Annotated in this window: 50 protein-coding genes and 1 pseudogene; 23 read left to right on the top strand and 28 right to left on the bottom strand. The window is 63.9% G+C overall.

The genetic code is table 11. The features are described from left to right. Window positions 1-120: 120 nt before the first annotated feature. The 3 genes and pseudogenes from BVH03_RS05990 to BVH03_RS05980 form a co-directional block, all read right to left on the bottom strand. Window positions 121-360 (bottom strand): annotated as a pseudogene (locus BVH03_RS05990) (transposase); the annotation flags it as partial. Between the two features lie 57 nt (window positions 361-417). Beyond that, window positions 418-1,704 carry an FAD-binding oxidoreductase gene (locus BVH03_RS05985; RefSeq protein WP_075960329.1) on the bottom strand — a complete coding sequence of 429 codons (1,287 nt, stop codon included), beginning with the start codon at window positions 1,702-1,704 and terminating at the stop codon, window positions 418-420. A 155-nt stretch (window positions 1,705-1,859) separates the two neighbouring features. Next, on the bottom strand, window positions 1,860-3,353 hold the full coding sequence (locus BVH03_RS05980; protein ID WP_075960328.1) for an aldehyde dehydrogenase family protein: 1,494 nt from the start codon (window positions 3,351-3,353) through the stop codon (window positions 1,860-1,862). 137 nt (window positions 3,354-3,490) lie between these two features. On the opposite strand from BVH03_RS05980, the gene gcvA reads away from it, so the two are divergent. Beyond that, window positions 3,491-4,420, top strand: a complete 930-nt coding sequence (gene gcvA / locus BVH03_RS05975) for a transcriptional regulator GcvA (RefSeq protein WP_075960327.1) — start codon at window positions 3,491-3,493, stop codon at window positions 4,418-4,420. A gap of 129 nt (window positions 4,421-4,549) precedes the next feature. Next, window positions 4,550-5,947, top strand: coding sequence for a VOC family protein (locus BVH03_RS05970; RefSeq protein WP_075960326.1), 1,398 nt, complete (start codon window positions 4,550-4,552; stop codon window positions 5,945-5,947). Between the two features lie 98 nt (window positions 5,948-6,045). Here the strand turns inward: BVH03_RS05970 and BVH03_RS05965 are convergent, their stop codons facing one another. From BVH03_RS05965 to pcaB, 3 genes are all read right to left on the bottom strand, one after another. After that, window positions 6,046-7,440, bottom strand: a complete 1,395-nt coding sequence (locus BVH03_RS05965) for a lyase family protein (RefSeq protein WP_075960325.1) — start codon at window positions 7,438-7,440, stop codon at window positions 6,046-6,048. A 42-nt stretch (window positions 7,441-7,482) separates the two neighbouring features. Further along, window positions 7,483-8,784, bottom strand: a complete 1,302-nt coding sequence (dctA, locus tag BVH03_RS05960) for a C4-dicarboxylate transporter DctA (protein WP_075960324.1) — start codon at window positions 8,782-8,784, stop codon at window positions 7,483-7,485. A gap of 66 nt (window positions 8,785-8,850) precedes the next feature. Further along, a complete protein-coding gene (gene pcaB / locus BVH03_RS05955) occupies window positions 8,851-10,206 on the bottom strand; it encodes a 3-carboxy-cis,cis-muconate cycloisomerase (RefSeq protein ID WP_075960323.1) in 1,356 nt (451 codons plus the stop codon). 111 nt (window positions 10,207-10,317) lie between these two features. Between pcaB and BVH03_RS05950 the strand changes: the two genes are divergently transcribed. Next, a complete protein-coding gene (locus tag BVH03_RS05950) occupies window positions 10,318-11,052 on the top strand; it encodes a GntR family transcriptional regulator (RefSeq protein WP_075960322.1) in 735 nt (244 codons plus the stop codon). 440 nt (window positions 11,053-11,492) lie between these two features. After that, entirely contained in the window at window positions 11,493-11,972 is a 480-nt protein-coding gene (locus BVH03_RS05945; RefSeq protein ID WP_075960321.1) for a GNAT family N-acetyltransferase, read from the top strand. A gap of 44 nt (window positions 11,973-12,016) precedes the next feature. Here BVH03_RS05945 and BVH03_RS05940 read toward each other — a convergent pair whose 3' ends face one another. Then, complete coding sequence (locus tag BVH03_RS05940; protein WP_075960320.1) at window positions 12,017-13,489, bottom strand: inorganic phosphate transporter; 1,473 nt, start codon at window positions 13,487-13,489, stop codon at window positions 12,017-12,019. A 325-nt stretch (window positions 13,490-13,814) separates the two neighbouring features. After that, the gene (locus BVH03_RS25825) at window positions 13,815-14,066 is read right to left on the bottom strand and encodes a hypothetical protein (RefSeq protein WP_143485897.1); all 252 of its coding nucleotides are present in this window, start codon (window positions 14,064-14,066) and stop codon (window positions 13,815-13,817) included. Between the two features lie 207 nt (window positions 14,067-14,273). On the opposite strand from BVH03_RS25825, the gene BVH03_RS05935 reads away from it, so the two are divergent. From BVH03_RS05935 to BVH03_RS05925, 3 genes are all read left to right on the top strand, one after another. Further along, a complete protein-coding gene (locus BVH03_RS05935; RefSeq protein ID WP_075960319.1) occupies window positions 14,274-15,200 on the top strand; it encodes a cation diffusion facilitator family transporter in 927 nt (308 codons plus the stop codon). Window positions 15,201-15,297: 97 nt separating this feature from the next. Further along, window positions 15,298-16,122, top strand: a complete 825-nt coding sequence (locus BVH03_RS05930; RefSeq protein ID WP_075960318.1) for an AraC family transcriptional regulator — start codon at window positions 15,298-15,300, stop codon at window positions 16,120-16,122. Between the two features lie 49 nt (window positions 16,123-16,171). Further along, window positions 16,172-16,555, top strand: coding sequence for a cupin domain-containing protein (locus BVH03_RS05925; RefSeq protein WP_075960317.1), 384 nt, complete (start codon window positions 16,172-16,174; stop codon window positions 16,553-16,555). 45 nt (window positions 16,556-16,600) lie between these two features. On the opposite strand, the gene BVH03_RS05920 is transcribed toward BVH03_RS05925, so the two are convergent. The 4 genes from BVH03_RS05920 to BVH03_RS05905 are packed head-to-tail and all read right to left on the bottom strand — an operon-like array spanning window position 16,601 to window position 20,363. Then, window positions 16,601-17,677, bottom strand: coding sequence for a polyamine ABC transporter substrate-binding protein (locus tag BVH03_RS05920; protein ID WP_083640003.1), 1,077 nt, complete (start codon window positions 17,675-17,677; stop codon window positions 16,601-16,603). A 42-nt stretch (window positions 17,678-17,719) separates the two neighbouring features. Further along, window positions 17,720-18,061 (bottom strand): cupin domain-containing protein, encoded by a 342-nt coding sequence (locus tag BVH03_RS05915; RefSeq protein ID WP_075960316.1) that lies wholly within the window; start codon window positions 18,059-18,061, stop codon window positions 17,720-17,722. Window positions 18,062-18,095: 34 nt separating this feature from the next. Next, complete coding sequence (locus BVH03_RS05910) at window positions 18,096-19,502, bottom strand: FAD-binding oxidoreductase (protein WP_075960315.1); 1,407 nt, start codon at window positions 19,500-19,502, stop codon at window positions 18,096-18,098. Window positions 19,503-19,547: 45 nt separating this feature from the next. Further along, entirely contained in the window at window positions 19,548-20,363 is an 816-nt protein-coding gene (locus BVH03_RS05905; RefSeq protein ID WP_075960334.1) for an AraC family transcriptional regulator, read from the bottom strand. Window positions 20,364-20,556: 193 nt separating this feature from the next. On the opposite strand from BVH03_RS05905, the gene metE reads away from it, so the two are divergent. Then, complete coding sequence (gene metE, locus BVH03_RS05900) at window positions 20,557-22,854, top strand: 5-methyltetrahydropteroyltriglutamate--homocysteine S-methyltransferase (RefSeq protein WP_075960314.1); 2,298 nt, start codon at window positions 20,557-20,559, stop codon at window positions 22,852-22,854. A gap of 147 nt (window positions 22,855-23,001) precedes the next feature. Here the strand turns inward: metE and BVH03_RS05895 are convergent, their stop codons facing one another. Together BVH03_RS05895 and BVH03_RS05890 are read right to left on the bottom strand one after the other, a co-directional pair. Then, window positions 23,002-23,550: a cysteine hydrolase family protein gene (locus BVH03_RS05895; RefSeq protein ID WP_075960313.1), complete on the bottom strand. Its 549-nt coding sequence runs from the start codon at window positions 23,548-23,550 to the stop codon at window positions 23,002-23,004. 133 nt (window positions 23,551-23,683) lie between these two features. Next, window positions 23,684-24,358, bottom strand: coding sequence for a DUF1028 domain-containing protein (locus BVH03_RS05890; RefSeq protein ID WP_075960312.1), 675 nt, complete (start codon window positions 24,356-24,358; stop codon window positions 23,684-23,686). 150 nt (window positions 24,359-24,508) lie between these two features. Here BVH03_RS05890 and BVH03_RS05885 point away from each other — a divergent pair, with 150 nt between their 5' ends. The 3 genes from BVH03_RS05885 to BVH03_RS05875 all read left to right on the top strand — a co-directional run bounded on the left by BVH03_RS05885 (window position 24,509) and on the right by BVH03_RS05875 (window position 28,599). After that, on the top strand, window positions 24,509-25,096 hold the full coding sequence (locus tag BVH03_RS05885) for an RNA polymerase sigma factor (protein ID WP_083640002.1): 588 nt from the start codon (window positions 24,509-24,511) through the stop codon (window positions 25,094-25,096). Further along, complete coding sequence (locus BVH03_RS05880; RefSeq protein ID WP_075960311.1) at window positions 25,093-26,073, top strand: FecR family protein; 981 nt, start codon at window positions 25,093-25,095, stop codon at window positions 26,071-26,073. Before BVH03_RS05885 ends, BVH03_RS05880 begins: the two co-directional genes overlap by 4 nt. Before the next feature lie 117 nt (window positions 26,074-26,190). After that, window positions 26,191-28,599, top strand: coding sequence for a TonB-dependent receptor (locus tag BVH03_RS05875; RefSeq protein WP_075960332.1), 2,409 nt, complete (start codon window positions 26,191-26,193; stop codon window positions 28,597-28,599). 190 nt (window positions 28,600-28,789) lie between these two features. On the opposite strand, the gene BVH03_RS05870 is transcribed toward BVH03_RS05875, so the two are convergent. Next, the gene (locus BVH03_RS05870; protein ID WP_075960310.1) at window positions 28,790-30,313 is read right to left on the bottom strand and encodes a fumarate hydratase; all 1,524 of its coding nucleotides are present in this window, start codon (window positions 30,311-30,313) and stop codon (window positions 28,790-28,792) included. A gap of 195 nt (window positions 30,314-30,508) precedes the next feature. Between BVH03_RS05870 and BVH03_RS05865 the strand changes: the two genes are divergently transcribed. Together BVH03_RS05865 and BVH03_RS05860 are read left to right on the top strand one after the other, a co-directional pair. Beyond that, window positions 30,509-31,636, top strand: coding sequence for a diguanylate cyclase (locus BVH03_RS05865; RefSeq protein WP_075960309.1), 1,128 nt, complete (start codon window positions 30,509-30,511; stop codon window positions 31,634-31,636). Beyond that, complete coding sequence (locus BVH03_RS05860) at window positions 31,629-32,567, top strand: iron-sulfur-binding ferredoxin reductase (RefSeq protein ID WP_075960308.1); 939 nt, start codon at window positions 31,629-31,631, stop codon at window positions 32,565-32,567. Before BVH03_RS05865 ends, BVH03_RS05860 begins: the two co-directional genes overlap by 8 nt. Before the next feature lie 60 nt (window positions 32,568-32,627). Here the strand turns inward: BVH03_RS05860 and pyk are convergent, their stop codons facing one another. After that, window positions 32,628-34,079, bottom strand: a complete 1,452-nt coding sequence (gene pyk, locus BVH03_RS05855; RefSeq protein ID WP_075932663.1) for a pyruvate kinase — start codon at window positions 34,077-34,079, stop codon at window positions 32,628-32,630. Window positions 34,080-34,150: 71 nt separating this feature from the next. Next, on the bottom strand, window positions 34,151-35,059 hold the full coding sequence (locus BVH03_RS05850) for a universal stress protein (RefSeq protein WP_075960307.1): 909 nt from the start codon (window positions 35,057-35,059) through the stop codon (window positions 34,151-34,153). A 180-nt stretch (window positions 35,060-35,239) separates the two neighbouring features. Here BVH03_RS05850 and BVH03_RS05845 point away from each other — a divergent pair, with 180 nt between their 5' ends. The 3 genes from BVH03_RS05845 to BVH03_RS05835 all read left to right on the top strand — a co-directional run bounded on the left by BVH03_RS05845 (window position 35,240) and on the right by BVH03_RS05835 (window position 36,491). Further along, on the top strand, window positions 35,240-35,617 hold the full coding sequence (locus BVH03_RS05845; protein ID WP_075960306.1) for a tol-pal system YbgF family protein: 378 nt from the start codon (window positions 35,240-35,242) through the stop codon (window positions 35,615-35,617). A 33-nt stretch (window positions 35,618-35,650) separates the two neighbouring features. After that, the gene (locus tag BVH03_RS05840) at window positions 35,651-36,073 is read left to right on the top strand and encodes a DUF4124 domain-containing protein (protein WP_075960305.1); all 423 of its coding nucleotides are present in this window, start codon (window positions 35,651-35,653) and stop codon (window positions 36,071-36,073) included. Between the two features lie 61 nt (window positions 36,074-36,134). Next, window positions 36,135-36,491, top strand: a complete 357-nt coding sequence (locus tag BVH03_RS05835) for a PilZ domain-containing protein (protein ID WP_075960304.1) — start codon at window positions 36,135-36,137, stop codon at window positions 36,489-36,491. A 528-nt stretch (window positions 36,492-37,019) separates the two neighbouring features. On the opposite strand, the gene fdxA is transcribed toward BVH03_RS05835, so the two are convergent. The 7 genes from fdxA to BVH03_RS05800 form a co-directional block, all read right to left on the bottom strand. Next, the gene (gene fdxA / locus BVH03_RS05830; protein WP_075960303.1) at window positions 37,020-37,343 is read right to left on the bottom strand and encodes a ferredoxin FdxA; all 324 of its coding nucleotides are present in this window, start codon (window positions 37,341-37,343) and stop codon (window positions 37,020-37,022) included. Window positions 37,344-37,615: 272 nt separating this feature from the next. Further along, complete coding sequence (mutS, locus tag BVH03_RS05825; RefSeq protein ID WP_075960302.1) at window positions 37,616-40,183, bottom strand: DNA mismatch repair protein MutS; 2,568 nt, start codon at window positions 40,181-40,183, stop codon at window positions 37,616-37,618. A gap of 109 nt (window positions 40,184-40,292) precedes the next feature. Continuing rightward, window positions 40,293-41,276, bottom strand: coding sequence for a D-glycerate dehydrogenase (locus tag BVH03_RS05820; RefSeq protein ID WP_075960301.1), 984 nt, complete (start codon window positions 41,274-41,276; stop codon window positions 40,293-40,295). Window positions 41,277-41,288: 12 nt separating this feature from the next. Continuing rightward, the gene (locus BVH03_RS05815) at window positions 41,289-42,572 is read right to left on the bottom strand and encodes an MFS transporter (RefSeq protein ID WP_075960300.1); all 1,284 of its coding nucleotides are present in this window, start codon (window positions 42,570-42,572) and stop codon (window positions 41,289-41,291) included. A gap of 36 nt (window positions 42,573-42,608) precedes the next feature. Beyond that, window positions 42,609-43,538, bottom strand: a complete 930-nt coding sequence (locus tag BVH03_RS05810; RefSeq protein ID WP_075960299.1) for a sugar kinase — start codon at window positions 43,536-43,538, stop codon at window positions 42,609-42,611. Beyond that, complete coding sequence (locus BVH03_RS05805; protein WP_075960298.1) at window positions 43,531-44,313, bottom strand: sugar phosphate isomerase/epimerase; 783 nt, start codon at window positions 44,311-44,313, stop codon at window positions 43,531-43,533. Before BVH03_RS05805 ends, BVH03_RS05810 begins: the two co-directional genes overlap by 8 nt. 58 nt (window positions 44,314-44,371) lie before the next feature. Beyond that, on the bottom strand, window positions 44,372-45,409 hold the full coding sequence (locus tag BVH03_RS05800; protein WP_075960297.1) for a substrate-binding domain-containing protein: 1,038 nt from the start codon (window positions 45,407-45,409) through the stop codon (window positions 44,372-44,374). Between the two features lie 160 nt (window positions 45,410-45,569). Here BVH03_RS05800 and BVH03_RS05795 point away from each other — a divergent pair, with 160 nt between their 5' ends. From BVH03_RS05795 to recX, 3 genes are all read left to right on the top strand, one after another. Next, complete coding sequence (locus BVH03_RS05795) at window positions 45,570-46,070, top strand: CinA family protein (protein WP_075960296.1); 501 nt, start codon at window positions 45,570-45,572, stop codon at window positions 46,068-46,070. Between the two features lie 83 nt (window positions 46,071-46,153). Beyond that, window positions 46,154-47,206 (top strand): recombinase RecA, encoded by a 1,053-nt coding sequence (gene recA, locus BVH03_RS05790; protein ID WP_075960295.1) that lies wholly within the window; start codon window positions 46,154-46,156, stop codon window positions 47,204-47,206. Further along, window positions 47,206-47,670 carry a recombination regulator RecX gene (recX, locus tag BVH03_RS05785; RefSeq protein WP_075960294.1) on the top strand — a complete coding sequence of 155 codons (465 nt, stop codon included), beginning with the start codon at window positions 47,206-47,208 and terminating at the stop codon, window positions 47,668-47,670. The genes recA and recX overlap by 1 nt, the downstream gene beginning before the upstream one ends. Window positions 47,671-47,746: 76 nt before the next feature. Here recX and BVH03_RS05780 read toward each other — a convergent pair whose 3' ends face one another. Together BVH03_RS05780 and BVH03_RS05775 are read right to left on the bottom strand one after the other, a co-directional pair. Next, the gene (locus BVH03_RS05780) at window positions 47,747-48,808 is read right to left on the bottom strand and encodes an LOG family protein (RefSeq protein ID WP_075960293.1); all 1,062 of its coding nucleotides are present in this window, start codon (window positions 48,806-48,808) and stop codon (window positions 47,747-47,749) included. Between the two features lie 51 nt (window positions 48,809-48,859). Further along, window positions 48,860-49,261: a quorum-sensing-regulated virulence factor family protein gene (locus tag BVH03_RS05775; protein ID WP_075960292.1), complete on the bottom strand. Its 402-nt coding sequence runs from the start codon at window positions 49,259-49,261 to the stop codon at window positions 48,860-48,862. 243 nt (window positions 49,262-49,504) lie between these two features. On the opposite strand from BVH03_RS05775, the gene BVH03_RS05770 reads away from it, so the two are divergent. Beyond that, window positions 49,505-50,215, top strand: coding sequence for a tRNA-uridine aminocarboxypropyltransferase (locus BVH03_RS05770; protein WP_075960291.1), 711 nt, complete (start codon window positions 49,505-49,507; stop codon window positions 50,213-50,215). Here BVH03_RS05770 and BVH03_RS05765 read toward each other — a convergent pair. After that, window positions 50,199-51,095: a DMT family transporter gene (locus tag BVH03_RS05765; RefSeq protein WP_075960290.1), complete on the bottom strand. Its 897-nt coding sequence runs from the start codon at window positions 51,093-51,095 to the stop codon at window positions 50,199-50,201. The genes BVH03_RS05770 and BVH03_RS05765 overlap by 17 nt on opposite strands. Window positions 51,096-51,253: 158 nt before the next feature. Between BVH03_RS05765 and erdR the strand changes: the two genes are divergently transcribed. After that, window positions 51,254-51,904 (top strand): response regulator transcription factor ErdR, encoded by a 651-nt coding sequence (erdR, locus tag BVH03_RS05760; RefSeq protein WP_075960289.1) that lies wholly within the window; start codon window positions 51,254-51,256, stop codon window positions 51,902-51,904. Between the two features lie 75 nt (window positions 51,905-51,979). Beyond that, complete coding sequence (locus BVH03_RS05755; RefSeq protein WP_177344893.1) at window positions 51,980-52,351, top strand: diacylglycerol kinase; 372 nt, start codon at window positions 51,980-51,982, stop codon at window positions 52,349-52,351. Window positions 52,352-52,634: 283 nt separating this feature from the next. Here the strand turns inward: BVH03_RS05755 and BVH03_RS05750 are convergent, their stop codons facing one another. Then, the gene (locus BVH03_RS05750) at window positions 52,635-53,561 is read right to left on the bottom strand and encodes a LysR family transcriptional regulator (RefSeq protein ID WP_075932678.1); all 927 of its coding nucleotides are present in this window, start codon (window positions 53,559-53,561) and stop codon (window positions 52,635-52,637) included. Between the two features lie 122 nt (window positions 53,562-53,683). Between BVH03_RS05750 and fpr the strand changes: the two genes are divergently transcribed. Then, window positions 53,684-54,463 carry a ferredoxin-NADP reductase gene (fpr, locus tag BVH03_RS05745; RefSeq protein WP_042552040.1) on the top strand — a complete coding sequence of 260 codons (780 nt, stop codon included), beginning with the start codon at window positions 53,684-53,686 and terminating at the stop codon, window positions 54,461-54,463. Window positions 54,464-54,789: the final 326 nt, after the last annotated feature.

The raw sequence follows: 54,789 nt of genomic DNA, 5'->3' as shown, positions 1-54,789 counted from the left end.
GATGTTCTATAACCCTAAACGCCGGCACAGCAGCGCTATGCAGCTATCGCCAGTGGAGTTTGAGAAGCGATATATCCAGAGCTTGGAAAGTGTCTAGGAAAGCCGGGGCGATTCACTTACCCCATTCTGATCAGGCTCACTCCATTGACGGAAGTAGCGGTGCACAGTTTGCCAACGGGGGAAATCGCTAGGCAGAAAGCGCCACTGACAGCCTGTTTTCAACAGATACAGCACCGCGCACCACACCTCATACAGCTCCACGGTGCGAGGCTTGGTACGCTTGCGGGCGCTTTCCAGCAAAGAACGGATTTGTTCAAACTGCTCGCGACTCACATCGCTCGGATAACGGTGCTTTCTCATACCCATAGTGTGCAGGAAAAGATCCGAGACAGGTTCTAAAAAGACCGTGATCAGATTCTAGAGGATCACCCGCAGACACTGGCCGGCGTGGTACAGCGAGAAGCCCGCTTCGTAGTAACAGGTGCGCAGCCCGGCGCTGCGCAGCGCTTTCATCCGCGACAGCGGAATGGGCAGCACGCTGCTGTCGCTCTCGAGCAGGTAGTCGGCGAGGGCGTGGCCCACCACGGTGCCGGTGGTATTGCCGCGGCCGTTGTAGCCGGTTACCGCGACCACGCCAGGCGCCGGTTCGAACAGCTTCATCAGGTGGTCCGGGGTGAAGTCGATGCAACCGGTCCAGTGCATTTCCCAGTCGACCTTGCCGAGCTGCGGGAAGTAATGGCCCTGGATGCGGTCCGCCCAACTGCGCACGAACCAGTCCGGCTTATTGCTCGATTTGCCCATGCTGCCCAGCAGCAGGCGGTCCTGATCGTCACGGCGGATGCTGCTGAGCACCGTGCGGGTGTCCCACGAACCCTGGCCGTGGGGCAGCACGGTGTCGGCCGCCGCGCCGCTCAACGGCCTCGAGGCAACCTGGTAGTAATAGCCGCGGAAGAAGTTGCGCTGCACCTCGGTCCAGTCGCCCTCGGTGTAGGCACCGGTGGAAATCACGATCTTCTCGGCCGTGACCGTGCCCAGGGCCGTGCGCACCCGCCAGCCATCGGCCTGCTTGTGCAGCTCGCTGACCGGCGATTGCTGATGCAGGGTGCCGCCCAAACGCAGCACGGCGGCGGCGAGGCCCTGGGTATAGCCCATGGGATTGATGGTGCCGGCGCGACGGTCCAGCAGCGCGCCGGTGATCTTGTCGGTGCCGCAATGCTCCACACAGGTGGCGCCGGTCAGCAGCTCGACATCCGCGCCGCGGCGGCGCCACTGGGCCTCGCGGGCCTTTAGGTCTTCCAGGCCGGCGGCGTTGTGAGCCATGTGCAAGGTGCCTTGATGGCGCGCCTGGCAGTCGATCTGGTAGCGCTCGATGGCTTCGAACACCATTGCCGGCGCATCGCCCAGTACCTTGTTGAGGCGGCCGCCGGTCTTTTCGCCCAGGGTGGCTTCCACATCGTCGGGCTTGATCCAGGTGCCGGCGTTGACCAGCCCGACGTTGCGCCCCGAACCACCATGGCCGACCTCGAAGGCCTCCAGCACGCATACGCTCTTGCCCGCCTCGAGCAGTCGCAGCGCCGCCGACAGCCCGGTGATGCCGCCGCCGATGACGCACACGTCGGCCTTCACGTCGCCAACCAGAGCGCCAGCGTTGATCGGTGCCGGCGTCACCACTGCCCAGAGGCATTTTTGCTCGAAGCCACTCATCTCGCGTTCCTCTCCAGATAGCGGCGACGGGTGTGACGGCGTTTTGCAGCAGGGCTCCACGCACTCCGTGGGAGCGCGCCATGCGCGCGAAAAATCGCGGGCATGGACTAGGCGTTCCCGCCCGCTCCCCCAGATGACGAGGCAATAGTCACCAATCAGTCGAACACGATGCCCTGGGCCAGCGGCAGTTCGCGGGAGTAGTTGACGGTGTTGGTCTGGCGGCGCATGTAGGCCTTCCAGGCATCGGAGCCGGACTCGCGACCGCCACCGGTTTCCTTCTCGCCGCTAAAGGCGCCGCCGATTTCCGCACCACTGGTGCCGATGTTGACGTTGGCGATACCGCAGTCGCTGCCGGCCGCGCCCTGGAAGGCTTCGGCCTCACGCACGTCGGTGGTGAAGATGCACGAGGAAAGGCCCTGGGAAACCTCGTTGTTCAAGCGCAGCGCCTCTTCGAAGTCGTCGTAGGCGAGCACGTAGAGGATCGGCGCGAAGGTTTCATGGCGCACCACCGCGCTCTGGCTCGGCATTTCGACGATGGCAGGGCTCACGTAGTAGCCGTAGGGGAAGCTGTCGGCCAGCTGGCGCTCGCCACCGAACACCTGGCCGCCTTCGTCGCGGGCACTGGTCAGAGCATCCTGCATGGCGCGGAACGCCTGTTTGTCGATCAGCGGGCCGATCAGGTTGCCCTGGCGCGGGTCGCCGATGCGTACCTTGGCGTAGGCGGCTTTGACGCGGGCGACCACCTCGTCCTTGATCGAGCGATGGACGATCAGGCGGCGCAGGGTGGTGCAGCGCTGGCCGGCGGTGCCCACGGCGCTGAACAGGATGCCGCGCACGGCCAGGTCGAGATCGGCGCTGGGAGTGAGGATCATGGCGTTATTGCCGCCCAGTTCCAGGATGCTGCGGCCGAAGCGGGCGGCCACCCGCGGCCCGACTTCGCGGCCCATGCGGGTGCTGCCGGTGGCGCTGATCAGCGGCACACGCGGGTCGTCGACCAGCACTTCGCCAGCGCTGCGGTCTCCGATGACCAGTTGCGCCAGGCCGTGCGGGGCGTCGCTGCCGAAGCGCTCGAGGGCCTTGTCGAACAGTGCCTGGGAGGCCAGGGCGGTCAGCGGGGTCTTTTCCGACGGCTTCCAGATCACCGCATTGCCCGCGACCAAGGCCAGAGTGGTGTTCCAGGCCCACACGGCGACCGGGAAGTTGAAGGCGCTGATCACCCCGACCACGCCCAGTGGGTGCCAGGTTTCACGCATGTGGTGGCCGGGACGTTCGGAGGCGATGGTCAGGCCGTAGAGCTGGCGCGACAGGCCGACGGCGAAGTCGCAGATGTCGATCATTTCCTGCACTTCGCCCAGGCCTTCCTGGGTGATCTTGCCGGCTTCGATGGACACCAGCTCGCCGAGGTCGGCCTTGTGCTCACGCAGCACCTCGCCGAACAGGCGCACCAGCTCGCCGCGACGCGGCGCCGGCACCTTGCGCCAGGCCAGGAAGGCGTCGTGGCCGGCGCTGATCCTGGCGCGCACCGCGTCGGCATTTTGCAGATTCAGGTGGCCGATCTGGCTGCCGTCGATCGGGGTGTAAACCGCATGGCTGCCGTTCTGGTAAGCGCTGGCGCTGACACCGAGACGTTCGAGTAGCGGGTTGACCATGGCGATCTCCTGAGGCGTGAAGTTGAAATCCGCGACAAGGATCAGTATTAATCCGCAACCTGCATGCAACAAACGACGTTTACGCACCATGTCATTCCGTCATGGAATCAAGTCGCCGCGACTGAACAGAGAAGCTCATGTCCAAACGCCTGCTGCCGACCATGACCGCCCTGCAGTGCTTCGAGGCCGCGGCCCGGCACCTGAGCTTCACCCGCGCCGCCCAGGAGCTGCACCTGACGCAGAGCGCGGTGAGCAAGCAGGTGGCGCAGCTCGAGGACATGCTCCAGCATCCGCTGTTCCATCGAGTGCGCCGCCGCTTGCAACTGGCGCCGGCCGGCGAGCTGTACCTGACGGAGGTGAACAAGATCCTCACCCAGGTGGACATCTCCAGCCGCTACATCCTCTCCTACGGCGGCGAAACCGAGGTGCTCAAGGTGGCCACCCAGCCGACGTTCGGGGCGCGCTGGCTGGTACCGAACCTGAAAGGTTTTTCCCGGCGCAACCCCAACATCCACCTGGACATCAAGAACGAGCTGGAGCCCTTCGATCTGGTGCAGGCCAAGGCCGACGTGGCGTTTTTCTACGGCACCGGCTCCTGGCCGGGGGCCATCTGCATCGAGCTGTTCGGCGAAGACGTGATTCCGGTGTGCGCGCCGGACATCCTGCCCAATGAGCCGCTGCTCGACGCCGGCGACCTGGCCAATCTGGTGTTGCTGCAATGCACCTCGCGGCCCGGCGGCTGGCACGAGTGGTTCGAGGAGCAGGGCATCAGTACCGAGAACAGCTACCACGGGCCGCGCTTCGATACGTTCTACATGTGCATCCGCGCGGCGCAGTCCGGTTGCGGCGTGGCACTGGTGCCACGTTTTCTGGTCCTGGACGAGCTGCAGGAAGGCAAGCTGGTGATCCCCTGGCAGCACTACAAACCCAGCCAGGGCGCCTACTTCATCGCCGTCGCCGAGCAGTCCGCCGAGGTGCCGAAGGTCAGGGCGCTGATCGACTGGATTCTCGACAAGGCGCGGGCCGGCAACGAGGCCATTCGCTCAGATCCTGAATTCAAGGAATGATGGCAGCACTTTATTTCGCTTGTGGCAGGCCCAGCATCTCGCTTTGATAGTCGTACTCGGTTCCCCCGAGGCATCAGGAGAGCTGCGCGCAGGAACACCCGATAAACCCGACAGGAGGTTTTTGCAGCCATGAGCAACCAAGGATTTGTCGATCCGTCTGCAATCCGTGCGCAGTTTTCCAGCGCCATGTCTGCCATGTACCGCGCCGAAGTGCCGCTTTACGGCGACCTGCTCGACCTGGTGGAGGACACCAACGCCCAGGCGCTGGCCGGCTCCGCGGCGCTGAAGCAGCAGCTGGAGCGGACCGGTGAAATCGAGCGCCTGGCCATGGAGCGCCACGGTGCGATTCGCGTTGGCAGCGCCGAGGAGCTGTCTACCATCCGCCGCCTGTTCGCGGTCATGGGCATGCAGCCGGTCGGCTACTACGACCTCGGCGCGGCCGGTGTGCCGGTGCATTCCACTGCCTTTCGCGCCGTACATGAAGCCGAGTTGCAGGTCAGCCCGTTTCGCGTGTTCACCTCGCTGCTGCGCCTGGAGCTGATCGAGGACGAAGCACTGCGTGCCCTGGCCGCCGAGATTCTCGCCAAGCGCGACATCTTCACCCCGCAGGCGCGAGCGCTGATCGAGCAATGCGAAGCCCAGGGCGGCCTGAACGCCGCCGATGCCGAAGCGTTCGTAATGCAAGCCCTGGAGACCTTTCGCTGGCATACCGAAGCCACCGTCAGCGCCGCCGAGTATGACAGTTTGCACGACCAGCATCGCCTGATCGCCGATGTGGTGGCCTTCAAGGGGCCGCACATCAACCACCTGACACCGCGCACCCTGGACATCGACGAAGTGCAGGCGGCCATGCCCCGGCGCGGCATCACGCCCAAGGCGGTGGTCGAGGGGCCGCCACGGCGCCAGTGCCCGATCCTGCTGCGCCAGACCAGCTTCAAGGCGCTGCAGGAGCGCGTGGCGTTCGTCGGCCAGGCCGGCGCGGCCGGCAGCCATACCGCGCGCTTCGGCGAGATCGAGCAGCGCGGTGCAGCGCTGACCCCTGCCGGTCGCGCGCTGTACGACCAATTGCTGGGCGAGGCCCGCGACGACCTGGGCGAATTCCCCAACGAAGCCAACGCCCAGCGCTACGCCGATTTGCTGGCGCAACGCTTCGCAGCCTTCCCCGACAGCTACGCGGCCATGCACCGCGAGGGCCTGGCCTACTTCCGCTACTTCGTCACCGAAGCGGGCAAAGCCGCGCGCCGTGATGAAACCAGACCACGCAGCCTCGCTGCACTGATCGACGCCGGCCATGTGCATTTCGAGCCGTTGGTCTACGAGGATTTTCTGCCGGTAAGCGCTGCCGGCATCTTCCAGTCCAACCTCGGCGACGATGCCCAGGTCAGCTACGACGCCACCTCCAACCAGCAGGCCTTCCATACCGCCCTCGGCGCCACGGTGCACGATGAGTTGGCGCTGTACGCCGAGACCCAGCGCCGCTCGCTGGCCGAGTGCGCGAAGGCGCTGGGGCTTGAATCGCTGGACTGAACGAGACCGATGAAGAAGCGGCCCGTCTTGAGCAGGTGAGCGGGTGCCGCTATTCGATGCCTGACCCGATGCCGGGTCAGGCAGGGCAGCGGGGTCGCTCAGCCTCGAGGCGCAATCATCAGGGCCGGGCGGACGTGGGCGTCATAGGCTTCGGCGGTGAGGAAGCCAAGCGCTATGGCCGCCTCCTTGGGCGTGAGGTTTTCGTCCGCCGCCTTGCGGGTGATCTGGCTTACGCGGTCGTAGCCCAGCACCGGGTTCAGTGCCGTGGCCAGCAGCAGGGAGCCTTCCACATTGCGTTGCAGCACTGGGCGGTTGAGTTCCAGTCCGGTCAACAGCTTGTCGGTGAAAATCATCAGGCTCTCGGAAAGCACCGAGATCGACTGCAGCACGTTGTGAATGATCACCGGCTTGGCGACGTTCAGCTCGAACAGGCTGGAGGCGCCGGCGATGGAAACGGTCGTGGTGTTGCCCATCACCTGCATGCAGGCCTGGGCCAGCACCTCGGCGATGGTCGGGTTGCGCTTGCCTGGCATGATCGAGGAGGTCAGCCCGTCATCGGGCACCACCAATTCGGCCAGCCCGCAGCGAGGCCCTGAACTGAGCAGACGAATGTCGTTGGCCAGCTTGGTCAGCGAGACCGCCAGTACGTTCAGCACACCCGACAGCTCCACGAAAACGTCATGGGTGCCCATGCCCTCGAACTTGCACGGGTTGCTTTCGAAGGGCTCACCGGTGATTGCGCAAAGCTCCTCGCAGAACACCTGCGCAAAGCCCAGCGGGGCGTTGAGCCCGGTGCCCACTGCCGTGCCGCCCTGGGGCAGTATCCTGAGTCGCGCCATGCACGCCTGCACGCGGCAGATGCCATGCCGGATCTGTTCGGCATAGGTGGCAAAGGCCTGGCCCTGGCTCATGGGCACCGCATCCATTAAATGGGTACGGCCGATCTTCAGCTCGTCGCGCCAGGCGCGGGCTTTCTCTTCGAGCCCTTCGTGCAGGTGACCAAGCGCCGGCAGCAGGGCGTTCTTCAACGCCAGGTACGAGGCCAGGTGCATCACCGTCGGAAAGGTGTCATTGGAGGACTGCGAGCGGTTGACGTGGTCGTTGGGGTGAACGGGCGATTTGCTGCCCAGCTCGTTGCCCAGCAACTGGTTGGCCCGGTTGGCGATGACTTCGTTGGCGTTCATGTTGGTCTGGGTCCCGGAGCCGGTCTGCCAGATGGTCAGCGGGAACTGCTCATCGAACAGGCCGGCGGCAAGCTCTGTGGCCGCCTGCTCGATGGCCTGGGCGAGTGCGTCGTCGATCGCGCCCAGGCGCCGGTTGGCGCGGGTGCTGGCCAGCTTCTGCTGGCCGAAGGCATGCAGCAGGTGGGCAGGGAACTGCTCGCGCCCGGCCCCGAATACGCCGATGGCTCGCTGAGTCTGTGCGCCCCAGTACTTGTCCTGCGGGATTTCCACGGGGCCGAAGGCATCGTGCTCGATACGGAATTTTTCCATGACGGTTCTCGGTCGTGATTCAGGAGTGAGTGTGCCGGCACGTCACAGCGGTGCCGTTGCCGCGCGGCCCAGCACGCGCTCGTACTCGACCTTTGCTTCCTGTTCGCTGAACTCGCCCGACCATTTGGCAACCACCACGGTAGCGACGCTATTGCCGATGGTGTTGCAGGTGGCGATCGCCATGGACATGAAGCGGTAGACGCCGAACAGCAGGGCCAGACCCTCGACCGGCAGCGAGCCGATAGCGGTGACCGTTGCCGCGAACACCACGAAGCTGCCCCCGGAAACCGCCGCCGCGCCTTTGGAGGTCACCAGCATGATGGCGAGAATGCCCAGTTGCTGTTCCCAGCTCAGCGGCACGCCATAGGCGTTGGCGATGAACAGCACGCACAGCGACATGTAGATCGATGTGCCGTCCAGGTTGAACGCGTAGCCAGTGGGCAACACCAGGCCGACGCTCTGCTTGGAGCAGCCGAACTTCTCGAGTTTCTGCAGCAGTCGCGGCAGGGCACTTTCCGACGACGCGGTACCGATGACGATGAAGATTTCATCCTTGATGTACTTCAGGAAGCGCCACAGGCTGAACCCGGAAACACGGCAGATGGTGCCCAGAATCACGAAGATGAAAAAGAACACCGCCGCGTAGAACATCAGTACCAGGTTGGCCAGCGACATCAGTACCGCCGCACCGTTGCTGCCCACCGCGTAGGCCACCGAGCCGAAGGCGCCCAGGGGGGCCAGCTTCATGATCAGGTTGATAAACTCGAAGAAGCACTCGGAGATGCGGTTCAGGCCATCTTCGATCACTTCGCGGCGCTCGGCCTTGAGCGCCAGCAGGGCGAAGCCGAATAGCACCGAGATCACCAGCACCTGCAGTAATTGGCCGCCAGCGAAGGCACCGACGAAGTTGTCGGGGAAGATGCCGTAGATGAAGTCCATCGTCGACTGCGGCGCGTGGCCCTTGGCAACTGCCGCGGCAGCTGCCGCCGAAGTGGCGCCGCTGGGGTGGGCATCGTGCATGCCGGAGCCGATCTCGATCAGGTTGCCCCAGGCGAGGCCGATGGCCAGCGCCAGGGTGGACACGACCTCGAAGTAGATCAGTGCGCGGATGCCGACCTTGCCGACACGCTTGATATCACCGGCCGAGGCGATGCCGTGCACCACGGTGAAGAACACCAGCGGGGCAACCGCCGTCTTGATCAGCTTGAGAAAGATGTCGCCGAGAATCTTGAATTTGGCTGCCAGCTCGGGGGCGATGAAGCCGAACGCGATGCCCAGCACCATGGCGGCGATGACCTGAAACGTGAGGTCGCGGTAGAACGGTTTTGCGGTGGTAGATGACATGAGCGAATTCTCTTTATTGTCTTTGTCGAGAGATTCGCGGGCTCGCCATGGAGCCCGCTGCAAGCGTCAGCGTTGAACGCGGCCCGGGCGCTCTAGTGCGCGGTCGACCATTTGCGGTGCGAGGCCCAGGTAATTGGCCGGGTCGGTCAGGCGCTGCAGCTCGGCGCGTGGCAGGCGGTCGGCGACTTCCGGGTCTCGCAACAAGGCATCGAGCAGGCTGATGCTCTCGTCGTTGGCCACGCGGCAGGCGGCATACACCACGTCATGCGCGACCTGGCGGCCGAGCTCCGGGGCCAGCCCCATCATCACCGCCTCGGCGACGATCAGGCCGCGGGTCATGTCCAGGTTCTGGCGCATGCGTTCAGTGCGAACGTCCAGGCCTGCAAGCATGAATTTGGCTTGGGCAAGGGAGCCGGCGGTCAATGCGAAGGCCTCCGGAATGGCCACCCACTCGGCCTGCCATGGGCCTGTGGAGCGCTCGAAGTCCTGGATCATCGCATCGAGCATCAGGCCCGCCTGCTGGCGAACGCCCTTGGCGGCGGCGTACATCAGCTCGCAGGAAATCGGGTTGCGTTTCTGCGGCATGGTGCTGCTGGCGCCACGGCCCTTCACGAAGGGCTCGTAGACCTCGCCGAGTTCGCTGGTCATCATCATCATCACGTCGAGCGCGACCTTGCCCAGCGACCCGGTGACCAGACCTAGGAAATTCAGGGTTTCTGCCAGGCCATCACGGGCCACGTGCCAGGTCGCCTGAGGCACGCCCAGGCCCAGCTCGGCCATCAGTGATTCCTGAACCTCCAGGCCCTTGTCGCCCAGCGATGCCAGGGTGCCGGCGGCGCCAGCGAACTGGCCGATCTCGACACGTGGACGCAGTTCGACCAGGCGCTCGGCATGGCGGTCGAACATGCTCAGCCATACCGCGCACTTGTAGCCGAAGGTGATCGGCAGCGCGTGTTGCAGGTGGGTACGGCCCGCCATCGGCGTGTCGCGGTAGCGTTTGGCGAGGTCGGCGAGCAGACCACGGACGGCCTGAACGTCGCGCTCCACGATCACCAGTGCATCACGCACCTGCAGGACCACCGCGGTATCCATGATGTCCTGGGTGGTCGCCCCCCAATGCACATAGCGGCCGGCCTCACCGCAGCACTTCGAGAGCTGTTCGACCAGCGGCAGAATGGGATAGCCGACGATTTCCGTTTCGTGCTGCATCAGCGTCAGGTCGAGCGAAGCGTAGTCGGCTTTGGCGGCGATCTCTTCGGCAGCGGCGGCGGGGATCACCCCGCAACGTGCCTGGGCACGCGCCAGCGCCACCTCGACCTCGATGTAGCGCTCGATCAACGCTTTATCGGAGAAGACGTTGCGTATTTCGGCGGTGCCGAACATGTCGCGGAACAGAGCGGAATCGAAAACGGTAGTAGACATGAGGAAGCCTTTTGTTTGTTATTGTTCGTACAAATATAATATGTTCGAACAAAATACTCGGCCACATTTGGTACACTGTCAACACGTCTTCGTCCCCAATATGAGCAGTGAATGAGCAGCCGCGGTCGCTACACAGAAATCGCCAACGACCTCATCGAAAAGATCGCGGCGGGTAATCATCCGGTCGGCTCTCTGCTACCGACCGAGCTGGAACTCTGCGACCTGTATGGCGTGGGCCGGCACACCGTGCGGGCGGCGATCGATCTGCTGCAGGTGCAGGGCATGGTGTCGCGGCGCCGCAAGGTCGGCACCCGGGTCGAGGCGGCTGCTCCGCGGAGTGGCTATTCCCAGGCGATCGATTCGATCACCGATCTGGTGCAGGTCGCCGAGAGCCATGTGCGTGACATCCAGGAGGTTCGGCATTTCGTCGCCGACATCACCCTCGCCAACCGCCTGGGGTTGATCCCCGGCGAGCACTACTTTTGCGTGTCGAGCATCAAGGTCGAAAATGGCCAGGCGCGGCATCCACTGTGCTGGACGGATGTCTATGCGTTGCAGCGTTTCGCCGAGGTGATTCCGCAGGCCAGGGCGCATCCCGGCGAGTTGATCGCCGCGCTTATCGGCAAAGCGTTCGCGAAGAGCATCGAGTCGGTGGATCAGGAGGTGAGCCCGGTCCAGCTCACCCCGGAACTCGGTGCCAGCCTGAAGGCGCCCCACGGCGACCTGGGGCTGAACATCATTCGCCAGTACCGTGATCAGAACGGCGAAATCATCTCCGTTTCCGAAACCGTCTACCCCCGAGACCGTTTCAAGCTCGTCATGCACATGACCCGATCACAGAAGTAACGGCGCTGGCAAAAAGGTTGCCTGGCCAACACTTGAACGGCTGCTCAGTCCTGGCGAGCGTGGGCCGCAGGCTCTATCGGTTTACTTGCCGCTGCAGGCCAAATGCCGGCAGCCCTCACCCGAGATCGACCTCCACCGCTTGTTCGTTCGCTACCGCCAACACGCTGTTGGCCTTGTGCAGTACATCTCGGGGGGCCATCGCCATAGGTCGCGCGGAAGGTGATGGTGCCCTCGCATGCGTCCTGAAGGCCACGGTTCGCTCACGCCGGATCGCGCCCAGGACGCGACGCTGGTTACGCCGATGGGCCACCACCGGCTCGGCAACGGCCGACTCGTTGCACACCTGGGCGGTCTATACGGCATAGTAGGTCTGCCAGCGGGGTGCTCGATATGAAGCGCCTGGCTGATCTGAATTTCAATTTGAAAGAGTCGGTACACCCATGGATATCCGCGCCACCCGAAAGGACGACTGGACGCTACTGAAACGGATCCGCCTCGCCGCCTTGCAGGACACGCCTACGGCATTCGGGGTGAGCTATCAGACGGCAGCGGCCGACAGCGATGCCCAGTGGCAGGTACGGGCGGCGGGCGAGAGGACGCGGTTCTGGTTGGCATTCGACGATGGCAGGCCCGTCGGCCTGGTGGGCGCGGGCTTTCGCGATCCTGCCCGCTATGAGCTGATTGCCATGTGGGTCGAGCCGGCAGCTCGCGGTTCAGGCGCGGCGGATGGGCTGGTGGCGGCCGTAAAGGCAGGTGCGATGGAGCTGGGCGTCGATGCACTGTTTCTCGAAGTCGCCCCCGAGAACGTCAGGGCCGTGCAGTTCTACCACCGGCACGGTTTCCAATTCCTGGATGAGTGGGAAGCGATCGACAGCCACCCGCATATCCTCGCGCAAAGTATGCGCTGGAGTTGCGGCTAGCGTGCAAAGAGACGAGGCACCTGGGCAGGTGCCTCGTGCTTCAATCAGCCGAAGATCAGCGTCGAGACGTAGAACAAGCCAGCAGCCAGGGCCATGGAGGTGGGCAGGGTGAGCACCCAGGCCAGCAGGATGTTGCTGATGGTGCTGCCCTGCAGGCCGCTGCGGTTGGCGACCATGGTGCCGGCTACGCCCGAGGACAACACATGGGTGGTCGACACCGGCAGGCTGTAGACGTTGGCCAGGCCGATGGCGCAGGCCGCGGTGATCTGCGCGCTCATGCCCTGGGCGTAGGTCATGCCCTGCTTGCCGATCTTCTCGCCGACGGTTTTCACCACGCGCTTCCAGCCGACCATGGTGCCGATGCCCAAGGCCAGGGCCACGGCGAGAATCACCCAGAAGGGCGCGTATTCGGTGGTGGCGGTCAGGTCCTTGCGCAGCTTGTCGAGGTCGGCCTTCTCACGCGCCGGCAGGTCCGGCAGCTTGCCGACCTTTTTCGCCGAGTCGTCAAGGCACAGCAGGTAACGGCGGATGTCGATGCGCGCTTCTTCGCTGAGGTCACGGTAGTCGTTGACGCCATCGAGGGTGCGCAGCAGGCCGTTGATGGTCGGCTCGGTGAGCTTGGGATCGCAACGGAATTGCTTAGGCAGCTCGGTGTTGGCTGCCTGGCCCAGGGCCAGGTATTCACTCAGGGTCGGCGCGTTGCGCTGGTAGAACTCGCCCAGGTGAATGGCCGCATCGCGAGTGCGGGAAATCTGGTAGGTGGTGCTGTTCAGGTCGAGCACGAACTTGGCCGGCACGATACCGATCAGCACCAGCATGATCAGGCCGATACCTTTCTGGCCGTCATTGGAGCCATGCACGAAGCTCACGGCCATGGCCGAGACGATCAGCACCAGGCGGTTCCAGAAGGGCGGCTTGTTCTTGCCCTTGGTTTCCTTGCGCACCACCGGCGTGCTGTGCACCTTGGGCGTCGGCATCCAGTACTTGAGCGCCAGGAACAGCAGGGCGGCGACCACGAAGCCGGCAACTGGCGAGAACACCAGCGACAGACCGATATCGATCGCCTTCTGCCAGTTCACGCCATCACCCAGGGGAATGTCGGTGAGCAGCGCGTTGGCCAGGCCGACGCCGAGGATCGAGCCGATCAGGGTGTGCGAGCTGGACGCCGGGATACCGAAGTACCAGGTGCCCAGGTTCCAGGTGATGGCCGCAGCCAGCAGCGAGAACACCATGATCAGGCCGCGACTGGTGTTGACGTTGATCAGCAGCTCCACCGGCAGCAGGTGGACGATGGCATAGGCTACGCCAACGCCGCCGAGCAGCACGCCGAGGAAGTTGAAGATGCCGGACATGATCACCGCCAGGTTTGGCGGCATGGCCTTGGTGTAGATGACCGTGGCCACGGCGTTGGCCGTGTCGTGGAAACCGTTGATGAATTCGAAGGTGAGGACGAAGAGCAGGGCGAGTGCGAGGCTCAGCGCCAACCAGGCATCAAGCCCGCTGAATAGTTCGAACATGGAAGGTTACGTCTGGCTCGTGAGAGAGGTGGGTTGTTCCAGGACACGCGTGGTGTTGTTGATCGATGCGTTGCCTGGCAGCTGCCGGCCCTGATGAGGGGCCGGGCAGCCTGCATTGCGCTCGGCAATCGTTGGGTAAGCGCTGAAGCGGTTTGCCATGCCTGCGATGCTCTCTGCCCGTGGAATGCCAAGGCACGCCGCCAGGCAATGCCCGGCAGCGTGCAGTCGGTTCGTGGGTGGCGCCCTTCAGGGCCGAAGCGGGTGCCTGGGGCGGGCTGAATCTGCCCGTTACCAAGGTTATTTCCGCTGCATGCCCAGGCGCGAATCACGCCACCTGAAATATCTGGACGCGATTTACCTCGAAAATCGTTCCGGACACAACTAGTGGCGCATAAAGAATCCGTATTTTTTGATCTGCGCCGGGGTGCATCAGGCGGCACCTGAGGCCTTGAATAGCGGATTGGCTAAAGCGTCGCAGCGCTGAGTGCGATGCCACAGTGGAGGCGCGATATTTGGGATAACCGGTGTCGAACGCGCGCTGGCGACGCTGTGGGATGTGTTCATCGAGAGCAATCATCGGCGCAGCCTCGTCACACCGCTTTGGTAAGCGAGTCTTCTCGACGGCCTGCCGATGGACCGCAAACCGTTGGTCGGTTGGCGCAGCCTGCAAGGTAAACCGCTGAACTCCTCGGCCTGAAACAGGCGCTAAACAAGACCCCCTGCGGGGGCTCACGGGGATCTGTATCCTTGTGGTTTTGTCCACTTGGGGGGCGTGCAGATGGCGATGAAAACGGAACAGGGCATTCTGCGCGGCTCGATTGCCATGACGCTCTTGGTGGGTGGCTTGGGGATCGTTATCGGCCTGGCGTCCGGGTCGTTCTCCATCGTTTTCGATGGCGTCTATTCCCTGGCCGACGCCAGCATGAGCGGCCTGGCCCTGATGGTTTCCACCCTGATTCTTCGGCACACCACGCAGAACGAGGCCAGCCGCCGCCTGGCCGAGCGTTTCAACATGGGCTTCTGGCACCTGGAGCCCATGGTGCTGGCGCTCAACGGCACGCTCTTGTGCGGGGTGGCGGCCTATGCGCTGATCAACGCCGTGGCCAACCTGCTGTCCGGCGGCACGCCGCTGGAGTTTGGCCTGGCCTCGTTGTATGCCGGCGTCGCCACGCTGATCTGCTTCGCGTTCGCCAGCTACGAATTTCGCGCCAACCGGCGCATCCGCTCGGATTTCCTTGCCCTCGACGCCAAAGGCTGGGTGATGTCCGGGAGCATTTCCCTGGCCCTTCTGATCGCCTTCGTCATTGGCTACCTGACCGAGCAGACCCGCTACGCCTGGCTCGGCCCGTACATCGACCCGGCGGTGCTGGCGTTGATCTGCCTGGTGATCCTGCCGATGCCGCTGGCGACCATTCGCCAGGCACTGTCGGACATTCTGCTGGCCACCCCGGTTGATCTCAAACAGCATGTCGACGCCGTAGCCCAGGGCATCGTCGAGCAGTACGGCTTCATCAGCTACCAGGCTTATGTCGCGCGGATTGGTCGCGCCCGGCAGATCGAGCTGTACTTCATCGTGCCGGTCGACTGGCCGGCGCAAACCCTCGACGAATGGGACGCCGTGCGCGACGTCATCGGCCAGGCCATCGGCGACGAAGGCCCGAACCGCTGGCTGACCATCGCTTTCACCACGGACCCGCAGTGGTCGCGGTGAGCGAGCCCGGTTAGCTGCGAGACGCTTGCAGAGCGAGCTTTTTTACGCCCGACGGTTTACCGTGTCGCCTGCCTGGCAGCGGCACGAGAACGGCGACATGGGCAAATCGACAGGCCGCAGCGATTGGTTGCTGCGCAGCCCTGATCAGGGGCGGGTGGAGCGCATCGAGGCGTATTTCAGCGGCCACGGCTACGACCCTCATCGCCATGACGCGTACGCCATCGGCTGCACGCTGTCTGGTGTGCAGAGTTTTAGTTACCGGCGCGCCATGCGTCACAGCCTGCCCGGCGGCACCCTGGTGCTGCACCCCGATGAGCTGCATGACGGCATGGCCGGTACCGAGGCAGGCTTTCATTACCGCATGCTGTACATCGACCCGGTGCTGATCCAGCAGGTGCTCGGCGGCCAGCCGTTGCCGTTCGTTCAGGGTGGCTTGAGCGATGACGTGCGCCTGCGCCGGGCAACGCAATGCTTCCTGCAGGCGATGGACGACCCGCTGGAATCCTTGCAGGAAGACGACGCGATCTACGACCTGGCCCATGCCCTGCAGGCGGTTGCCGGCAAACCCCGTGGCCGCCGCGCCTTCGATTATCCCGCCACGCAGCGGGCGCACGAGTACATCCACAGCCGCAACGGCGCGAGCGTCACCCTGGGTGAACTGGAACACGTCAGCGGGCGGGATCGCTGGAGCCTGTCGCGGGATTTTCGTGCCCTGTTCGGCACCAGCCCTTATCGCTACGTGACCATGCGCCGCCTGGCGCGCTGCCGTGAACTGGCCCTGTCGGGCGTCGGCCTGGCCGAGGCGGCGCTGATTGCTGGGTTCTTCGACCAGAGCCACATGACCCGGCATTTCGTGGCCAGCTTCGGTTTGTCTCCGGCGCGCTGGCTGGCCATGCAGAAGTTGCAGGATCGTACAAGATAGCGTCTGGGGCCCCTCGCTAGAGTGGTGAAAACCAACCGAGGAACGCTCCATGAACCCGCCAGTTTCGTCTGCCAAGCAATCCATCAACCTGATCCGCAAGCTCGACCTGATCGCCGAGCAATGGTCGCCGCGGGTGGTCGCGGAAATGAACGACTACCAGTTCAAGGTGGTGCGCCTGCAGGGCGATTTCATCTGGCATGCCCATGCCGAAACCGACGAAGCCTTTCTGGTGCTCGACGGCCAGCTGCGCCTGGATTTTCGTGACGGTTCGGTAACCCTGGGCAGCGGCGAACTGTACGTGGTGCCCAAAGGCGTGGAGCACAAACCCTATGCCGAGGATGAGGTGAAGTTGCTGCTGATCGAGCCGCGCGGCGTGCTGAACACCGGGGCGGAGGGCGGGGAACGTACGGCGATCAACGATCTGTGGATCTGACGGCCGGGTTGGCGCTCCTGTGAGCGCCAACCCTTGACAAGCGTGTCAGGTGCCGCTTTTCACCTTGGTCCAGATCCGCGTGCGGATGCGGTCGATGTTCAGCGGCATGGCCTCCAGAGCGTAGAGCTTTTCCATCACGTCATCGGGTGGGTAGACGGTGGCGTCGGCCCTGAGCGCCGGGTCGACCAGCGCGTCGGCCTGGCTGTTGCCGTTGGCGTAGTGTACGTAATCGCTGATGCCGGCAATTACCTTTGGCTCGAGCAGGTAGTTCATGAAGGCGTAGGCGGCCTTTTCGCTGGGCGCGTCCTTGGGCATGGCGACCATGTCGAACCACATCGGCGCGCCTTCCTTGGGGATCACATAGGCGATGTTCACGCCGTTGCCGGCCTCCTTGGCACGGGCGCTGGCCTGCATGATGTCGCCGGAGAAGCCGACCGCCATGCACACGTCGCCGTTGGCCAGCTCGCCCACATATTTGGACGAGTGGAAATAGGCGACGTTTTTGCGCATCTCCATCAGCAGCGCTTCGGCCTTCTTGTAGTCCTCGGGTTTCTGGCTGTGGTGCGGCAGGCCCAGATAATGCAGGGCGATGGGCAGCATTTCCGGGCCGTTGTCGAGAATCGCCACGCCGCATTTGCTCAGCTTGGCCATCAGCTCGGGCTTGAAGATCAGGTTCCAGGAGTCCAGCGGCACGTCGTCGCCAAGCACGGCTTTGACCTTCTCGACGTTGTAGCCGATGCCGGTACTGCCCCACAGGTACGGGAAACCGTGCTTGTTGCCTGGGTCGTTGCCTTCCAGGGCCTTGAGCAGCGTGGGGTTGAGGTTCTTCCAGTTGGGCAACTGGCTCTTGTCCAGCTCCTTGAGCGCGCCGCCCTGAATCTGCCGGGCCATGAAGTGGTTGGAGGGAAACACCACGTCATAGCCGGAGCGCCCGGCCATCAGTTTGGCGTCGAGGGTTTCGTTGCTGTCGTAGACGTCGTATTGGGGCGCTACGCCGCTGGCCTGCTGGAAGTTCTTCAGGGTGTCGGGGGCGATGTAATCGGTCCAGTTATAGATGCGCACGTCCTGCGCCGCGTGGCTGACCGAGGCGACGAGCATCAGCGGGATAAGCGTTTTCAGCATGGGAGACCTCAACCGTTGTTGTCGATATTGTGGAGGCGGCAGTCAGAAAATCAGTACATAGGTTTTGCGCAGCGTTTCTTGTATGTCCCAGACCCCGGTGGTATTTGCCGGAAACAGGATGGCGTCGCCGGCCTTGATGTCGATCGGTTCGCCCACGTCGGGAATGAAAGTGCAGCGCCCGGCGATGAAGTGGCAGAACTCCTGCTGCACGATCTGCCGGCGCCAGCGACCGGGCGTGCATTCCCAGATGCCGGTCTCCACGCCATCATCGCGCTCCACGCAGGTCACCGAGGTGATGGCGGCGGGCTCGCTGAGCGGCACGGCGACCGGGTTGTGTTCGTCGAGGGAGGCGCTGGCGGTGTCACGGAAGTGGCTGATGGTCATGACTTCAAACCTTGAGTAATGTGGGAGAGAACGCTCACTTCATGAAGCCTTCCATCAGGCTGGCGATGCGCTGCGCCATATAGCGCTGCCAGGGCCGGCTGGACGGATCGGCCAGCAGCCGGTCTTCGCGTACGAAGCTGCGGATGACCGCGTTGTAACCCAGCCAGCGGCAGGGCTCCGGCTCCCAGCGTGGCAGGTCCTGCACGCGGGTGTCGTGGCGTACCCAGGGCTGGCGGGTGAGCGCGGTGCTGTGGCCGAGAATCAGGTCGGCCAGGGTGCGCCCACCAAGGTTGCTGGCACCCACCCCTTCGCCGCCGTAACCGCCGGACAGGGCGATGCCGGCGCTGCGGTCGCAGAGCATGTGCGGGTGGAAGCGCCGCGCCATGCCCAGGTTGCCGCCCCAGGCGTGGGTGATGCGCACGCTGCGCAACTGCGGGAACAGTTCGCTGAACAGGTAGCGGCGCAGGCCACGCTCCTCGTCATTGAGGTTGAAGTCGCTACGCAGCTTGCTGCCGAAGCGATAGCCGCCGCGGGCGCCGAAGATCAGCCGGTCGTCGCGGCTGCGCTGGCCGTAGGTGACCTGGCGGCTGGCTTCGCAAAACGCCTGACCGCGCTCCAGGCCGATCTCCGCCCAGGTCGAGGCCGGGAGCGGTTCGGTGGCGACGATCAGGCTCTGCACCGGAATCTGATGGCGGCCCAGCGGCGGCAGCTTGGGTGAATAGCCCTCGACGGCCGGCACCACCCAGTCGGCGCACACCTCACCGGCCTCGCAGCGCACGCTGCCGGCTTGCCAGCTCAGGGCTGGGGTGCCCTCATAGATGCTCACGCCCATGGCTTCGACGCAACGCGCCAGGCCACGAACCAGGCGGGCCGGCTGGATGGTCGCGCAATGCGACGTATAGATCGCACCATAGGCGCCGGGGATGCGCAGTTGCTGGGCCAGCTCCTCGGCGGGCAGCCAGCGGTAATCGTCGTCGTTCAGCCCCTCTTCGCGGTAGCCGCGCAGGTACTCGCGCAGGCGCAGCTCCTGCTCAGGGTAGCGGGCTGCGCAGTACAGCATGCCGCCCTTGCGGTAGTCGCAGTCGATGCCTTCGCGCTCCAGCACCTGGCCGACCTCGTCGGGAATGCCGTGCAGCAGGTCGTAGGATTCCCCTCGTGCCTGCGGGGTGAGGCCGGCGAGCAGGCGATCCTCGCCGAGCAGGTTACCCATCAGCCAACCGCCGTTGCGACCGGAAGCGCCGAAACCGGCGATCTTCGCCTCGAGGATGACGATGCGCAGATTGGGCGCCTGGCGCTTGAGGTAGTAGGCCGTCCACAGGCCAGTGTAGCCCGCGCCGATGATGACCACGTCGACCTGCAGATCGCCGGGCAGCGACGGGCGTGGCGTCAGCGGCTCATCGAGTTGATCCATCCACAGGCTGATGTTGCGCCAGTCGTTCATGCACCGCTTCCACACGAGATGTATGGGGCAAGACTAGTAGCCGGTTCAAGTGTTGTCTTGCGTGCGTGCCCGCGCGTACAGGTCCTTCAGGTAGGCCTTGGGCGTCATCCCGGTATGGCGGCGGAAGGTGCTGTAGAAGGCGGTCAGGGAGTTGAAGCCGGCCTCGAAGGCCAGTTCGTCCATGCGCCGCAGGTCGTTACCGGCCTGCAGGCGTGCGAGCAGGTGCTGCAGGCGGGTCTGGTTGACGTAGCGGTAGAAGCTCTGGCCGAGCACCTGGTTGAGCAGGTAGGAAATCTGGTTGCGACTGTAGCCGGTAGCGCTGGCTACCTGCTGCAGGCTCAGAGCCGGGTCGAGAAAGGGCTGGCGGCGCTGGAAGTAATCCTGCAGGTCCTGGGCCATGAAGCCCAGCTGGCGGGTCGACAGGCCCAGCTTGCTGATCGCCGCGCTGTTCTGGATCGGCGCCCGCGCATAGGGGCCTTCGTGCACCAGCGAAGCGTATTCGTTGACCCGCCAGATCAGCCCGTCGCGCACGGTGATGGCTTCGGCGGTGCGAAACGACACCAGCCCTTCGCCGCCATGCAGCGTGGTGCGGTACTGGATGAACGCGGTGTGGCCGTCGATGCGGATGCGGTCGGTGTGTTCCAGGGCTTCGTCCGGGTGGCGCGGCATGGTGCTGAGCACGTAGTCGCGCAGCTCGGCCAGGCCCATGCTGCGGTTGAGGAAGAAATCGTGGTACTCGATCTCGGGATGATAGAGCGCCATCACCGCGTCGAGGTCGCGGTATTTCCAGCTGTAGTGATAGCGCAACACGGTTTCGCGGGTGCGCTCGGTCTGGGCGGGGTCGTCGGGAAGCTCAGGCATGCCGGTCGTGTCCACAGGGCTGCAGCCAGCTTGCCCGAACTGCACCGCTCATCTCAAGCCGCTGGGCGAGGCGCATGATCCGCATCGATCCAACATGAGGGAAACTTGTTTTTAACGTTAGTACGTTGAGTTTGTTTCACCTCGAGTGAGCCTTGACAATGCACGCCATCATTTATGCATTGGAGAGATTGCCATGGCCCTGGCCCACAGCCTCGGATTCCCCCGAATCGGACGTGACCGTGAACTGAAGAAAGCCCAGGAGGCGTTCTGGAAAGGTGAACTGGACGAAGCCGGCCTGCGCGCCGTGGGCCGCGAGCTGCGTGCTCGCCACTGGCAGGTGCAGAAGGATGCCGGCATCGAACTGCTGCCGGTCGGCGATTTCGCCTGGTACGACGGGGTGCTGGCGCATTCGCTGACCTTCGGCGTGATTCCCGAGCGCTTCCGCCCGGCCAGCGGCAAGCCGACCCTGCAGACGCTGTTCGCCATGGCTCGTGGCGTCAGTGGCGATGCCCGCTGCAGCGGTGCCCACGCCCAAGAGATGACCAAGTGGTTCGATACCAACTACCACTACCTGGTGCCCGAGTTCACCGTCGACCAACAGTTCGCCCTCAGCTGGGAGCAGCTGTTCGAGGAAGTGGCCGAAGCCCAGGCCCTCGGCCATCGCGTCAAACCGGTGGTGATCGGGCCACTCACCTACCTGAGGCTGGGCAAGCTCAAGGGCGATGCCCAGGACTTCGACAAGCTGGAGCTGCTCGAACGCCTGCTGCCGCTCTACGGGCAGATCTTCCAGCGCCTGGCCGAACAGGGCGTGGAGTGGGTGCAGATCGACGAGCCGATCCTGGTGCTCGATTTGCCTCAGGAGTGGAAGAACGCCTTCGAACGCGCCTACAACAGCCTGCAGCGCGAGCCGCTGAAGAAGCTGATCGCCACCTACTTCGGTGGCCTGGAGGACAACCTCGGCCTGGCCGCCAACCTGCCGGTGGACGGCCTGCACATCGACCTGGTGCGCGCGCCAGAGCAGTACCCGACCATTCTCGACCGCCTGCCGGCCTACAAGGTGCTGTCCCTTGGCGTGGTCAATGGCCGCAACGTATGGCGCTGCGATCTGGAGAAGGCCCTGGCGGTGATCGGCCATGCCCACAGCCGGCTTGGCGAACGCCTGTGGATCGCGCCATCCTGCTCGCTGTTGCACAGCCCGGTCGACCTGGCCCGTGAAGAAGGCTTGGATGCCGAGCTGAAAAGCTGGCTGGCCTTTGCCACCCAGAAGTGCGCCGAAGTGGCGGTGCTGGCGCGGGCCGTCAACCAGCCCGATGCCCCCGAGGTACGCAAGGCACTGGCCGAAAGCCGCGCCGTGCAGGCCCGCCGGGCAGCGTCGCCACGCATTCACAAACCCCAGGTGCAGGCTCGTCTCGCTGCGGTGAAAGCGAGCGACAGCCAGCGCCGTTCGCCTTTCGCCCAGCGTATCGCCGAGCAGCGCATTGGCCTGGCCCTGCCGCCATTCCCGACCACCACCATCGGCTCCTTTCCGCAGACCTCGGCGATCCGCCTGGCCCGTCAGGCGTTCAAGCAGGGCAAGCTGTCGCTGGGTGATTACACCGATGCGATGCACAGCGAGATTCGTCACGCGGTGAAGATTCAGGAGCGTCTGGGCCTGGACGTACTGGTGCACGGCGAGGCCGAGCGCAACGACATGGTCGAGTACTTCGCCGAGCAGCTCGACGGCTACCTGTTCACCCGCTTCGGCTGGGTGCAGAGCTACGGCTCGCGCTGCGTCAAACCGGCGATCATCTACGGCGACCTCAGCCGCCCGAAGGCCATGACCGTGGAGTGGATTCGCTATGCCCAGAGCCTCACCGGCAAGGTGATGAAGGGCATGCTGACCGGCCCGGTGACCATGCTGATGTGGTCGTTCCCCCGCGAGGACGTCAGCCGCGAGGTACAGGCCCGCCAGCTGGCCCTGGCATTGCGCGACGAGGTGGTGGACCTGGAAGCGGCCGGTATCAAGGTCATCCAGATCGACGAGGCCGCGTTCCGTGAAGGCCTGCCGCTGCGCCAGGTGGACTGGCAGGCGTATCTGGATTGGGCGACCGAGGCGTTTCGCCTGTGCGCCAGCGGCGTGCGCGACGAAACCCAGATCCACACCCACATGTGCTACAGCGAGTTCAACGACGTGATCGAGTCCATCGCCGCCATGGATGCCGACGTGATCACCATCGAGACCTCGCGCTCGGATATGGAGTTGCTGGACGCCTTCGAGGCTTTCGAATACCCCAACGAAATCGGCCCCGGCGTCTACGACATCCACTCGCCGCGGGTGCCGGACACTGCCGAGATGGTCAAGCTGATGCGCAAGGCAGTACGGCGCATCCCTGCCGAACGCCTGTGGGTCAACCCGGATTGCGGCCTGAAGACCCGCGGCTGGCCAGAGACCGAGGCGGCGCTCGTGAATATGGTTGCTGCGGCGCGGCAACTACGCAAGGAACTGGCGTAAAGCACGGTAGCCCGGTGTTGAGCGCAGCGATACCCGGGAACGATTGCCCTGGGTATCGCTACGCTCAACCGCAGGCTACGGAGTTGCGAAATTATCAATGAGTGTGACATCGCGCGCATGGCCCGCTCCCACAAATGCCAGCAGGCGTCAGCTCGCCAGGTACTGCTCGGTCGATACCACCGTCGCATAGGCGAATGCCAGGGCGGCCATATAGGCCGCCTGTACCTGTGCTGCGGCAACCCGCTTGCCTTCGAACTCCTGATCGCGGGTCGCGCAGGCATCGTGAATCACCGTGGTGGCGTAGCCGAAATCGGCGCTGGCGCGGGCGGCGGCGTCGATGCACATGTGGCTCATGGCGCCGACCAGGGTGACTTCCTGCACGCCAGCCTTGTCCAGCAGCGCCTTCAGGTCGGTGCCGAGAAAGGCGTTGACCTTGTGCTTGAGTACCACGCTTTCGTCGGCCCGCGGCTCGACCTGATCATGGATGTGCGCGCCGCTGGAACCGGGCGCGAAGAAGGGCGCATCCACGCTCTCGAATTCATGGCGCACGTGCACCACGGTGTCACCCGCGGCGCGTGCGGCGGCCAGTACGCGAGCCGCGTTGGCGCTGGCGGTGTGCATTTCGTGCAGCGACCACTTGCCGCCAGGAAAGTAGTCGTTCTGGATGTCGATCAGAATCAGGGCGCGCTTGCTCATGGTGGTTTCCGTGATGATTGACGTCCCACACATTAACCTGCGTACCAGCAAAGCGGGAGATACGCGGGGCGAGAGAATCAGAGATTTCCCGGGTGTCGCTGTGCTCGACCCAGGCTACGGTCAGTCGTTGATTTCAGACTGAATCTTCGGCCGCCTTGCCCGCTGGATTGTCGCGGGTCGGCATGGCGAGGATTTCCGGCAGCACCTCGCGAGCGAACACGGCGTGCAGGCGCCACAGCTCGGCGACCGGGTCGCGGTGATGGTCAACGCGGATGTCCCACAGCGGGTATTCCTCGCGGTCGACGATATAGATGACCGCCGAGGACTCGCCTTCACGATCGCCACCGCGGTCATCACCGGCTTCCAGGGCATCGATCAGGCGCTCGACCAGCGGGCGGTCCTCACCGCGGCGAAAGGCATCGGCGACGGCATCGAGCACCTGCGGGCCGGCCAGGCGATTGCCCTGCACCGAGAACTGCTCGCCCGACAGCGAGCCAGCCCAGGGGAGGCACTCGTTGCCGGTCCAGCACACGCTGTCGCCGTTGCTATCGATCAGTGCCAGTTGGCGCAATTGCATGCACGGGTCGGTGTCCATCAGCCGCTTCAGGGCGGCTGGCGCCGAATGCCCCGCGCGCAGCAGCGCCAGGCCGTCGAGCCCCAGGTACGGGTTGACCTGGGCCTGGGTCGCCACCGCGCCAGCGCCGGCCGCTGCATGGCTGAGCAATTTGCCCACGGCGGGCATGGCGGTGGCGGCGGCAACGCCGAACTGGCCGGTTCGTTGGCAGCGGGCAACGATGGAAAAGGTCATGGTGGCTCCTTTTTGCGCGTGTGGCTTAGGCCACGTGCCGTGGGTGATCGTTCCGCTCGTCGTATGGCTATCGGTATTTGTTGATAAGCATTATCATTCGCCGCCTTGCCGTCTCGCCTCTGTCCGTATCGCCCCGAGCAGCCCGTTTACATGGTCGATCTCCCGTCCTCACCCGAACCTCGCCAGCCCGACCCGTCCGTGACGGAGCCGGTACAACGTGATGCGTTCCTGCACACCTTTCTGGCCCGTCGCGAGCAGATGGAAGCGGTGTTACGTCGGCGCGTCGGCTGCCGGGCGACGGCGGCGGATCTGGTGCAGGAGCTGTTTCTGCGCTTCTGGCGGCGGCCCAGCGCGCCGCTCGAAGACATGGGCAGTTACCTGATTCGCAGCGCCCATAACCTGGCCATCGACCATCTGCGCAGCGAGGGCGCCCGCTCCCGTAACGAGGCGGGTCTATTGCCTGAGCAGCGCGGCGATTCCAGTGTCTCGCTGGATGCAGCGCTGGAGGCGGGCAGCGATCTACGGCGTGTCGAGGCGGCCTTGCGGGCCTTGCCCGAACGTACCCGACACATCTTTCTGCTCAACCGCATCCACGGCCAGACCTACGGGCAGATCGCCCGCAGCATGGCGCTTTCCCAGAGCGCGGTGGAAAAACATATGATGCGCGCCCTGGAAGCTTGCAAGGCCAGCGTCATCGATACGCCGGCCAGCCATTCACACGGAAGCGCTGTGCCATGAGCCTCGAGTCATCCCCACCGCAGGAGCCGCTGTCGCCTATCGAGCAGGATGCCTGGCTGTGGCTCGGCCGCCTGCAGGGCCAGCCCGGCGATGGCGTGCAGATGGCGTTCGAACGCTGGCTGGCCGCTGCGCCCGAGCATGTCGACACCTTCGTGCGCATGCAGTCGCTCTGGCACCTCAGTCGCCCGGCCGCCCAGCAATTGGCAGACGAGGAGCATGCCGCCCTGCAGCAGTACCTGCGTGCGCCGAAGCGCCAGCGCCGTTACTGGGTGCCGACCCTGGCGATGGCCGCCTGCCTGCTGCTGGTGGTGTGGGCCGGCGGCTGGCAGCCGCTGCGCTGGGTCGATGACCTGGGCGCGGATATGGTCTCGGCGCCTGGCCAGGTGCGTACGGTGACGCTAAGCGACGGATCGAGCGTGGTAATGGACGCCGACAGCGCCATCGCCGTGCGCTACAGCGCGGACGAGCGGCACGTCGAACTGCGGCGTGGGGCGGCGTACTTCAACGTGGTGCCGGGCGAGATCCCCTTTACCGTCGCCGCGGCCGGTGGCGAGGCGCGGGTACTCGGCACCCGTTTCGAAGTGCGGCGCCTGGGCGAGGGCGCGCGGGTTTCTGTGCAGCAGGGGCGGGTGGCAGTGCGTGGTGGGCCACTGGAGGCGCCGCGGGTGCTGACTGCCGATCAACAGGTCAGTTACCTGGATGGTGTCAGCGGCAATCCCCTGGCCGTCGACACCGGTGCGCTGACCGCCTGGCGCGATGGCCGCCTGAGTTTCTATCACGCCCCGCTGGGCGAAGTGCTCGACGAGCTACGCCGTTATTACCCTGGGCGCATCGTGCTGCTCGACGACGCGCTGCGCGGCAAACGGGTCAGCGGCAGCTTCGCCAGCCAGGATCCCGGGGCGATTCTCGATGCCCTGCAGGGCGTGGTCGGCTTCGAGCAGCACAAGGTGTTGGGGCGCTTGATCATCCTGCGCTGAAAATATTTTCGCTAGCGGGTGAGGTAGACCGGCACGGCATTCGTGTAGTGCTTTGAATGCGACTTTTTCGCACTGACAGCCCGCCTCTGGATGAACACCACCATGAACCATCGCACCATGCGCCGGCAGGATGCCTCCTTGAAACACATCGGTCTGGTCACCTGCCTGCTGGGCTCGGCCATCCTGCCCCTGGCGCAGCCCGTTCTGGCCCAGGCCAGCGCCGATCAGGCCGCAACCTACGACTTCGCTATCGCCGCACAGCCGTTGCCACGGGCGCTCGACGCCTTCAGCCGCGTCAGCGGCCTCAACGTCGTGTACACCGATGAAGCGCCCTATGGGTTACAGGCGCCAGCGCTCCAGGGGCGCATGAGCGCCGAGCAGGCGCTGACCCGGTTGCTCGCCGGTTCCGGCTTCACCTTTGCCCGGGCGGGTGCCGGTACCGTCACCCTGCAGGCACTGCCCAGCGACGGCGCCCTGAACCTTGGTGCGGTGAACATCCAGTCGCGACGCACCTCGAGCTACAGCTACCAGCCGCCGGAAAGCAGTTCGCTGACGCGCAGCGACACGCCGTTGCTGGAAATCCCCCAGGCCGTCGCCGTGGTGCCGACCCAGGCGCTGCAGGACCAACAGCCGCAAACGCTCGACCAGGCACTGGTCAACGTCAGTGGCATTACCCAATCCAACACCCTGGGCAGCACCCTGGATGCAGTGATGAAGCGCGGTTTCGGTGATAACCGCGACGGCTCCATCCTGCGCGATGGCATGCGCACCATTCAGGGCCGCAACTTCACCGCCACCGCCGAGCGTGTCGAAGTGCTCAAGGGGCCGTCGTCGATGCTCTACGGCATTCTCGATCCGGGCGGCGTGATCAACGTGGTCAGCAAGAAGCCGCAATTGCAGAGCTACCGCGCCATCAGCGGCCGCGCTTCGACCTACGGCCACGGCAACAACGGCAGCGGCGGTACCCTGGACGTGACCGGCCCGCTGGGCGAAACCGGCCTGGCCTACCGGGTGGTCGCCGATTATGACGACGCCGACTACTGGCGCAGCTTCGGCAACAACCGCGACAAGACCTTTGCGCCGTCGCTGGCCTGGTATGGCGAGGACACTACGGTGACCCTGAGCCACGAGTACCGCGAATATTCGGTACCGTTCGATCGCGGCACCCTCTTTCGTAACGGCAAGCCGCTGAACATTCCCGCCGAGCGCCGCCTGGACGAGGCCTACAACATCACCGATGGCCGCTCGCACCTGACCATCTTCGACCTGTCGCACCAGCTCAACGAAGACTGGAAGGCGCACTTCGCCTACAGCTATAACCGTGACCGCTACGACGATTATCAGGCGCGGATCTTCCGTGAGCCCGCCACGCAAAGCAGTAATGCCTACCAGCGCCGATTGGACGGCACTCAGGGTGCGGTCAGCACCTCGCACTTCGCCACCTTCGATCTGGATGGCAAGGTGCAGCTCGGCGGTATGCAGCACGACCTGCTGCTGGGCGTGGACCATGAGTACCGCAAGTTCTACCGCGAGGACCTGCTGCGTCAGAACACAGCCGTTCGTTTCGATCCGTTCAACCCGGTCTATGGCAACGTGCCGGTGCCGACGACGGTGGTTGCCAGCGACAGTGACCAGACCGATCGCGTAGTCACCCAGTCCGCGTTTTTCCAGGATTCGGTACACCTCAACGAGCAGTGGATCTTCGTGGCTGGAGCGCGCTACCAGCTCTATGACCAGATGTCCGGGCGCGGGCGCCCGTTCAACAAGAACACCGATATCGACGGCCAGGTCTGGGTACCGCGGGTCGGGCTGGTGTACAAACTCAACGATGAGCTGTCGCTGTACGGCGGCTACACCGAATCATTCAAACCCAACTCGACCATCGCGCCCCTGAGCGGCGGCGCCTCCATCAATGGCGTGCAGCCGGAAGAGGGCAAGAGCTGGGAAGTCGGCGCCAAGCTGGATATGCCCGGACGTGTTACCGGTACTTTGGCTTTGTTCGATATCGTCAAGGAAAACGTACTGGTGACCCAGACCGTGGGCGGTGAAACCATTGCCACCGGTGCTGGCGAAGTACGCTCCCGAGGCGTCGAACTGGACGTGACCGGGCAGCTGACCGATGACCTCAGCCTGATCGGCACCTATGCCTTTACCGATGCCGAGGTGACGGAGGACCCGGAGCTCAAGGGCAATGGCCTGCAGAACGTGGCCCGGCACAGCGCTTCACTGTACGGTGTGTATGACTTCGGTCAGGTGTTCGGTGGCGACCGTGTGCGCGCAGGTTTAGGTGCTCGCTACGTGGGTGAGCGGGAAGGCGATGCGGCCAATAATTTTACCCTGCCGTCCTACACCGTGGCCGACGCCTTCACCAGCTACGATACGCGCCTGGGCGACAACAAGCTCAAGCTTCAGGTCAACGTGAAGAACCTGTTCGACAAGACCTACTACAGCTCGGCGGTTAACAACCTTGCCGTCTCCGTCGGCGAACCTCGCCAGCTGCAGCTCTCCAGCACCCTGGAGTTCTGACCGCCGTCGTGGCCCGGATCAAGGTAGCCGGACCTGGGTATCGCTTCGCTCAACCACAGGCTACGTTGATCGCCTGTAGCCCGGTGTTGAGCGAAGCGATATCCGGGGGCGGTTGACGCCTAGAAACGCAGAAGCCCGGCACTAGGCCGGGCTTCTACTTGCAGCTTGAGGCGTGTCGCTTGCGGCTGCCTTACTGCACTTCCACCGCCAGGCTTTCGGCGATCTTCTTGTTCCAGATCGCAGGACCCGTGATGTGCACCGACTCGCCGTTGCTGTCGACGGCGACGGTGACCGGCATGTCCTTGACCTCGAACTCGTAGATCGCTTCCATGCCCAGCTCGGCGAACGCCAGCACCTTGGACTTCTTGATCGCCTGGGCGACCAGGTAGGCGGCGCCGCCGACGGCCATCAGGTACACGGCCTTGTTGTCCTTGATCGCGTCGATGGCGGTCGGGCCGCGCTCGGATTTGCCGATCATGCCCAGCAGGCCGGTCTGCTCGAGGATCTGCCGGGTGAACTTGTCCATCCGCGTGGCGGTGGTCGGGCCGGCTGGGCCTACCACTTCGTCGCCGATCGGGTCGACCGGGCCCACGTAATAGATGAAGCGGCCTTTCAGGTCGACCGGCAGTTCTTCACCCTTGTTGAGCATCTCGACCATGCGCTTGTGCGCGGCGTCGCGGCCGGTGAGCATCTTGCCGTTGAGCAGGATGGTTTCGCCCGGCTTCCAGCTCTGCACGTCTTCCGGGGTCAGGGTGTCGAGGTCGACACGGCGCGCCGACGGGCCGGCTTCCCAGACGATTTCCGGGTAGGCGTCCAAAAGTGGCGCTTCCAGTTCGGCCGGGCCGCTGCCATCGAGCACGAAGTGGGCGTGACGGGTGGCGGCGCAATTGGGGATCATGCACACCGGCAAGGATGCGGCGTGGGTCGGGTAATCCATGATCTTGACGTCGAGCACGGTGGTCAGGCCGCCCAGGCCCTGGGCGCCGATGCCCAGCCTGTTGACCTTCTCGAACAGCTCCAGACGCAGCTCTTCGATCTTGTTCTGCGGGCCGCGGGCCTGCAGTTCATGGATGTCGATGTGCTCCATGAGCACTTCCTTGGCCATTACCGCAGCTTTCTCGGCGGTACCGCCGATGCCGATGCCGAGCATGCCGGGCGGGCACCAGCCGGCGCCCATGGTCGGCACGGTCTTGAGTACCCAGTCGACGATCGAGTCGGACGGGTTGAGCATGGCCATCTTCGACTTGTTCTCGGAGCCGCCGCCCTTGGCCGCGACGTCCACTTCCACCTTGTCGCCAGGGACGATGGAGTAGTGGATTACCGCCGGGGTGTTGTCCTTGGTGTTCTTGCGGCTACCTGCCGGGTCGGCCAGGATCGAGGCGCGCAGCACGTTCTCGGGCAGGTTGTAGGCGCGGCGCACGCCCTCGTTGATCATGTCGTCGACGCCCATGGTGGCGCCGTCCCAGCGCACGTCCATGCCGACCTTGACGAAAACGGTGACGATGCCGGTGTCCTGGCAGATCGGCCGGTGGCCGGTGGCACACATGCGCGAGTTGATCAGGATCTGCGCCATGGAGTCGCGGGCAGCCGGCGATTCTTCCTTCAGGTAGGCTTCGTGCATCGCCTGGATGAAGTCGACGGGGTGGTAGTAGGAGATGAACTGCAGGGCGTCGGCGACGCTCTGGATCAGGTCGTCTTGCTTGATCACGGTCATGTAGGGCGCTCCCTTGTAGGGCAGGAACTTCAAATGCCGGAGCGTTGCCGGCGCGTGCTAAAAGGCGCGGCAGTATACCGCGCAGGCGGCGCGCGGGACACCCGTTGGGCTGGCGCGATAACTCCACGCATTGACTAGGCTTTTGCATGGCGCACGGTTAGAGTGGGGGCCAGTTGCCAGTATGGGAGGGAGCCCATGACCTCCAGCAACCATCCACTCAATCAAAAGACCCTGCAGCGCCTGCTGATCAAGCGCTTCGGCATGGCCGCGGCCACCTACCTGACCCTCTCCGTCGTCGTGCTGGTGGCTTATTTTTGTGGCCTGTTCAGCGCGGCCGGCGATGCGGTCGCGCTGCTGCTGGGCGCTACCGTGATCAGCCAGCTGGCATTTCTCGGCGTGTTTCTCAGTGGTCGCAATCTGGGCTTCGCTGATCCGAGCCTGACCGAGGTGCAGGTGCTGGTCGCCCTAGGCCTGACCACGGCGCTGGTCGCCATGCTCGACAATGGGCGCGGCAGCCTGCTGGTGGTCTACCCGATGTCGATGCTGTTCGGGCTGTTCCAGCTGCGCACCTGGGTGTTCTTTCGCTGCGCGTGCCTGGCCTTCGGTGGTTTCCTGGCCATCAATATCTACGAGTTCCAGGCCGGCATCACCCGGGATGTCGGCCTGGCGGTGCTGCAGGTTTGCGTGCTGGGCCTGGTGCTGGCCTGGCTGAACCTGTTCGCCTGGTACATGCAGCAGATGCGCCTGCGTATGCGCAAGCGCCGCTTCGCCCTGCAGGCGCACCAGGAAACCCTGCGCGGCATGATGCGTCAGCTCGAGGACATGGTGGCCACCGATGAACTCACCGGCCTGTACAACCGCCGGCATTTCCTGCGCATGGCCGCCCAGGCGCTGGAGAGCCTGACGCCCCTGCGCCAGCACGGCCTGGCACTGATCGACCTGGATCACTTCAAGAGCATCAACGATCGTTACGGCCACGCTGCCGGCGACCGCGTGTTGCAGGCCTTCGCCGGTGTGGCCAGCGCCTGCCTGCGCGAAGATGACGTGATCGCCCGCTACGGTGGCGAGGAGTTCGTGCTGCTGATACCCGATACCGATGCCGATTCCTTCCTGGCCTGCTGCGAGCGCCTGCGCGTGGCATTCAGCGAGTGCGAGCCGGTTAATGTTAAGGTGCCTGACCTCAGCCTGTCCGTGGGAATGACCCTGGTGAACATGCACGACGATCTCGATGAAGCCCTGCATCGGGCCGACCAGGCGCTCTACCAGGCCAAGCGCGGCGGGCGCAATTGCAGCGCTTCGACTTGGATGCTGGCCGATGCCTGAGCTGCGCCTCGGTGAGCGCCGCTGGGCAGTGGCTGCTGCCAGCAACCTGCTCGATGCCTTGCTCGGCGCCGGCGTAGCGGTGCCCTACAGTTGTCGCGCCGGCAGTTGCCAGGCCTGCATGGTGCGTTGCGTGGCGGGCGAGCCACGCGACGCCAGGCCCGATGCCCTCGATTCGGCGCGCCGCGAGCAAGGTTGGCGGCTGGCTTGCCAGTGCAGCGTGGTCGAGCCCTTGCAGGTGGAAGTATTCGACCCGACCCGCGATGGGCTGCCGGCACAGGTACAAGCCCTGGATTGGCTCAGCGAGCGGGTAATGCGCCTGCGCCTGCAGCCGCAGCAACCCCTGCGCTACCGGGCGGGCCAGCACCTGCTGTTATGGACGGCCGACGGTATCGCCCGACCCTACTCGCTTGCCTGTCTGCCTGGGGAAGACGCCAGCCTGGAATTTCATATCGATTGTGGCCGGCCTGGCGCTTTCTGTGATGCCGCCCGGCAACTGCGGCTAGGTGACAGTCTGCGCCTCGGCGCGCTGAGCGGCGGGGCGCTGCGCTACGACGCTGACTGGCAGGAACGGCCGCTGTGGCTGCTTGGCGCCGGAACCGGCTTGGCGCCGTTGTGGGCCGTGTTGCGTGAGGCGCTGCGTCAGGAACACCAGGGGGCGATCCGCGTCGTGCATCTGGCCAGCACGGGTGACGAGCATTACCTGGCGCAGGCGCTGCGGGAGGTCGCCGAGCATAATCCGCAGGTGCAGGTCGAGCTGATCGAGGCGGCGCAGTTTCCCGCTTTCCTGTCGACCCTGCGCCTCGCGTCCCGGCAGACGGTGGCCTTGCTCTGCGGCGGTTCCGAGGCCGTGGAAGCGTTCTCACGGCGCCTGTACCTGGCCGGCCTGCCGCGCAGCCAGCTACTGAGCGACCTGTTTCTGCCCCACGCCTGATTATCCGGCACACATGAAAAGGCCCGCATCGATGCGGGCCTTCTCGTTATTGCGCCAGGCTCAGACCAGTGCGTCACCGACATGCAGGATCTTCATGCCGTTGGTGCCGCCGATGGTGTGGTAGCTGTCGCCCTTGGTAAGGATGACCCAGTCGCCTTGCTCGACCAGACCACGCTTGAGCAGCTCGTCGACCGCTGCCTGGCTGACTTCGCCCGGGGGCAGGGCGGCCGGGTCGAATGGAATGGTGTACACGCCGCGGAACATGGCCGAGCGCGCTTGAGTGTCGCGGTGCGGGGAGAACGAGTAGATCGGCACCGAGGAGCGGATACGCGACATGATCAACGGGGTGTAGCCACTCTCGGTGAGCGCGATGATCGCCTTCACGCCCGGGAAGTGGTTGGCCGTGTACATGGCCGCCAGGGCGATGCTTTCGTCGCAACGCTCGAAGGTCTTGCCGATACGGTGGCTGGAGCTCTTGCCGGTCGGGTGACGCTCGGCGCCCAGGCAGATACGCGCCATGGCCTGCACGGCTTCCAGCGGGTAGGCACCGGCGGCGCTCTCGGCCGACAGCATCACCGCGTCGGTGTAGTCGAGCACGGCGTTGGCTACGTCGGAGACCTCGGCACGGGTCGGCATCGGGTTCTGGATCATCGACTCCATCATCTGGGTCGCGACGATCACCGCCTTGTTGTGGCGACGTGCGTGCAGGATGATCTTCTTCTGGATGCCCACCAGCTCGGCGTCGCCGATTTCCACACCCAGGTCGCCACGGGCCACCATCACCACGTCGCTGGCCTTGATCAGGCCGTCGAGGGTTTCGTCGTCGGCGACCGCTTCGGCGCGCTCGATCTTGGCGACCAGCCAGGCCTTGCCGCCGGACTCGTCACGCAGCTGGCGGGCGTATTCCATGTCCGCCGCGTCACGCGGGAAGGACACGGCCAGGTAATCCAGATCCATTTCGGCCGCGAGCTTGATGTCGGCCTTGTCTTTCTCGGTCAGAGCCGGGGCGGTGAGGCCGCCGCCACGACGGTTGATGCCCTTGTGGTCGGACAGCGGGCCGCCGATCAACACGACGCATTCGAGGGTATCGGGGGTGGTGCTTTCAACGCGCATGACCACGCGACCATCGTCGAGCAGCAACTCGTCGCCGACGCCGCAATCCTTGACCAGATCCGGGTAGTCGATGCCGACCACCTGCTGGTTGCCCTCGGTCAGCGGATGGCTGGTGGAGAAGGTGAAGCGATCACCGACTTCCAGCTCGATACGCTTGTTGGCGAACTTAGCGATGCGGATCTTCGGGCCTTGCAGGTCGCCCAGCAGAGCCACGTGGCGGCCATGCTTGGCGGCGATGTCGCGTACCAGCTGGGCGCGTGCCTTGTGCTCGTCCGGCGAGCCGTGGGAAAAGTTCAGACGGGCGACATCCAGCCCGGCCAGGATCAGCTTTTCCAGCATCTGTGGCGAGTTGCTGGCTGGGCCGAGGGTGGCGACGATTTTGGTGCGGCGAACGGTCATGCGCGGACTCCTTGATTGAAGCAGACCGCGAGGCTACTACGCCGCCGCGCTGTAGTCATTGTTCCGCTGCACTACTTTTCGGCAGGCAACTTGACCACCAGCAGGTCGCAGTCCACCGATTCGAGCAGCCGCTCGGCGGTGTGGCCGATCAGGATGGTGTCCAGCCGGCCGCGGGCGATGGCGCCCATCACCAGCAGGTCGGTTTCGTGCTTGCGCACGAAGCGCGGCAGCATGTTTTCCGGCGCACCTTCGAGCAGGTGAGCGGCGTCCGGCGCGATGCCGTGCTGGCGAATCAGGTCGTCGAAGGCCTTGTGATGCTGCTGTGCGTCATCGTTGACGTATTGCTGATAGGTGGCCAGCAGCTCGGCATTGTTGAGCAGGGTACGCGGCAGCGGCGCGTGGCAATGCACGATATCGGCATGCATGCCCAGGGCCTCGGCAAGCGCCTGACTGGTGTCGATCAGGTGATGATCGAGGGTGGCCGGCTTGTCGTCCTTGTGCAGCGGATCGACGGCGGTGCACAGGTTGTGCCCGCGCCATTCGGCATGGTGCACCAGCCACAGCGGGAACGGGCAGTGGCGCATCAGCTGCCAGCAGCTGTCGGTCAGCAGCAGGCGGCGCAGCAGATTGTTGTGGGCGGCGGACTTGAGCACCAGGTCCGGTTGCAGCTGTTCGGCGGCTTCGAGCACCGTTTCATGCAGGCGTTTGCCCCAGCGAACTTCCTGCTGCAGGTCCAGGCCTTCGCTCCGCAGCGGCGCCAGCAGCTCCTGCAGCCAGGTGTTGCGCTGCTCGAGCAGCGCTTCCCGAGCCCTGTTCTGCAGGCTGTTTTCCAGCATGCTGCCATCCAGGGCGGCGCTATACTCGACCAGCAGCACGTGCAGGCGTGCCTGGGAGCGGCGGGCCAGCCAGGCGGCACGTTCCAGGGCCGGGTGGCTGGGTTGGCTGGCGTCGATCACGACCAGTAGCTTTTCGAGTTTCATGGGGTCGACCTCGCAGAGTGATTGTCTGGCATTGCAGCCCATCCTTATCGGGCATGCGTTGATCTGAATCAGCCTAGAGGATCTCCCGCGATTGTTCGTCGCCCTACGCAATGCAGCATGTTGCGACTGTTCAGTTTTCGCGGGCTTCGCCGATACGCTGCTCATTGGAGGAGAAAACCCATGCGTATTCTGTTGTTGCTGTGCTGTGTCCTGGTCGTTGGCGGCTGCACCCGCATGTCGCTCGATCATCATCTGAACAAGGCCTACCAGGCTTACGACCGGGGCGATTGTGAAGACGCCTTGCTGTACCTGTCCCAGGCCGAGCGGTCGAGCCGTTCGCGCAGCTATATCCAGCCGGAGATTTCCCTGCTGCGCGGGCAATGCCTGGAGCGGCAGAACCTCTACCTCGATGCGGCGCAGACCTACCAGTTCATCATTAGCCGCTACCCCGCCAGCGAATACGCCTTCCGAGCCCGTGCGCGGCTGGAAACCTTGCGTCAGCTCGGCCATCATGGCGTGCGGGAGCCCGCCAAGGTATCGCCTGCCGGAGCGCTCTGACGGCACAGGATTGCTCGCCGGGGGAAGGCCGCGATGCGCGCTTTACTAAGTCTGTTGCTGCTACCTTGCCTGGCTTTCGGGCAGGTGTACCGTTGGGTCGATGAAAACGGCCAGGTGCATTTCGGCCAGCAGCCACAAGGCGCCGAGGCGCGGGTGATCGAGGTGCGTGCGCAGGTGGTCGAGCGCGATGCCGCTACCCAGGAGCGCGAGCAGCGTGCCGAACGCTACTTCCAGGCCCGCCGCGACGAACAGGCCCAGGCGGCGCAGGCTCGCCGCGAACAGCAGGCACAACTCGCTAAGGCGTGCGCCCAGCTGCGTGCCCATCTCGCCTCGATGCCCGAAGGGCGTCGCTACTACCAGCCAGGCGCCAATGGCGTACGTCATTATTACAGCGATCAGGAGCTGGACGCGGCCCGGGCCCAGCTCGCCAGCCAGTTGTCAGGCCGCTGCCAATGAACGCTGGTCAGTTCGCCAGGTAGGCGGCATACTCGACTAACACTCATAGCGCTCTGCCATCATGAACGCCAATCGCCATATCGAGCGGCATCAATTGCCGTACTACCTGAACGTCTTCAATGCCTTTACCGACAAACCGATCGGCCATCTGGGCAATGTGTCGGCGGAGGGCCTGATGCTGATCAGCCAATTGCCGGTACTGGTTGGCGGCTGCTTCGACCTGCGGTTGAAGATCCCGGGTTGCGACGGCTTCCGCTATGTCGACTTCACGGCCACCTGCCTGTGGTGCCAGGAAGACGTGACGCCAGGCAGTTTCGATTCGGGCTTCGCACTCGAGGCGCCACCCGAGGACTATCTCGAGATGGTCGAGGCGCTGCGTCACTACTTCAGCTTTCACCCGCTCGCGGCCTCGGTATGACGGCCTGAAAAGGCCGATCATGCACCACGCCACCTGTTTCGCTTCTTTTCTTCCTGGTCATGTAAGACATTGCTTACACGCACTGTAAGCAAAGATCACGGTTTAGCGCTTGGAAACTGACTTTTTGCAAATTTATACTTTCAACTACTTGAATATAAAGGGTTTAACTATTTTAGTGGCGCACGCTTCGGTCAGCGCCAGGCGCTGACGGGGCGTTGTGATAAATCCTCGAGTCGCTAATATCTGAACCGTGCTCAGGGACAAACACAGGCTGTAAAGGAAAACAGTCAGGACATCGCGGGATGCGATTCATCAGGATGATGAGTTGGGAGTTTCAGGGAATAGGGACAAAAGAGTGGGCGGTTAAAACCGCCCCTTTTTTTGCCTGCTGAAAAGTGCTCGTGCAGCCTCTCTTATTTGCGGCCATGGATCACCAGGGCGCAACCAGGCCAACTTTTCAGGCGCCCATGAAAAATGCCGCACCCATTCGGGTAGCGGCATTTTCATCGACGGCTGACGCCGCCTCGCTCAGCGCTCGAGGTGCTGCAGCTTGTCTTTCACACCATCCCACTCTTCGGCATCGGACAGAGCGTCTTTGCGCTCGGTGATGTTCGGCCAGACTTCCGCCAGCTCGGCGTTGAGCTCGATGTATTCCTGCATGCCATCAGGTATCTCGTCTTCGGAGAAGATGGCCTGTGCCGGGCACTCGGGTTCGCAGAGCGCGCAGTCGATGCATTCATCCGGGTGGATCACCAGGAAGTTCGGGCCCTCGTAGAAGCAGTCCACCGGACAGACTTCCACGCAGTCGGTGTACTTGCACTTGATGCAGTTGTCGGTGACGACGAAGGTCATTTCTAGTTTTCTCCTCGGGCTACGGCAGCGAGCAGTTTCTGTATCGGCCGCTCTTAGGCTCTGGAATGGGCTTGCGGGCCAAGCTAACAAGCCGTCGAAAACCACCTGCGTTGGCAATACTGCGTTAAAAATGGCCAAAAAATGCTCATTTACAACACTTTTTCGGCCGTTTTTGCCTTGTCTTGCCTGCCTCGCCTAGGTTTTCAACGGCCTGCTAAAGCCCGCAGCGCTCCCGGAGCGCGCGGGATTCTATCAGCTAGTTGGCTGCGGCGTTAGACCCGCGCCTTCCATGCATATAACAGTTCGAGTGCCTTGCGTGGGCTAAGGTCATCCGGATTGACCAGTTGCAGCTCCTCCAGCACGGGGTGCGGCAGGCTGGCGAACAGGTCGCTCTGCATCGGCGTGGCCGCTTGCCCTGCACCTTGTGGCGGCAAGTCATGGGGCAGGCTGGTGGTTTCCAGGCGAGCCAGATGCTCGCGGGCACGCAGGATCACCGGACTCGGTACGCCTGCCAGTTGCGCCACGGCCAGGCCATAGCTCTGGCTGGCCGGCCCGGGCAGCACATGGTGCAGGAAGACGATGCGCTCGTTGTGTTCGGTGGCGTTGAGGTGCACGTTGGCCACCGCCGGCTGGCTTTCCGGCAGCACGGTAAGCTCGAAATAATGGGTGGCGAACAGCGTGTAGGCACGCAGGCTGGCCAGTTGCTCGGCCGCTGCCCAAGCCAGCGACAGACCGTCGAAGGTGCTGGTACCGCGGCCCACTTCGTCCATCAGCACCAGGCTGCGGTCACTGGCGTTATGCAGGATGTTGGCGGTCTCGCTCATCTCCACCATGAAGGTCGAACGGCCGCCGGCCAGGTCGTCGCTGGAGCCGATGCGGGTGAAGATGCGGTCGACCATCGACAGCTCGCAGCGCGCCGCCGGTACGAAGCTGCCGATATGGGCGAGCAGGACGATCAGCGCGGTCTGGCGCATGTAGGTGGACTTACCGCCCATGTTCGGGCCGGTGATGATCAGCATCCGTGTGGCATCGTCGAGCTTCAGGTCGTTGGCGACGAACGGTGTGGTCAGCACCTGCTCGACCACCGGGTGGCGACCTTGCTCGATCAGCATGCACGGCTCGTCGACGAAGCGCGGGCGATTGAGGTCCAGGTTCAGGGCACGTTCGGCCAGGTTGCTCAGCACGTCCAGTTCGGCCAGTGCGGCGGCGCTGTCCTGCAGCGGGCCAAGGTGGCCGATCAGGCGCTCCAGCAGTGCTTCATAGAGCTGCTTTTCGCGGGCCAGCGCACGGCTCTTGGCCGACAGCGCCTTGTCTTCGAATTCTTTGAGTTCGGGGGTGATGAAGCGCTCGGCGCCTTTCAGGGTCTGGCGACGGATGTAGTCGGCCGGCGCCGACTCGGCCTGCTTGCTCGGCAGTTCGATGAAGTACCCATGCACGCGGTTATAGCCGACCTTGAGGTTGGCGAGGCCGGTACGGGCCTTCTCGCGTGCTTCCAGATCCATCAGGTACTGGCCGGCGTTCTCGCTGAGCGATTGCAACTCGTCGAGTTCGGCGTCGTATCCGGTCTTCAGTACGCCGCCATCGCGAATCACCGCCGGCGGGTTGTCGATGATCGCCGTCGACAGCAGCGCGGCCAGCTCCGGGTAGGTGCTGATGGTGCCTGCCAGCGAGGTCAGGTGGGCGCAGTCGAGCTGGGCCATGGCCTGTTGCAGCTCGGGCAGGGCGCCAAGGGCATCGCGCAGGCGCGCCAGATCCCGCGGGCGCGCATTACGCAGGCCGATGCGGGCGAGGATGCGCTCCAGGTCGCCGATCTCCTTGAGCTGCGGCTGCAGGGTTTCGAAACGGTAGCGGTCCAGCAGGCAGGCAATCGACTCCTGGCGGGCTTCGAGCACCGTGCGGTCGCGTAGCGGACGGTTCAGCCAGCGCCCGAGCAGGCGGCTACCCATGGCGGTCTGGCAGCGGTCGACCACCGATTGCAGGGTGTTGTCGCGGCCGCCGGCGAGATTGACGTCCAGTTCCAGGTTGCGGCGGCTGGCACCGTCGAGGATCACCGTGTCGTCGATGCGCTCATGGCGCAAGCTGCGCAGGTGGGGCAGGGCGGTGCGCTGGGTTTCCTTGGCATAGGCCAGCAGGCAGCCGGCTGCGCCGATGGCCAGGGTCAGGGTTTCGCAGCCGAAGCCCTTCAGGTCCTGGGTGCCGAACTGTTGGCACAGGCTCTTCTGGGCCGTGTCGCGTTCGAAATCCCAGGGCGCGCGGCGACGCGAGCCACGGCGCTTCTCGGCCGGCAGGCCCTGGGGCCAGTCATCGGGAATCAGCAGCTCGGCAGGGTTGAGACGCTCGAGTTCGGCCAGCAGGTTTTCCCAGCCTTTTATCTCCAGCACGCTGAAACGGCCGCTGGTGATGTCCAGCACGGCGAGGCCGAACAGGCGCTCGTCACCCAGTACGGCGGCCAGCAGGTTGTCGCGGTGTTCGTCGAGCAGCGCTTCGTCGCTGATGGTGCCGGGGGTGATGATGCGCACCACCTGGCGTTCCACCGGGCCCTTGCTGGTGGCCGGGTCGCCGATCTGCTCGCAGATGACCACCGACTCGCCAAGCTTGACCAGCTTGGCCAGGTAGCCTTCGACCGAGTGAAACGGAATGCCGCACATCGGGATCGACTGGCCCGCCGATTGCCCACGGGCGGTCAGGGTGATGTCCAGCAGTTTGGCGGCTTTCTTGGCGTCCTCGTAGAAAATCTCGTAGAAGTCACCCATGCGATAGAACATCAGCTGGTCCGGGTGCTGGTTCTTCAGTTTCCAGTACTGCTGCATCATCGGGGTGTGCGAGGAGAGGTCACTCATACGGAGGATCGATCCGGTTGCCTGTTGGATAGCCCGCTATTGTCCAATAACTCGCCGAATTTGTCGGCCCCGGATCATCGTTCTCACTGCCACCTCGACTCGTACCGCCTCAGCACCTCGCCTGCCAGACTTCGGGATTGACCAGGTTGGCCGGGCGCTTTCCGGCAAGCGCGTCAAGCAGATTGTCCACCGCGCAGCGTGCCATGGCCTCCCGCGTTTCGTGGGTGGCCGAACCTGAATGGGGCGTGGCCACCACGTTGGGCAGGCGCAGCAGCGGCGAGTCACTCGCCAGGGGTTCGCGCTCGAAGACGTCCAGCCCGGCGCCGCGCAACCGCCCCGCCTGCAGGGCCGCGATCAGCGCAGCCTCATCAAGCACCGGCCCGCGCGAAACGTTGACCACAATGGCATGAGCGGGCAGCTGGGCGAGTTCATAGGCACCGAGCAGGTGGTAGGTCTCGTCACTCAGCGGGACGGTGACGCAAAGAAAGTCACAAGCTGGCAGCAACTCGTGCAAGGGCAGAAACCGTGCCCCGTAGCGCTCGTTGGCCAGTGGCTTGGAGGTGCGCGCTGTGTAGTTCACGTGCATGCCGAAGCCCAGGCTGGCGCGCCGGGCAATGGCCTGGCCGATGCGACCCATGCCCACCAGACCGAGAGTCTTGCCATGCACGTCGCAGCCGAAGTGTGCTTCGCCCAGGCCCGCCCGCCATTGCCCGGCTCTAACCCAGTTCGCCAGTTCGACGGTGCGCCTCGCGCTGGCAAGCAGGAGCGAGAAGGCGGCGTCGGCGACGCTTTCGGTGAGTACGTCCGGGGTGTTGCAGAGCAGGATGCCACGCCGCGCCAGCTCGGGCAGGTCATAGCTGTCGAAGCCGACCGAGACGCTGGCGATGGCCTCAAGACGCGGGGCCAGATCCAGTAGTTCGGAGCTGAGGGTGAAGCTCGATCCGAGCAGGCCTTGAGCCTCTGGCAGCCGCTCGCGTAACCGCGCCTCACCGCCTGGAGCCTTGACGTCGACATATTCCAGATCGAAGGCTGCGCTCAGACGGGCTGTCTGAGCGGGTGAAAGGGCCTTGTAGTGGATCACCTTCTTCTTCATTAGCGGATCTCCTCAGGAACGGATGGTGGGCTTGAGTGGCGAGGTGGTGGGCGGCTGGGGCTGGCGTACCAACAAGGTGAGGGCCACCGCTACCAGGAGGGAGCCGCCCATGAAGCAAAAGGAGGCCGCCGGGCTGCCAGTCACGCCGTTCAGGTAGCCCACCAGGTAGGAGCCGACAAAGGAGCCCAGGGCGCCCATGCTGTTGATCAGTGCCATGGCTCCACCGGCCACGTTGCCTGGCAGGATTTCCGGCACGATGGCAAAGAACGGGCCGTAGGGGGCATACATGCAGCCGCCGGCAATGACCAGCAGGGCGTAGGACCACCAGAAGTGTTCGCTACCCAGAGCGTAGGAGCCGAGAAATGCCAGGCCGGCGATCAGCAGTGGCGGCCAAACAAATAGCTTGCGGTTCTGTAGGCGATCCGACGCCCAGGACACGCCGAGCATGGCCAACACGGCGGCCAGGTAGGGCAGCGCCGACAGCCAGCCGGCCTGAACGATGTCCAACTGGGCGGCCTGGCGCAGGATCGACGGCAGCCAGATGACGAAGCCGTAGACCCCGATGCTCCAACAGAAGTATTGCATCGACAACAGGATGACCTTGGGCGAGCGAAAGGCCTGGGCGTAGTTCTTGACCGGTTTCATGCCCGCCTGCTCGGCCTTGAGCGCCGCCTCCAAGCGGGCTTTCTGTGCAGGTTCCAGCCACTTGGCATCCTTGGGGCGGTCGTCGACCACGCGCCACCAGACAAAGGCCCAAATTACCGCGGGCAGGCCCTCGATAATGAACATCCAGCGCCAGTCGAGGGCCTGGATCAGGTAACCCGATACCACCGACATCCAGAGGATGGTCACCGGATTACCAAGGATCAGCAGAGTATTGGCCCTTGAACGTTCCTGGCGGGTGAACCAGTGGCACAGATAGATGAGCATTGCTGGCATCACCGCGGCCTCGACCACGCCGAGAAGAAAGCGAATGGCGATCAGCAGAGTGACGTTAGGCACCATGCCGGTCAGGGTGGCGAGGCCGCCCCAGGCGATCAGGCTCCAGAAGATCAGGCGCTTGACGCTACGCCGCTCGGCGTAGATGGCGCCGGGTACCTGGAAAAAGAAATAGCCGAGAAAGAACAGCGCGCCGAGCAGTGACGACATGGCTGACGTGATGCCCAGATCGTCGGCCATGCCCGAGGCGGCGGCAAAACCGTAGTTGGCCCGGTCCAGGTAAGCCAGGCTGTAGGTGATGAAGACCACTGGCATCAGATACCACCAGCGGCGCGGAGCGAGAGGGGACGTGTCCATAGGTTCACCTGTTTGATTGTTTTTGTCAGGGACGGATTAGGGCAGTTCGCAGCGCTGGGGCATGCCCTCCATGTCGCCGACTACCTGGACGGCGCGGGCACCGATCCAGTTGCCGCGGGCTACCGCAGCAGCGACGTCTAGACCTTCGAGCAGGGCGCTCACGAAGCCGGTAGCGAAGCCATCGCCGGCACCCACCGTATCGATCACCTCGGCCACGGCAATGCCCGGCACAAGGCCTTCAGCGTCGACGGTGCGCCAGTAGCTGCCCCGGGGGCCCAGCTTGATGGCCACGACCTGGACGCCGCGCTCGAGGTAGAAGGCGGCAATATCCGGTGCGGTGCGGTAGCCGGTCAGCAACTGCCCCTCGGCCAGGCCGGGCATTACCCAGTGGGCCAGGGCGCTGAGTTCGTTGAGTTCCTGCCGCATCTGTCGTTCGCTGTCCCATAGCGAGGGGCGCAGGTTGGGGTCGAAGGAGATACTGCGTCCGGCACCGCGCATGGCTTCGAGCAAGTGGCGACTGAACGCTCTGGCGCTTGACGACAGGGCCGGTGGAATGCCGGTGGCATGCAGGTGGCGTGCGGAGAGCAGCGTGACGTCGTAGTCCTCATCGATGTTCAGATGACTGGCCGCCGAGCCCCGGCGAAAGTATTCGACGACCGGGTCGGTGCCATCACTCGCCCGGGCCTTGAGCTGGAAGCCGGTGGGGTGCAGGGGGTCGACCTTCAGGCGTGTGCAGTCGATGCCCTCGGCTTGCAGGCTGGCGCGCACGAAGCGGCCGAAAGAATCGTCGCCGACCCGCGACAGCCACGCCACGTTGAAGCCCAGGCGACTGAGGCCGATGGCCACATTGTTGTCGGCACCGGCGATGCGCTTGCCGAACTGCTCGACGCTGGCCAGGTCACCGGGCGTTTCGGCTACGAACATGGCCATGGTTTCGCCAAAGGCAAGAATGTCGAATTCAGCCATGGCGCGGCGCCTCCTGCCGGAGGGCGTCCAGGCTGCGCAGGGCTTGCACCTGGAGCCGGGCTTCGGCGGCCAGGTCGGGGCCGGCCAGGGGAAATTCTATGGCGCATCGCAGGTCGTCGGGAAAGTACGCCATCAGATCCTGCCAGGCCCGCAGGTCGGCAGCCTGGGGCGCGACGGCGCGCAGCTTTGCTCCGTCGCGCCTTACGGCTTTGCAGTGTAGATAACGCACCTGATGACCAAGCAGGCGGGCAGCGCTGCGTGGATCCTCGTCCTGCCAGCACCAGTTGCCAATGTCGAAGGTCAGGCCCAGGGGCAGCTGTGCAGCCTGCACCGCGTCGATGAAAGTGTGCAGCGGCGCGATCCGGCCACCGTGGGCGCTTTGGTCGTTTTCTACCAGCAATTGCGGGCCCCTGGCGTCGAGCAGGTCGGCAATGGGCGCCAAGTCAGCGTTGCGCGTGTAGTGACCCAGGGACACCTTCAGGGAGTCGGCGCCCAACGCCTCTGCCTCGGCAAGTGACGCGGCCAGGTGGGGCGACAGCGCCCCTCCGGCGTCAGGCCAGAGCTCCAGCGGCACGGAATAGACGCAGGCAAGGCCTGCCTCAGCGATCCTGGTGCCGAGGGCGGTGAAGTCAGGTGCGGACGTGAACAGCTCGGCACGGATTTCCACGTGGCTGGCGCCTGCACCAGCGATGAGGTCGAGCCAGGCAGCCTGGCCATGAGTGCGAACCAGGTCGGCGCCAAAGGCCGACGTGGTGATGGCGATTTCCGATGGCATTATTATTCTCCTGAAACCGGTTTCATACAATGGCAAAATAGCGCGCGCAGTGGAGGGCTCAGTTTCTGCTGCGCGTCGACTGGCGGATGCGAAGTTCGGCGGTGAAGCGCTGCCAGGTCGGTGCGCTGCGGTCGCCTTCGATACGCTTTTGCAGGCGTTCGAAGGCTGCGACACCCAAGGCATGGGTCGGCTGGGCCAACGCACTGATGCCGCCACCGACCAGCGCAAGCCAGTCCAGGTCATCCAGGGCCAGCAGGCCGATGCGCTCGAACAGGGGCTCATCTAGGGCCTGCAGCGCCAGGGTGGCGGCGAGGGTCGCCACGCCGTTGGTAGCGAGTAATGCCTTGGGGCCCGGCCCAGGGCTGGCGAGAAAGTCGCCAAGTGCTGCCCGGAGCACTTCGGGAGAGTCGGCCCGGGTGCAGTAGCGGCCTTGGCAGCCGGGGAGGCCGGCGAGCAAGGTATTGAAGGTGTCCAGGCGCTGTTGCCGCGAACTGGTGCCGTCGAGCGGCTCGCTGATCAGCAGCAGATCCCGGTAACCCTGAGCCAACAGATGGTCCACGCCCATTTCGATAGCCTGGTGGTTGTCCAGGCCGACCAGGTCAGCGTCGACTCCCGGCAGCTCGCGGTCAAGCAGTACCATTGGCAGGCGACGGCCCAGCTGCCTGAGGTCGGCGGCGTGCTGGCCAAAGGTGTTCACGATCAGGCCTTCGATACTGTAGGACTGCAGCGCGTCCAGCTGCTGGCGCTCCTGGCGCGGGTCCTGATCGGTGTTGCAGATCAGCAGCGAATAGCCCTGCTGGCGACACGCCGTTTCTGCACCGTGCATCACCGCGGTGGAATAGGGATTGAGCAGGTCGGCGACCAGCATGCCAATCAACCGGCTGCGACCACGCTTCAGCCCGCTGGCCATCCGGTTGGGCTGGAACTGCAAGGCCGTCACGGCCTGTTCGATGCGGGCTGCCAGGGCATCGGACAACAGGTGACGATCACCGCCGATATAGCGCGACACGCTGGCTTTCGATACGCCGGCGGCGGCCGCCACTTCGGTGATGTTGGCCCGCTCGGCGCGAGGGCGTGGTAAAAGACTATCGTCCATGGCGCACCTGGTATTGGAATTGTTTAGGCACTTGAAACCGGTTTCAGTAAAGCGTCACTGTCGCTGTCGGGCAAGGCGGTCTAAGGTGTGAGCCGACCAATGGTCGCTATAGGTTTGCGCCTGCTGTGGCCAGTATCTATTGCCGGTAAGGAGCGTTTTGATGAGTGCGATCGATAATCTCGCCGCACGGCTGGGGGACGCCTTGAAGGCCGCAGGCGCACAGGTCACCACCGCCGAATCCTGTACGGGTGGCGGCATAGCCGAAGCCATCACCCGCATCGCCGGCAGCTCGGCCTGGTTCGAGGCCGGCTTCGTGACCTATTCCAATATCCAGAAAGTCCGCCAGTTGGGCGTGCCCGAAGTGCATTTCGCTGCGGTAGGCGCGGTCAGCCGCGAGGTGGTCGAAGCCATGGTGCGCGGCGCCCAGGCCCACAGTGGCGCCCGCTATGCCACGGCGGTCAGCGGCGTTGCCGGGCCGGGCGGCGGTAGCCGGGAGAAGCCGGTCGGCACCGTGTGGATCGCCTGGGGTGATGGCGACACCCTGTTCAGCCGGCGCTTCCAGTTCTCAGGAGACCGGGAAGCGGTGCGCCTGCAAACCGTGGAAGCGGCGTTGCAGGGGCTGTTACGACTACTGGACGAAGAAAATCCCGCTGCGGGGTAGGCGAGTACCGAACCCTGTGGAATAATACTGTCTACTTATACAGTTATTGGCCGTCAGGCCCTTCTGATCACGTGAGGAATACAATGGACGAGAACAAGAAGCGCGCGTTGGCGGCTGCCCTGGGCCAGATCGAGAAACAGTTCGGCAAGGGCGCGGTCATGCGCATGGGCGATCACGACCGTCAGGCCATTCCGGCCATTTCCACCGGCTCCCTGGGCCTGGACATCGCGCTGGGCATTGGCGGCTTGCCGAAAGGCCGGATCGTGGAAATCTACGGCCCGGAATCCTCGGGCAAGACCACGCTGACCCTGCAGGTCATCGCCGAAGCGCAGAAGGCAGGCGCCACCTGCGCCTTCGTCGACGCCGAGCACGCGCTGGACCCCGACTACGCCGGCAAGCTGGGCGTCAACGTCGACGACCTGCTGGTCTCGCAGCCGGATACCGGTGAGCAGGCCCTGGAAATCACCGACATGCTGGTGCGCTCCAACGCCATCGACGTGATCATCGTCGACTCCGTTGCCGCCCTGGTGCCGAAAGCGGAAATCGAAGGTGAGATGGGCGACATGCACGTCGGCCTGCAGGCTCGCTTGATGAGCCAGGCGCTGCGCAAGATCACCGGCAACATCAAGAACGCCAACTGCCTGGTGATCTTCATCAACCAGATCCGCATGAAGATCGGCGTGATGTTCGGTAGCCCGGAAACTACCACCGGTGGTAACGCCCTGAAGTTCTACGCCTCGGTTCGCCTCGACATCCGCCGCACCGGCGCGGTGAAAGAGGGTGATGAGGTCGTCGGTAGCGAAACCCGAGTAAAAGTGGTGAAGAACAAGGTCGCCCCGCCTTTCCGTCAGGCCGAGTTTCAGATTCTCTACGGCAAGGGTATCTACCGTAACGGTGAAATCATCGACCTCGGCGTGCAGCAGGGGCTGGTCGAGAAATCCGGTGCCTGGTACAGCTACAAAGGCAACAAGATCGGTCAGGGCAAGGCCAATGCTGCTAAGTTCCTGGAGGACAACGTGGAAGTGGCCCGCGAGATCGAAGGCCAGATTCGCGACAAGCTGCTGGTCGTGTCTGGCCCGGCGGCAAAAGCCGGTGCCACGGTTGATGATCTGGCGGATACCGAAGCTAACTTCTGATGCCCGCTGTTCTGGATAACAGCGCGGCGGTGCGGCATGCCGCCATGGACCTGCTGGCTCGCCGCGAACACGGGCGTGTCGAGCTGGCGCGCAAGTTGCGCCAGCGCGGAGCCAGCGACGAGCACATCGAAACAGCCCTCGATCGCCTGAGCGAAGAAGGGCTGTTGTCCGAAGCGCGTTATCTGGAGAGCTTCATCAGTTATCGCGCGCGCTCGGGGTTCGGCCCGCAGCGCATTCGCGATGATCTGTCCCAGCGCGGCCTGGCGCGAGCGGATATCGACCAGGCGCTGCGCGACAGCGGTATCGATTGGCGCGAGGGCTTGCGGGAAACCTGGCAGCGCAAGTTTGCCGGGCAGTTACCCGACGACGCTCGCGAGCGAGCCAAGCAGATGCGTTTTCTGGTCTATCGCGGCTATCCGATGGATCTGGTCGGTCAATTGTTGCGTGGCGGCTTCGACGACTGATCTGCGCCCATTCAGGTCGAGCCACCCGGTTCGCCATACCTGACGCCCAGGCGTGTCTCTCCTTTTGGCGTCATGTTCAGCTCAGCCAATGCGGCGGCTGATTGATCACGTCGAGCAATTCCCGCAAACGTCCTGCATTACGTCCGCTAAAGGCGAACGTCAGCCTTGGCAGTTTATGCAGCTCGGCACCGTCGACGCGTTCGTTACCGGCTGGTTGCTGCTGGATGTCGCCATGCTTGCACAGGTCGCTGAACTGCAGGTTCAACTGGCTTAATGCGTCGTCGGTAAGGGGATGGCGCATGCGTACCACGAACTGATCCTGCAGCCAGCGGCTGGAATGGTAGTTGGCGTAGAAACGATCGATTTCCCGGGCGGCCGACTCGGCGTCGTGTACCAGGCGCATCAGGTTCAGGTCGCTGGACAGGATGTAGCCGTTGCTGTCCAGATTCTGCTGGATGTAATCGAGCAAGCCCTGCCAAAAGGTGCCATCCGGCTCGTCGAGCAGGATCACCGGTACCAACGGGCTCTTGCCGGTCTGGATCAGGGTGATCACTTCCAGAGCTTCATCCAGGGTGCCGAAGCCGCCGGGGCAAAGCACCAGTGCGTCGGCTTCCTTGACGAAGAACAGCTTGCGCAGAAAGAAGAAATGGAAGGACAGCAGGTTGTCGCTGCCTTTCATGACCGCATTGGCGGATTGCTCGAAGGGCAGGGTGATGTTGAAGCCCAGGCTGTTGTCGCGGCCCGCGCCTTCGTGGGCGGCGGCCATGATGCCGCCCCCGGCGCCGGTGATCACCATCAGGTCATGGCGGGCGAGTGTCTCGCCCAGCTGCCGCGCCAGGGCGTAGACCGGATGACCGGGTAGGGTGCGCGCCGAGCCGAACACGGTGACCTTGCGGCGATGGCGAAAGCGACCGAGCATGGCGAACGCGCGCTCGAGCTCACGCAAGGTCTGCAGCATGATCTTGGCATCCCAGCGATTGCGGTCGGCCTGGGCCATGCGCGCCACGGTGACGAGCATTTCCCGGTACAGCTCGACGTTGGCGCTACCCGCTGGCGTGATCAGCGCCGCCAGGGCATCCAGCTCGGCTGCCAGTGCATCGCCGCTCGCCGGCAGGCTGCCATTCGCGTGGTTGTCCATTGCGCTACTCCTTATGCGTCAATGCCCCGAGTTCTAGCACAACCCCATGACTTACAGGCGACAGTCGGCCTTGCCGAAGCGCTCGGTAGTAATGGGGCGGTTGCTCTGTATCTCGCTGAAGTCGTAGCGCAGCACTGCACCGCTGGCCAGCAGCTTGCGAAAGCCTGGATTGCTGCACACGCTGTTGGTCAACTGAGCGCGAACGGTATCGGGGTTGCCGCGCATTTGCGAGGCATGGGAGGGGCGGACGCTGAGGTGGTTGATCAGCTCGTTGCCCTGGACGGTGTAACCGCGGTCGAGAATGTCTTCGTTGATGGCGCGCGGCGTGCCGGCGCTGCTTTCCTTGGCCACCTTTTCCAGGGTTTTGGTGAGCTCGTAATCCTTGAGCGACGCAGCGTGAGCGGCTGGCAGGAGCAGGCTGGCGAGGAGAACGGATAGGGCGATACGCTGCATGAGCAGACTCCTGAAGGCAGTGAGCGGTAATAGACCGGGCTCTTCTGGTTATGTTCGTTCTGGCGAATACGTCGACAACCGATGATCGATGTTACCAAGCTTGTCGCCTGTGCGGCGTGCGTATTGAGCGGCACTGCATGGCCAGCACTTGGTAAACTATGCACCCCCTTGCCAGGCGACTCGGCCAGTCATGTATTTACCTGCTTTTCATCGCGTGATCTTCACCCCATCGAGCGAGCGTCCATGACTCACGCCGTTCACGCACTACGCGCCGCGCGCCTGGCGCGTAGCGTAAAACCCTTTCTGGCCCGGGGCTCGCGGGCTGCGCGTTGCCCGCAGTGCCGCCTGGCGAGTACGCACTGCCTGTGCGGGTGGAAGCCGAATGTCTCTGCCGACGCCGGTGTGTGCCTGGTGATGCATGATGTCGAGGCGCTGAAACCCAGCAATACGGGCTGGCTGATTGCTGACGTGGTGGCCGATACCTCGGCTTTCGGCTGGTCGCGAACCGAGTTCGACGCGGCGCTGCCGGCCTTGCTCGATGACCAGCAGTGGCAACCTTATCTGGTGTTTCCTGGCGAATATGCCGAACCCGAGCGGGTGGTGACGTCGGTCGATACCACGACCGGCAAGCGGCCGCTGTTCGTGTTGCTCGATGCGACCTGGACGCAGGCGCGCAAGATGTTTCGCAAGAGCCCTTATCTGGATGGCCTGCCGGTGCTCAGTCTGCAGCCGGAGGCGCTGTCGCGCTATCGGTTACGACGCTCCAAGCGTGATGATCACCTGTGCACCGCGGAGGTCGCGGCCATGTGCCTGGAGTTGGCCGGTGACGAGCGCGCTGCCGATGCCCTGAATGCCTACCTGGACGTATTCAGCGAGCATTACCTGGCCTCCAAGGCGCCCCGCGCCGTAAACCTCGACGACGACCTGCACGCGCGACTCAAGCCGTTTCTTTGATGCTCGCCGGCTTCGGCCACAGCTGGGCGAGCAGCATGCCGGCGAACATCAGCCCGCAACCAACGTAGCCGCGCGAGGAAAGCGACTCGCCCAGCAGCAAGGCCCCGGCGATGGCAGCGAACACGGCCTCCAGGGACAGGATGATCGCCGCGTGGGAAGCAATCGCATGCTTCTGGGCGATGACCTGCAAGGTAAAGCCCACCGCCACGCCAAAGATGCCGCCGTAGAGAATTGCAGGCAGCGCCTGGATGATCTCGGTGCCGGGTAGCCGTTCGTAGACCAGGGCCAGGGCGAGGCTGATCACCGCGCAGGTGATGAACTGCACCAAGGCCAGGAGCAGCGCATCATGGCGGGCTGCGAAAACGCCCACCAACAGCACGTGAATGCCCCAGACGAAGGCGCCGGCCAGCTGCAGCAGGTCGCCTGAAGCGACATGGAAGCCCTCGCCGACGCTGAGCAGGAACATGCCAAGCACTGCCAGCGAAGCACCCAGCCAGATGCCCTGCCCGGTCTTGTGGCCCAGTAGCAGGCCGAGCAGGGGTACCACGATTACATAGAGGCCGGTGATGAAGCCTGAGTTGGTGACGCTGGTGAACAGCAGGCCGACTTGCTGCAGGTTGATGCCCAGCGCCAGCACCGCGCCCATCAGGCTGCCGCCAAGCAATACCGGGCGGCTGATGGGCGAGGCCGGTTGAACGCTGCGGCGACGCAGCAGCACGATCACCGGCAGCAGCACCACCACCGCCAGGGCGAAACGCAGGCCGCTGTACAGGAACGGCCCGATGGCATCCATTCCCAGGCGCTGGGCGACGAAAGACGAGCCCCAGATCATCGCGGTGACCAGCATCAGCAAGTCGGCGCGCAGCGCGTGGTTGGGCATGGTGGTGAGCTTCCTGCAAAAAGGCCGCAGACTTTGCCGCAAAGCGCTGCGCTTGACCACCCCGCTTGCGCTCGGCATGCTGGCGGGCGCCGTACGCCGCACTGTCAGGCAGATGGGGTCTGCAGCACGGTATGCCTATAAAAAGAACAGGATCTGCCATGGTCGCTTACGAAATCCTGATAGCTGATGATCATCCGCTGTTTCGCAGTGCGCTGCAGCAAGCCTTGACGATGGGCCTCGGCTCCGGCGTGCGCCTGGTGGAAGTCGCCAGCATCGCCGAGCTGGAAGCCCGGCTGGCCGAGAAGACCGACTGGGATCTGGTCCTGCTCGATCTCAACATGCCCGGTGCCTACGGGTTCTCCGGGCTGGTGTTGCTGCGCGGCCAGTATCCGCAGATTCCGGTGGTGATGATTTCCGCCCAGGAAGAAGCGGCCGTGGTGGTGCGCTCCCGTGAGTTCGGCGCCAGCGGCTTCATTCCCAAATCCAGTTCGCTGGAAGTGATCCAGCAGGCCGTGCGCCAGGTGCTGGAAGGCGAAGTCTGGTGGCCGCCACAAAGCGAGGAAGCGATCAGCCTGTCCTCCGAGGCGAAAGCGGCCAGTGCTGGCCTTGCCAGCCTCACGCCGCAGCAGTTCCGGGTGCTGACCATGGTCTGCGAAGGCCTGCTGAACAAGCAGATCGCCTTTGAGCTGAGCGTTTCCGAAGCGACGGTGAAGGCCCATGTAACGGCCATTTTCCGCAAGCTCGGGGTGCGCACCCGGACCCAGGCCGCGCTACTGCTGCAGCAGTTGGAGTCGGTGCCGGCCGCCTGATGGGTTTGTGGCGCATTTCACGAGATTTTCACGATGCGCTCGCGTACCCTGCGCGCCTTTCTCTGCCATAGCTCATTGCCCATGTCGCCGTTCAAAGGACAAACCGGTCTCAAGCGTATTCTCAATGCCGCAGGCTACTCGCTCGATGGCCTGCGCGCGGCCTTCACTGGCGAAGCGGCATTTCGCCAGTTGGTGCTGCTCAACGTGGTGCTGATTCCCGTTGCGCTGTTGCTCGATATCAGCCGCGTCGAGCGCGCGCTGATGGTCGCCGTCTGCCTGCTGGCGCTGATCGTCGAACTGCTCAATTCGGCGGTCGAGGCGGCCATCGACCGTATTTCCCTGGACCTGCACCCATTGTCCAAGACCGCCAAGGACATGGGCAGCGCTGCGCAATTGGTGTCCCTGACGCTGATCGCCAGCGTATGGGCGTTGATCCTGCTCGGATAGCGGCTAGGGTCTGTTCCCGTTTCACGCACGGCCGCGCCGGAGCCAGTTTTTGCACGAGGCAAGGCACGAGATGCGAAGTTTGGCAGGCCAAATGAGCCATCGAGTAACGCCGCGTCGCGCAAAAACTGGCCCGGCCCTCCGGGTTGCGCGGGAAATGACCTCCGCTGTCGTTGCAGGACTTGGCAAGGGAAGACGCGGACGGCTAGTCCATTCCCTGCGTCCTGCGCCTAAGCGGAGGCCATTTCTCGCGGCAACGCGGCTCGCGCTGAAACGGGAGCAGACCCTAGCGCACCGCTGGCAAGACGATCTCGTCGCTGCGGCGAATGCCGGCGGTCAGCGCCCGGCACATGTCGAGAAATTCACGCATGGCGGCGGTCTGGTATTTCTGGCGGTGCCAGATGAAATAAAACTGCCGGCGCAGGTCCAGATCCGGCGTTTCCACGGGAACCAGGCTGCCACGGCGAAAGGCATCGCGCAGCGCCAGTCGTGAAATGCAGCTGATGCCCAGGCCGGACTCCACCGCGCGCTTGATCGCCTCGGTATGTTCCAGTTCGAGGCGTACGTTGAGCGCATCGGAGTGGTGGCGCATGGCCTGATCGAAGGTCAGCCGCGTACCGGAGCCCTGTTCACGCAGGATCCAGTCCTCGCCGCTCAATTCGCGGATACCGGCATGCCCGCGTTTGGCCAGCGGGTGCTGGGGCGCGCAGAACACCACCAGCTCATCCTCGACCCAGCTCTGCACCTCGATGTCCGGGTGATTGCAGTCACCCTCGATTAGACCCAGGTCAATCTCGTAATGAGCCACCTGCTGCACGATATGTGCGGTGTTCTGCACGTGCAGTTTCACCTGGCTCTCCGGGTGCACTTTCATGAAACCGCCGATCAGCAGGGTGGCCAGGTAGTTGCCAATGGTCAGCGTGGCGCCGACGGCCAGCGAGCCGAAGCCTGATTTACCGTTGAGCAGGTCTTCGATCTCCTTGGCCTGATCGAGGAGGGCGACGGCCTGGGGCAGCAACTGGCGGCCCAGGGCGTTGAGGCTCAGGCGTTTGCCGGCGCGGTCGAACAGCTGGCAGCTGGATTGCCGTTCCAGCTCGCTGATCGAGGTGCTGGCCGCCGATTGCGACAGGGCCAGTTGCGAGGCGGCCTTGGAGACGCTCTCCTGCTGGGCGACGGCGACGAATACCTGGAGTTGACGGAGTGTAAATCGCATATCTATATAACCGATAACCCATATCTTGATAATTCATTTAACAGATATTCTGGCCGCGATTAGAATGCCGCGCAATTGCGCTTAAGAATCAGCGCGCCCGACGTTTTCAGGAGCCCCCGTACATGAGCAACATGAACCACGAACGCGTTCTGAGTGTTCACCACTGGAATGACACGCTGTTCAGCTTCAAGTGCACCCGCGACCCGGGTCTGCGCTTCGAGAATGGCCAGTTCGTGATGATCGGCCTGCAGCAGGAAAACGGCCGTCCGCTCATGCGCGCCTACTCCATCGCCAGCCCGAACTGGGAAGAGCACCTGGAATTCTTCAGCATCAAGGTGCCCGATGGCCCGCTGACCTCCCAGCTGCAGCACCTCAAGGAAGGTGACGAAGTCATCATCAGCAAGAAGCCCACCGGCACGCTGGTGCTCGACGACCTCAATCCGGGCAAGCACCTGTACCTGCTCAGCACCGGCACCGGCCTGGCGCCGTTCATGAGCGTGATCCAGGATCCGGAAACCTACGAGCGTTTCGAGAAGGTGATCCTGGTTCACGGTGTACGCTACGTCAACGAAGTGGCCTACCGCGAATTCATCACCGAGCACCTGCCGCAGAACGAGTTCTTTGGCGACGCGCTGAAAGAGAAGTTGATCTATTACCCCACCGTGACCCGCGAGCCGTTCGAGAACCAGGGCCGCCTGACCGATCTGATGCGCAGCGGCAAGCTGTTCGCGGACATCGGCCTGCCGCCGATCAACCCTCAGGACGACCGCGCGATGATCTGCGGCAGCCCGAGCATGCTCGACGAAACCAGCGAAGTGCTCGACAGCTTTGGCCTGAAGATTTCGGCGCGCATGCGCGAGCCGGGTGACTACCTGATCGAGCGCGCCTTCGTCGAGAAGTGATCTGTTGAGCAGCTGCGCGTCGGCCCTGCTGCGTTGAAAACTGACTCAAAATGCTCATGTACAAAAGTACACTCCGCTTTTTCGCCAGTTTTCGCCTTGCATGGCTCTAGCTCGCAAGCTCCCTGAGTCACTAGTAGAAAAAACCGGAGTGCCCTTAAGGCTCTCCGGTTTTTTATGCCCAGAGCGCAGGCATAAAAAACGGGAGCCTTGCAGAGCGTGTGAAAACTCGCTGATGCAGGTAGTGATCCCATCAGACGCCCCGACATTGTTCGGGGCGTTTGCTTTTGTACGATTCGAAAGGTCGCGACCAACCTTTCAGGTGAGCA

The organism is Pseudomonas sp. PA15(2017), from assembly GCF_001945395.1.
In the GTDB taxonomy this organism is placed as follows: domain Bacteria; phylum Pseudomonadota; class Gammaproteobacteria; order Pseudomonadales; family Pseudomonadaceae; genus Aquipseudomonas.
This window is presented reverse-complemented; position numbering and strand designations above follow the sequence as displayed.

Coding starts and splice junctions, on each gene's coding strand:
- BVH03_RS05985 (WP_075960329.1), bottom strand. CDS start 1,704: ATGAGTGGCTTCGAGCAAAAATGCCTCTGGGCAGTGGTGACGCCGGCA.
- BVH03_RS05980 (WP_075960328.1), bottom strand. CDS start 3,353: ATGGTCAACCCGCTACTCGAACGTCTCGGTGTCAGCGCCAGCGCTTAC.
- gcvA (WP_075960327.1), top strand. CDS start 3,491: ATGTCCAAACGCCTGCTGCCGACCATGACCGCCCTGCAGTGCTTCGAG.
- BVH03_RS05970 (WP_075960326.1), top strand. CDS start 4,550: ATGAGCAACCAAGGATTTGTCGATCCGTCTGCAATCCGTGCGCAGTTT.
- BVH03_RS05965 (WP_075960325.1), bottom strand. CDS start 7,440: ATGGAAAAATTCCGTATCGAGCACGATGCCTTCGGCCCCGTGGAAATC.
- dctA (WP_075960324.1), bottom strand. CDS start 8,784: ATGTCATCTACCACCGCAAAACCGTTCTACCGCGACCTCACGTTTCAG.
- pcaB (WP_075960323.1), bottom strand. CDS start 10,206: ATGTCTACTACCGTTTTCGATTCCGCTCTGTTCCGCGACATGTTCGGC.
- BVH03_RS05950 (WP_075960322.1), top strand. CDS start 10,318: ATGAGCAGCCGCGGTCGCTACACAGAAATCGCCAACGACCTCATCGAA.
- BVH03_RS05945 (WP_075960321.1), top strand. CDS start 11,493: ATGGATATCCGCGCCACCCGAAAGGACGACTGGACGCTACTGAAACGG.
- BVH03_RS05940 (WP_075960320.1), bottom strand. CDS start 13,489: ATGTTCGAACTATTCAGCGGGCTTGATGCCTGGTTGGCGCTGAGCCTC.
- BVH03_RS25825 (WP_143485897.1), bottom strand. CDS start 14,066: ATGATTGCTCTCGATGAACACATCCCACAGCGTCGCCAGCGCGCGTTC.
- BVH03_RS05935 (WP_075960319.1), top strand. CDS start 14,274: ATGAAAACGGAACAGGGCATTCTGCGCGGCTCGATTGCCATGACGCTC.
- BVH03_RS05930 (WP_075960318.1), top strand. CDS start 15,298: ATGGGCAAATCGACAGGCCGCAGCGATTGGTTGCTGCGCAGCCCTGAT.
- BVH03_RS05925 (WP_075960317.1), top strand. CDS start 16,172: ATGAACCCGCCAGTTTCGTCTGCCAAGCAATCCATCAACCTGATCCGC.
- BVH03_RS05920 (WP_083640003.1), bottom strand. CDS start 17,677: ATGCTGAAAACGCTTATCCCGCTGATGCTCGTCGCCTCGGTCAGCCAC.
- BVH03_RS05915 (WP_075960316.1), bottom strand. CDS start 18,061: ATGACCATCAGCCACTTCCGTGACACCGCCAGCGCCTCCCTCGACGAA.
- BVH03_RS05910 (WP_075960315.1), bottom strand. CDS start 19,502: ATGAACGACTGGCGCAACATCAGCCTGTGGATGGATCAACTCGATGAG.
- BVH03_RS05905 (WP_075960334.1), bottom strand. CDS start 20,363: ATGCCTGAGCTTCCCGACGACCCCGCCCAGACCGAGCGCACCCGCGAA.
- metE (WP_075960314.1), top strand. CDS start 20,557: ATGGCCCTGGCCCACAGCCTCGGATTCCCCCGAATCGGACGTGACCGT.
- BVH03_RS05895 (WP_075960313.1), bottom strand. CDS start 23,550: ATGAGCAAGCGCGCCCTGATTCTGATCGACATCCAGAACGACTACTTT.
- BVH03_RS05890 (WP_075960312.1), bottom strand. CDS start 24,358: ATGACCTTTTCCATCGTTGCCCGCTGCCAACGAACCGGCCAGTTCGGC.
- BVH03_RS05885 (WP_083640002.1), top strand. CDS start 24,509: ATGGTCGATCTCCCGTCCTCACCCGAACCTCGCCAGCCCGACCCGTCC.
- BVH03_RS05880 (WP_075960311.1), top strand. CDS start 25,093: ATGAGCCTCGAGTCATCCCCACCGCAGGAGCCGCTGTCGCCTATCGAG.
- BVH03_RS05875 (WP_075960332.1), top strand. CDS start 26,191: ATGCGCCGGCAGGATGCCTCCTTGAAACACATCGGTCTGGTCACCTGC.
- BVH03_RS05870 (WP_075960310.1), bottom strand. CDS start 30,313: ATGACCGTGATCAAGCAAGACGACCTGATCCAGAGCGTCGCCGACGCC.
- BVH03_RS05865 (WP_075960309.1), top strand. CDS start 30,509: ATGACCTCCAGCAACCATCCACTCAATCAAAAGACCCTGCAGCGCCTG.
- BVH03_RS05860 (WP_075960308.1), top strand. CDS start 31,629: ATGCCTGAGCTGCGCCTCGGTGAGCGCCGCTGGGCAGTGGCTGCTGCC.
- pyk (WP_075932663.1), bottom strand. CDS start 34,079: ATGACCGTTCGCCGCACCAAAATCGTCGCCACCCTCGGCCCAGCCAGC.
- BVH03_RS05850 (WP_075960307.1), bottom strand. CDS start 35,059: ATGAAACTCGAAAAGCTACTGGTCGTGATCGACGCCAGCCAACCCAGC.
- BVH03_RS05845 (WP_075960306.1), top strand. CDS start 35,240: ATGCGTATTCTGTTGTTGCTGTGCTGTGTCCTGGTCGTTGGCGGCTGC.
- BVH03_RS05840 (WP_075960305.1), top strand. CDS start 35,651: ATGCGCGCTTTACTAAGTCTGTTGCTGCTACCTTGCCTGGCTTTCGGG.
- BVH03_RS05835 (WP_075960304.1), top strand. CDS start 36,135: ATGAACGCCAATCGCCATATCGAGCGGCATCAATTGCCGTACTACCTG.
- fdxA (WP_075960303.1), bottom strand. CDS start 37,343: ATGACCTTCGTCGTCACCGACAACTGCATCAAGTGCAAGTACACCGAC.
- mutS (WP_075960302.1), bottom strand. CDS start 40,183: ATGAGTGACCTCTCCTCGCACACCCCGATGATGCAGCAGTACTGGAAA.
- BVH03_RS05820 (WP_075960301.1), bottom strand. CDS start 41,276: ATGAAGAAGAAGGTGATCCACTACAAGGCCCTTTCACCCGCTCAGACA.
- BVH03_RS05815 (WP_075960300.1), bottom strand. CDS start 42,572: ATGGACACGTCCCCTCTCGCTCCGCGCCGCTGGTGGTATCTGATGCCA.
- BVH03_RS05810 (WP_075960299.1), bottom strand. CDS start 43,538: ATGGCTGAATTCGACATTCTTGCCTTTGGCGAAACCATGGCCATGTTC.
- BVH03_RS05805 (WP_075960298.1), bottom strand. CDS start 44,313: ATGCCATCGGAAATCGCCATCACCACGTCGGCCTTTGGCGCCGACCTG.
- BVH03_RS05800 (WP_075960297.1), bottom strand. CDS start 45,409: ATGGACGATAGTCTTTTACCACGCCCTCGCGCCGAGCGGGCCAACATC.
- BVH03_RS05795 (WP_075960296.1), top strand. CDS start 45,570: ATGAGTGCGATCGATAATCTCGCCGCACGGCTGGGGGACGCCTTGAAG.
- recA (WP_075960295.1), top strand. CDS start 46,154: ATGGACGAGAACAAGAAGCGCGCGTTGGCGGCTGCCCTGGGCCAGATC.
- recX (WP_075960294.1), top strand. CDS start 47,206: ATGCCCGCTGTTCTGGATAACAGCGCGGCGGTGCGGCATGCCGCCATG.
- BVH03_RS05780 (WP_075960293.1), bottom strand. CDS start 48,808: ATGGACAACCACGCGAATGGCAGCCTGCCGGCGAGCGGCGATGCACTG.
- BVH03_RS05775 (WP_075960292.1), bottom strand. CDS start 49,261: ATGCAGCGTATCGCCCTATCCGTTCTCCTCGCCAGCCTGCTCCTGCCA.
- BVH03_RS05770 (WP_075960291.1), top strand. CDS start 49,505: ATGACTCACGCCGTTCACGCACTACGCGCCGCGCGCCTGGCGCGTAGC.
- BVH03_RS05765 (WP_075960290.1), bottom strand. CDS start 51,095: ATGCCCAACCACGCGCTGCGCGCCGACTTGCTGATGCTGGTCACCGCG.
- erdR (WP_075960289.1), top strand. CDS start 51,254: ATGGTCGCTTACGAAATCCTGATAGCTGATGATCATCCGCTGTTTCGC.
- BVH03_RS05750 (WP_075932678.1), bottom strand. CDS start 53,561: ATGCGATTTACACTCCGTCAACTCCAGGTATTCGTCGCCGTCGCCCAG.
- fpr (WP_042552040.1), top strand. CDS start 53,684: ATGAGCAACATGAACCACGAACGCGTTCTGAGTGTTCACCACTGGAAT.